Source organism: Thalassospira lucentensis, from assembly GCF_001613805.1.
In the GTDB taxonomy this organism is placed as follows: domain Bacteria; phylum Pseudomonadota; class Alphaproteobacteria; order Rhodospirillales; family Thalassospiraceae; genus Thalassospira; species Thalassospira lucentensis_A.
The window spans coordinates 1-57,671 of record NZ_LPVY01000005.1; the positions used below are offsets into that span (position 1 = coordinate 1).

52 protein-coding genes (1 of these 52 running past the window's edge) are annotated in these 57,671 nt (G+C 54.8%); 21 read left to right on the top strand and 31 right to left on the bottom strand.

Annotated features, from left to right (window positions below; genetic code table 11):
- Positions 1 to 868: 868 nt before the first annotated feature.
- The 7 genes from AUP42_RS05210 to AUP42_RS05240 all read right to left on the bottom strand — a co-directional run bounded on the left by AUP42_RS05210 (position 869) and on the right by AUP42_RS05240 (position 7,744).
- Positions 869 to 1,318, bottom strand: coding sequence for a type II 3-dehydroquinate dehydratase (locus AUP42_RS05210; protein ID WP_007088242.1), 450 nt, complete (start codon positions 1,316 to 1,318; stop codon positions 869 to 871).
- 27 nt (positions 1,319 to 1,345) lie between these two features.
- Complete coding sequence (locus AUP42_RS05215; protein ID WP_062949620.1) at positions 1,346 to 3,229, bottom strand: bifunctional sugar phosphate isomerase/epimerase/4-hydroxyphenylpyruvate dioxygenase family protein; 1,884 nt, start codon at positions 3,227 to 3,229, stop codon at positions 1,346 to 1,348.
- Positions 3,230 to 3,317: 88 nt separating this feature from the next.
- Complete coding sequence (locus AUP42_RS05220; RefSeq protein WP_062949622.1) at positions 3,318 to 3,968, bottom strand: GntR family transcriptional regulator; 651 nt, start codon at positions 3,966 to 3,968, stop codon at positions 3,318 to 3,320.
- Positions 3,969 to 3,979: 11 nt separating this feature from the next.
- Positions 3,980 to 4,828 (bottom strand): shikimate dehydrogenase family protein, encoded by an 849-nt coding sequence (locus AUP42_RS05225; protein WP_062949624.1) that lies wholly within the window; start codon positions 4,826 to 4,828, stop codon positions 3,980 to 3,982.
- An 11-nt stretch (positions 4,829 to 4,839) separates the two neighbouring features.
- Positions 4,840 to 6,108, bottom strand: coding sequence for a TRAP transporter large permease (locus tag AUP42_RS05230; protein WP_062949626.1), 1,269 nt, complete (start codon positions 6,106 to 6,108; stop codon positions 4,840 to 4,842).
- Positions 6,105 to 6,587 carry a TRAP transporter small permease gene (locus AUP42_RS05235; RefSeq protein WP_062949628.1) on the bottom strand — a complete coding sequence of 161 codons (483 nt, stop codon included), beginning with the start codon at positions 6,585 to 6,587 and terminating at the stop codon, positions 6,105 to 6,107. The genes AUP42_RS05230 and AUP42_RS05235 overlap by 4 nt, the downstream gene beginning before the upstream one ends.
- Positions 6,588 to 6,718: 131 nt before the next feature.
- Positions 6,719 to 7,744, bottom strand: coding sequence for a DctP family TRAP transporter solute-binding subunit (locus AUP42_RS05240; RefSeq protein WP_062949630.1), 1,026 nt, complete (start codon positions 7,742 to 7,744; stop codon positions 6,719 to 6,721).
- 402 nt (positions 7,745 to 8,146) lie between these two features.
- On the opposite strand from AUP42_RS05240, the gene AUP42_RS05250 reads away from it, so the two are divergent.
- The 4 genes from AUP42_RS05250 (at position 8,147) to AUP42_RS05265 (ending at position 12,441) form a co-directional block, all read left to right on the top strand.
- Positions 8,147 to 8,881, top strand: coding sequence for a Crp/Fnr family transcriptional regulator (locus AUP42_RS05250; protein ID WP_062950486.1), 735 nt, complete (start codon positions 8,147 to 8,149; stop codon positions 8,879 to 8,881).
- A complete protein-coding gene (locus tag AUP42_RS05255; protein WP_062949634.1) occupies positions 8,865 to 10,241 on the top strand; it encodes an adenylate/guanylate cyclase domain-containing protein in 1,377 nt (458 codons plus the stop codon). Before AUP42_RS05250 ends, AUP42_RS05255 begins: the two co-directional genes overlap by 17 nt.
- Positions 10,242 to 10,339: 98 nt before the next feature.
- Positions 10,340 to 10,828, top strand: coding sequence for a flagellar assembly protein FliW (gene fliW / locus AUP42_RS05260; RefSeq protein WP_062949636.1), 489 nt, complete (start codon positions 10,340 to 10,342; stop codon positions 10,826 to 10,828).
- Between the two features lie 137 nt (positions 10,829 to 10,965).
- A complete protein-coding gene (locus AUP42_RS05265; RefSeq protein ID WP_062949638.1) occupies positions 10,966 to 12,441 on the top strand; it encodes a DUF4139 domain-containing protein in 1,476 nt (491 codons plus the stop codon).
- Between the two features lie 17 nt (positions 12,442 to 12,458).
- On the opposite strand, the gene AUP42_RS05270 is transcribed toward AUP42_RS05265, so the two are convergent.
- The gene (locus AUP42_RS05270; RefSeq protein WP_062949640.1) at positions 12,459 to 13,070 is read right to left on the bottom strand and encodes a hypothetical protein; all 612 of its coding nucleotides are present in this window, start codon (positions 13,068 to 13,070) and stop codon (positions 12,459 to 12,461) included.
- Between the two features lie 182 nt (positions 13,071 to 13,252).
- On the opposite strand from AUP42_RS05270, the gene AUP42_RS05275 reads away from it, so the two are divergent.
- Together AUP42_RS05275 and AUP42_RS05280 are read left to right on the top strand one after the other, a co-directional pair.
- The gene (locus AUP42_RS05275) at positions 13,253 to 13,828 is read left to right on the top strand and encodes a hypothetical protein (RefSeq protein WP_062949642.1); all 576 of its coding nucleotides are present in this window, start codon (positions 13,253 to 13,255) and stop codon (positions 13,826 to 13,828) included.
- 44 nt (positions 13,829 to 13,872) lie between these two features.
- Positions 13,873 to 14,829, top strand: coding sequence for a 2-hydroxyacid dehydrogenase (locus AUP42_RS05280; RefSeq protein WP_062949643.1), 957 nt, complete (start codon positions 13,873 to 13,875; stop codon positions 14,827 to 14,829).
- A 51-nt stretch (positions 14,830 to 14,880) separates the two neighbouring features.
- On the opposite strand, the gene AUP42_RS05285 is transcribed toward AUP42_RS05280, so the two are convergent.
- Positions 14,881 to 17,391 carry a PAS domain-containing sensor histidine kinase gene (locus AUP42_RS05285; protein ID WP_062950487.1) on the bottom strand — a complete coding sequence of 837 codons (2,511 nt, stop codon included), beginning with the start codon at positions 17,389 to 17,391 and terminating at the stop codon, positions 14,881 to 14,883.
- Between the two features lie 275 nt (positions 17,392 to 17,666).
- Between AUP42_RS05285 and AUP42_RS05290 the strand changes: the two genes are divergently transcribed.
- The 3 genes from AUP42_RS05290 (at position 17,667) to AUP42_RS05300 (ending at position 21,006) form a co-directional block, all read left to right on the top strand.
- Positions 17,667 to 18,914: an HD domain-containing protein gene (locus AUP42_RS05290; protein WP_062949644.1), complete on the top strand. Its 1,248-nt coding sequence runs from the start codon at positions 17,667 to 17,669 to the stop codon at positions 18,912 to 18,914.
- Positions 18,915 to 18,993: 79 nt separating this feature from the next.
- Complete coding sequence (locus AUP42_RS05295) at positions 18,994 to 19,659, top strand: potassium channel family protein (RefSeq protein WP_062949646.1); 666 nt, start codon at positions 18,994 to 18,996, stop codon at positions 19,657 to 19,659.
- Positions 19,660 to 19,662: 3 nt separating this feature from the next.
- Entirely contained in the window at positions 19,663 to 21,006 is a 1,344-nt protein-coding gene (locus AUP42_RS05300) for a TrkH family potassium uptake protein (RefSeq protein ID WP_197468243.1), read from the top strand.
- Between the two features lie 12 nt (positions 21,007 to 21,018).
- Here the strand turns inward: AUP42_RS05300 and AUP42_RS05305 are convergent, their stop codons facing one another.
- Complete coding sequence (locus tag AUP42_RS05305; RefSeq protein ID WP_062949648.1) at positions 21,019 to 21,597, bottom strand: TetR/AcrR family transcriptional regulator; 579 nt, start codon at positions 21,595 to 21,597, stop codon at positions 21,019 to 21,021.
- 90 nt (positions 21,598 to 21,687) lie between these two features.
- Between AUP42_RS05305 and AUP42_RS05310 the strand changes: the two genes are divergently transcribed.
- On the top strand, positions 21,688 to 22,890 hold the full coding sequence (locus AUP42_RS05310; RefSeq protein ID WP_062949650.1) for an MFS transporter: 1,203 nt from the start codon (positions 21,688 to 21,690) through the stop codon (positions 22,888 to 22,890).
- 51 nt (positions 22,891 to 22,941) lie between these two features.
- Here the strand turns inward: AUP42_RS05310 and AUP42_RS05315 are convergent, their stop codons facing one another.
- The gene (locus AUP42_RS05315) at positions 22,942 to 23,271 is read right to left on the bottom strand and encodes a DHCW motif cupin fold protein (protein ID WP_062949652.1); all 330 of its coding nucleotides are present in this window, start codon (positions 23,269 to 23,271) and stop codon (positions 22,942 to 22,944) included.
- A 157-nt stretch (positions 23,272 to 23,428) separates the two neighbouring features.
- On the bottom strand, positions 23,429 to 24,079 hold the full coding sequence (locus tag AUP42_RS05320) for a hypothetical protein (protein WP_062949654.1): 651 nt from the start codon (positions 24,077 to 24,079) through the stop codon (positions 23,429 to 23,431).
- 159 nt (positions 24,080 to 24,238) lie between these two features.
- Here AUP42_RS05320 and AUP42_RS05325 point away from each other — a divergent pair, with 159 nt between their 5' ends.
- Positions 24,239 to 25,174 (top strand): DUF294 nucleotidyltransferase-like domain-containing protein, encoded by a 936-nt coding sequence (locus AUP42_RS05325; protein WP_062949656.1) that lies wholly within the window; start codon positions 24,239 to 24,241, stop codon positions 25,172 to 25,174.
- Positions 25,175 to 25,190: 16 nt separating this feature from the next.
- On the opposite strand, the gene AUP42_RS05330 is transcribed toward AUP42_RS05325, so the two are convergent.
- The 9 genes from AUP42_RS05330 to AUP42_RS05375 all read right to left on the bottom strand — a co-directional run bounded on the left by AUP42_RS05330 (position 25,191) and on the right by AUP42_RS05375 (position 33,784).
- Entirely contained in the window at positions 25,191 to 25,559 is a 369-nt protein-coding gene (locus AUP42_RS05330; RefSeq protein WP_062949658.1) for a 5-carboxymethyl-2-hydroxymuconate Delta-isomerase, read from the bottom strand.
- A gap of 110 nt (positions 25,560 to 25,669) precedes the next feature.
- Positions 25,670 to 26,965: an adenosylhomocysteinase gene (gene ahcY / locus AUP42_RS05335; protein ID WP_062949660.1), complete on the bottom strand. Its 1,296-nt coding sequence runs from the start codon at positions 26,963 to 26,965 to the stop codon at positions 25,670 to 25,672.
- 246 nt (positions 26,966 to 27,211) lie between these two features.
- Positions 27,212 to 29,008 carry a phosphoenolpyruvate--protein phosphotransferase gene (gene ptsP, locus AUP42_RS05345; RefSeq protein WP_062949664.1) on the bottom strand — a complete coding sequence of 599 codons (1,797 nt, stop codon included), beginning with the start codon at positions 29,006 to 29,008 and terminating at the stop codon, positions 27,212 to 27,214.
- Positions 29,009 to 29,090: 82 nt separating this feature from the next.
- Positions 29,091 to 29,366, bottom strand: a complete 276-nt coding sequence (locus AUP42_RS05350) for an HPr family phosphocarrier protein (protein ID WP_062949666.1) — start codon at positions 29,364 to 29,366, stop codon at positions 29,091 to 29,093.
- 95 nt (positions 29,367 to 29,461) lie between these two features.
- Complete coding sequence (locus tag AUP42_RS05355; protein WP_007088266.1) at positions 29,462 to 29,866, bottom strand: PTS sugar transporter subunit IIA; 405 nt, start codon at positions 29,864 to 29,866, stop codon at positions 29,462 to 29,464.
- Positions 29,867 to 29,884: 18 nt separating this feature from the next.
- A complete protein-coding gene (gene rapZ / locus AUP42_RS05360; protein ID WP_062949668.1) occupies positions 29,885 to 30,817 on the bottom strand; it encodes an RNase adapter RapZ in 933 nt (310 codons plus the stop codon).
- Positions 30,814 to 31,308 carry an HPr kinase/phosphorylase gene (locus AUP42_RS05365; protein ID WP_062949670.1) on the bottom strand — a complete coding sequence of 165 codons (495 nt, stop codon included), beginning with the start codon at positions 31,306 to 31,308 and terminating at the stop codon, positions 30,814 to 30,816. Before AUP42_RS05365 ends, rapZ begins: the two co-directional genes overlap by 4 nt.
- Positions 31,309 to 31,348: 40 nt before the next feature.
- Positions 31,349 to 33,007, bottom strand: a complete 1,659-nt coding sequence (locus AUP42_RS05370) for a stimulus-sensing domain-containing protein (protein ID WP_062949672.1) — start codon at positions 33,005 to 33,007, stop codon at positions 31,349 to 31,351.
- Between the two features lie 60 nt (positions 33,008 to 33,067).
- The gene (locus tag AUP42_RS05375; protein ID WP_082824671.1) at positions 33,068 to 33,784 is read right to left on the bottom strand and encodes a response regulator transcription factor; all 717 of its coding nucleotides are present in this window, start codon (positions 33,782 to 33,784) and stop codon (positions 33,068 to 33,070) included.
- A gap of 322 nt (positions 33,785 to 34,106) precedes the next feature.
- Here AUP42_RS05375 and AUP42_RS05380 point away from each other — a divergent pair, with 322 nt between their 5' ends.
- The 6 genes from AUP42_RS05380 (at position 34,107) to AUP42_RS05405 (ending at position 42,784) form a co-directional block, all read left to right on the top strand.
- A complete protein-coding gene (locus AUP42_RS05380) occupies positions 34,107 to 35,894 on the top strand; it encodes a sensor histidine kinase (RefSeq protein WP_062949674.1) in 1,788 nt (595 codons plus the stop codon).
- A complete protein-coding gene (locus AUP42_RS05385; protein ID WP_062949676.1) occupies positions 35,894 to 37,303 on the top strand; it encodes a sigma-54-dependent transcriptional regulator in 1,410 nt (469 codons plus the stop codon). The genes AUP42_RS05380 and AUP42_RS05385 overlap by 1 nt, the downstream gene beginning before the upstream one ends.
- Positions 37,304 to 37,839: 536 nt before the next feature.
- Positions 37,840 to 38,805 carry a TAXI family TRAP transporter solute-binding subunit gene (locus tag AUP42_RS05390; RefSeq protein WP_062949678.1) on the top strand — a complete coding sequence of 322 codons (966 nt, stop codon included), beginning with the start codon at positions 37,840 to 37,842 and terminating at the stop codon, positions 38,803 to 38,805.
- Positions 38,802 to 39,308 (top strand): DUF1850 domain-containing protein, encoded by a 507-nt coding sequence (locus AUP42_RS05395; protein ID WP_062949680.1) that lies wholly within the window; start codon positions 38,802 to 38,804, stop codon positions 39,306 to 39,308. Before AUP42_RS05390 ends, AUP42_RS05395 begins: the two co-directional genes overlap by 4 nt.
- 12 nt (positions 39,309 to 39,320) lie before the next feature.
- On the top strand, positions 39,321 to 41,336 hold the full coding sequence (locus AUP42_RS05400; protein ID WP_062949682.1) for a TRAP transporter permease: 2,016 nt from the start codon (positions 39,321 to 39,323) through the stop codon (positions 41,334 to 41,336).
- 173 nt (positions 41,337 to 41,509) lie between these two features.
- A complete protein-coding gene (locus tag AUP42_RS05405) occupies positions 41,510 to 42,784 on the top strand; it encodes an MFS transporter (RefSeq protein ID WP_062949684.1) in 1,275 nt (424 codons plus the stop codon).
- Positions 42,785 to 42,972: 188 nt separating this feature from the next.
- On the opposite strand, the gene AUP42_RS05410 is transcribed toward AUP42_RS05405, so the two are convergent.
- Positions 42,973 to 43,155: a hypothetical protein gene (locus tag AUP42_RS05410; RefSeq protein WP_007088277.1), complete on the bottom strand. Its 183-nt coding sequence runs from the start codon at positions 43,153 to 43,155 to the stop codon at positions 42,973 to 42,975.
- 142 nt (positions 43,156 to 43,297) lie between these two features.
- Between AUP42_RS05410 and AUP42_RS05415 the strand changes: the two genes are divergently transcribed.
- Entirely contained in the window at positions 43,298 to 44,287 is a 990-nt protein-coding gene (locus AUP42_RS05415; RefSeq protein WP_062949686.1) for a LysR family transcriptional regulator, read from the top strand.
- 12 nt (positions 44,288 to 44,299) lie between these two features.
- Here AUP42_RS05415 and AUP42_RS05420 read toward each other — a convergent pair whose 3' ends face one another.
- The 4 genes from AUP42_RS05420 to rmuC form a co-directional block, all read right to left on the bottom strand.
- A complete protein-coding gene (locus tag AUP42_RS05420) occupies positions 44,300 to 44,815 on the bottom strand; it encodes a GNAT family N-acetyltransferase (RefSeq protein ID WP_062949688.1) in 516 nt (171 codons plus the stop codon).
- A 4-nt stretch (positions 44,816 to 44,819) separates the two neighbouring features.
- Entirely contained in the window at positions 44,820 to 45,749 is a 930-nt protein-coding gene (fmt, locus tag AUP42_RS05425; RefSeq protein ID WP_062949690.1) for a methionyl-tRNA formyltransferase, read from the bottom strand.
- 161 nt (positions 45,750 to 45,910) lie between these two features.
- On the bottom strand, positions 45,911 to 46,429 hold the full coding sequence (gene def / locus AUP42_RS05430; RefSeq protein WP_037989353.1) for a peptide deformylase: 519 nt from the start codon (positions 46,427 to 46,429) through the stop codon (positions 45,911 to 45,913).
- A gap of 118 nt (positions 46,430 to 46,547) precedes the next feature.
- Positions 46,548 to 48,008 (bottom strand): DNA recombination protein RmuC, encoded by a 1,461-nt coding sequence (gene rmuC / locus AUP42_RS05435; protein ID WP_062949692.1) that lies wholly within the window; start codon positions 48,006 to 48,008, stop codon positions 46,548 to 46,550.
- Between the two features lie 546 nt (positions 48,009 to 48,554).
- Here rmuC and acs point away from each other — a divergent pair.
- From acs to AUP42_RS05450, 3 genes are all read left to right on the top strand, one after another.
- Positions 48,555 to 50,501 carry an acetate--CoA ligase gene (gene acs, locus AUP42_RS05440; protein ID WP_062949694.1) on the top strand — a complete coding sequence of 649 codons (1,947 nt, stop codon included), beginning with the start codon at positions 48,555 to 48,557 and terminating at the stop codon, positions 50,499 to 50,501.
- A 256-nt stretch (positions 50,502 to 50,757) separates the two neighbouring features.
- Positions 50,758 to 52,248 carry a SulP family inorganic anion transporter gene (locus AUP42_RS05445; RefSeq protein WP_062949696.1) on the top strand — a complete coding sequence of 497 codons (1,491 nt, stop codon included), beginning with the start codon at positions 50,758 to 50,760 and terminating at the stop codon, positions 52,246 to 52,248.
- Between the two features lie 12 nt (positions 52,249 to 52,260).
- Positions 52,261 to 53,115 (top strand): universal stress protein, encoded by an 855-nt coding sequence (locus AUP42_RS05450; protein WP_062949698.1) that lies wholly within the window; start codon positions 52,261 to 52,263, stop codon positions 53,113 to 53,115.
- 61 nt (positions 53,116 to 53,176) lie between these two features.
- On the opposite strand, the gene AUP42_RS05455 is transcribed toward AUP42_RS05450, so the two are convergent.
- The 5 genes from AUP42_RS05455 to AUP42_RS05475 form a co-directional block, all read right to left on the bottom strand.
- Entirely contained in the window at positions 53,177 to 53,773 is a 597-nt protein-coding gene (locus tag AUP42_RS05455; RefSeq protein ID WP_062949700.1) for a hypothetical protein, read from the bottom strand.
- Positions 53,774 to 53,889: 116 nt separating this feature from the next.
- On the bottom strand, positions 53,890 to 54,843 hold the full coding sequence (locus tag AUP42_RS05460) for an Hsp33 family molecular chaperone HslO (RefSeq protein WP_062949702.1): 954 nt from the start codon (positions 54,841 to 54,843) through the stop codon (positions 53,890 to 53,892).
- A 137-nt stretch (positions 54,844 to 54,980) separates the two neighbouring features.
- On the bottom strand, positions 54,981 to 55,898 hold the full coding sequence (gene argF, locus AUP42_RS05465) for an ornithine carbamoyltransferase (RefSeq protein WP_062949704.1): 918 nt from the start codon (positions 55,896 to 55,898) through the stop codon (positions 54,981 to 54,983).
- Positions 55,899 to 55,909: 11 nt separating this feature from the next.
- Positions 55,910 to 57,067: an aspartate aminotransferase family protein gene (locus tag AUP42_RS05470; protein ID WP_082824672.1), complete on the bottom strand. Its 1,158-nt coding sequence runs from the start codon at positions 57,065 to 57,067 to the stop codon at positions 55,910 to 55,912.
- Positions 57,068 to 57,299: 232 nt separating this feature from the next.
- Positions 57,300 to 57,671 carry the 3' end of an ABC transporter permease gene (locus AUP42_RS05475; RefSeq protein WP_037989340.1) on the bottom strand. 423 nt of this gene lie beyond the right edge of the window, so only the last 372 of its 795 coding nucleotides appear in the window; its start codon lies beyond the right edge, outside the window; it ends in the stop codon at positions 57,300 to 57,302.

Below are 57,671 nucleotides of genomic sequence, written 5' to 3' on the forward strand. Positions count from 1 at the left end.
GATAAAGTCAACAGGACAAATGGGTCCGGAGACAAAACCCGCAAAGCGTGATTCGCTTTTGCGGGTTTTTGCGTTTCGGGCGGCAAAACAGGAATGGGATGATGACAGGGCAGCGATCTGACGGGATGAAATGGCGGGGGCGGCGTCGCCAGTGGAGCATCACTGGCGCATGGAAAAGCCATTACGGCGGTGGTGCGTCCGGGCCGTGAGGCCGTCGGATATTTGCGAAAAACGGGTGTTTATCATGACGGGAGAAATATGTCCTTGGGGCAAGGGCGTTTGTTTGGCGCAGCGAGAGCCGGGGCGAAGTTGACCCGGTCCGTTCAGTCCGGTCGGTGAAGCGCGACAATGCCGAGAATCAGCGGGCCCGAATTGCGCCCGGATTGGGTCGGCACGGGGTCGGCTGGCCGGGTTGCCTGGGTGGCTGGCGGGGAGCGGCTGGCAGGATCGGTTGTCAGCGGGCCGATGGTGCGTCGGACATGCCGAAAGGCCAGTCATCGATGGCGGGATTTGTGTGCCTGCCATTCGGCAACGCTGTGGCCCTTGGGGTGAGGTGCGTTTTGGGGCAACCGAGAGCGAGCGTCGTTCGGGGCAGCGGGGGCCGTCCGGTCGGTGGCGTTTGGCGATGCCGGAGGCAGAGGGGTTGGTTGGCTGGCGGGATTGGTTTGGCGATTGACCAAAACCGTCATTCCGGGCGAAGCGCAGCGCAGACCCGGAATCCATGCCCTGTTGCAGGAGACGGAATTGCTGCCCCGCTTTCACGGGGGCAGGCTTTGCGGGAATGACGATCAGATCGGCTATGCTTTGTCAGCAGTCCGAGGCAGCATTCAATGCTGCCTTTGTTGTTTCGGACCCGGGCACCATCAGCCTATTTGGTCTGCGCAATCTTTTCCGCGGCAAGACGTGTTGCCAGCTCATAGCCATAGGCACCGGCACCTGCCATCACGGCATTGGCAACCGGGCTGATCCAGCTGTGATGGCGGAATTCTTCACGAGCGTGCGGATTGGAGATATGCAGCTCGATGATATAGCCATCGAATGTTTTAAGCGCGTCATGAATGGCGGCCGATGTATGGGTATAGGCCCCGGCATTGATGATGATCGCAGCCGATTTTTGCCGTGCATCATGGATGAAATCGACAATGCTGCCTTCGTGGTTAGACTGTTCAAACCGGACAGAAACCCCCAGCGTTTCTGCAAGCGATGCGCATTTATCCGCGATACTTGCCAAAGTGTCATAGCCGTAGATTTCCGGCTGACGCTGCCCCAGAAGGTTAAGGTTCGGGCCGTTAATGACAAGAATTTCCGAAACGCTCATGATTTCCTTATCCCCTGAAATGTTTGCTTATTTCGACGTCTGACTGCGCCGGTTCATACGGGTTTGCGATGCCAGCCTGATCGGCGCATTGGCCGCGCCAAACCCGCGATAATCGCGACGTTCGACCAGCTCAAAGAAGAACCGGTTGGCGAAGGTCTTGGTATAGACCTGAAAATACTCGCCGTCATCATCACGATCGTAAAGGATGTTAGCGGCCTTCAGTCGATCCAGAAGATCAGGATCAAGCCCGAAGCGCGCTTCGATGTCGTCATAGTAATTTTCCGGTATTGGTAAAACTTCAACACCATTTTTCCGGCAAAAATCAACACTGGCAAAAATATCGCCACTTGAAAGTGCGATATGCTGGACGCCGCTTCCAAAGAACTCGCTTAGGAATTGTGAATGCTGGGTATGGGGGCTTTGCGATCCGTTCAGGATCAGCCGCACCCCGCCATCATCACCCTGAACCACCTGACTTTGTACCAGACCACCGGGATCGGGCACATCGACCGTTGGCATTTTGCCAAGGTCAAAGATCGAGGTGAAATACAGCACCCAGGTCAGCATTTCCTCGTACTGCATCGAATAGGAAACGTGATCGACCGATTTCAGGTTGGCGTCATTTGCCGGTTTGCCTGCCGGTTCCGATGCTTCGAACTCGACATCCCAGATGCGCGCCAGTTCGCTTTGATCATCAAGGAAATAAACCAGACTGCCACCAACGCCGCGAATGGCGGGCATTTCGATCTCGCCCGCACCCACCGGCTGGGTAAAGGGCGACGCCAGCAACGATTGCGCACGCTTAAGCGATGCACCGGCATCATCGACCTTGAGCCCCACCGCACAAACCGACGGGCCATGCACAATGTTATAGGAATGCGCAAAACCGTCCTTGTCGCAATTGATGACAAGATTGATATTGCCCTGCTTCCACCATGTCACAGCCTTGGATTTGTGGCTGCCGCGTTTTTCAAAACCAAGCCCGGCAAACAGGGCGGCAAGCTTTTCGGCGTTTTCTTCTTCGACCGCGAATTCAACAAACTCGACATTGCGGGCATGTGCCTTTGGCGGCAGGGCAACCGCCTTTTCCCCGACTTTTACACCATCAATGCCATCCCCCAGATAAATCAGGGAACGCAAGCCATCCTTGGCAACGTTTTTGGTCGAGCTTGACCGGAATTGATCATTGAAGATTTCAAGTGATAGCGGCCCGTCATACCCGGTTTGCGCCAGATTGCGCATGAATTCATCGAGCGGAAAATCGCCCTGTCCGGGGAAGCACCTGAAATGGCGGCTCCAGGATAACGGGTCCATTTCGAGGATCGGTGCATCTGCGACCTGCACAAGAAAAATCCTGTCGCCGGGAATTGATGCAATCGCATCAAGCGGTACCTTGCGTGCCATGATATGGAAGGTATCAAGCACCAGACCGACATTGGGGTGATTGGCGCGCCGCACCACTTCCCAGCTGTCACGATAGTCGCTGATATGCTTGCCCCATGACAGGGCTTCGAATGCGATGCGAAGCCCGCGCTTGGCCGCGCGGTCGCCAAGTTCGGCCAGATCCTTTGCCGCACGGTCAAGCCCGCCAAGTGAATGCGGTGAAACATTCGAACAGACCATCAAAAGATCGGTACCCAGTTCTTCCATCAGGTCGAACTTGCGCTCGGCACGTTCAAAAGCGCGGGTACGCTGGGGTTCGGGCATGCCTTCAAAATCACGGAACGGCTGAAAGGTTACCAGCTTCAGGCCAAGGTCACGAATGGTCTTGCCAACGTCCTCGGGGGAACCATCAAAGGTCAGAAGATCATTTTCAAAAATCTCGACCCCGTCGAAGCCAGCGGCGGCAATGGCATCGAGTTTTTCCTGAAGATCGCCCGATAGCGATACGGTCGCGATGGAAGTCAGCATTTTATCCCTCCGGGATGGTCGTGGGCATCACGGCGCACAGGTTCGGAAGGACGCCGGGCGGAACAATCCCCCCGGCAAGATCATGCGATCAGTCCTGCGAACGGCGCCGATAGGTTTCAATGTGGTCGGTCAGTTTTGCCAGTGCGGCATTCTTGTCGCGCGCCAGCGCCAGATCACAGATGCTGCGATGTTCATCAATGATGTCTTCGGCACGGAACCCATGCGTTTTCAGTTCGATCACCACATAGCGGCGGAACTGGTCAAAGATTTCACGATGCATGCGCATATGCAGATCTGATCCGCAGGCCGAAATCAGTGCCTGATGAAATTCGCGGTCATACTGGCTCCAGCGGACGGTCAGTTCGCGGCTATCCTCGGTCAGCATTCGTTTTTCGATCGCCGAAAGTTTGTGATGGGCGGCAGCAACGCGGCCCTCCCACTCGACATCCCCGGCATCGATAGATTTCCCAAGCCCATCTGTTTCAAGCAGCAACCGCATCGCGGTCAGTTCCTTGAAATTCGAGGGCGATGTTTCGACAACCCGAAAACCTTTCTGGCCTTCGACAAAAACAAATCCCGACGCGACAAGACGGTTCAGCACTTCGCGGAGCGTATTGACACCGGCATTATAACGATCCCGCAGCGCATCAAGCTTCAGCTTCACACCCGGCTGGAGTTCGCCATACAGAATGTCATCGCGAATTTCGTTATAAACTGTCTCGGCAACTGTGCTGCTCATGGACTTTCCCCTTACCCCGTCAATGCCTCGGGATAGGCATTGAAATATTCGATCCGCGCGGCATCACCGTCGATCTGCGCACCGCTGAAAACCTCGAATGCTTCAATACCCTGAAAAAAGAACAGTTCAAAGCCGGTCATGACAGAAAGCCCCGCCTTTTGCGCGGAATGAAGGAACGCGGTTTCAACCGGTGTATAAACCGCGTCAAACGCCCATTTCTGTCCGCCCAGTAAAGCAGCATCAATCGGACTGCCCGGATACTGGTTCATGCCGACCGGGGTGCAATTGATCAAGCCGTCCGCATTGCGGATCGCATCGGAAAGATCGGCCTCCGCGATAAAGGCAACGTTGGCCCCGCCTGCCTTCAGGGTCGCAACCAGCTCATGACCGCGGTCGGCATCCTTGTCATGAATAAGGATGCGGTCCGCGCCAAGCCCGTGCAATCCGAAGGCAGCCGCAAGGCCAACGCCACCAGCCCCCATCTGTAATACCGTCCCCGGTGCCTGATCGCCAAACTGCCCGCGATATCCGCGCATGAAACCGACATAGTCGGTATTGTCCCCGCGCCAGCCATCTTCGCGAAACACCACCGTATTCACCGCACCAAGGGCTTCGGGCAGACGTTTACGGCGCTGGATCAGCTTGCGGGCTTCGGTTTTGTAGGGATGGGTGACATTCACCCCGGCATAACCGTCTTTGGCACAGACTGTTAGCTGCCCGATCAGATCAAAATCGGCGATCTTTTCACTGTCGAGATAATCATAGGTCACTTCAATTCCGCACATCCGGCCAAGCAAGACATGCAGTCTCGCTGACTGGCTACGCGATATGCCTTTACCGATAAGACCGAGTTTCAACATGGGGCGAAATCCTAAAATCCGAACAGGTTGGGCATAAAGGTGACGAGCTGCGGCACGAAGGTGATCAGGATCAAAACCGCCAGTTCCACGAGGAACAGCGGCATGATCGATTTGATCATCCGGGCCATTCCAACATTGGCGACCCCGTCGGCAACGAACAGGCACAAACCCATCGGTGGTGTGATCAGGCCGATCATCAGGTTAAAGATCACAACGATGCCGAAATGAGTGGGATCAATACCAAGGCTGATCGCTATCGGATGGAGGATCGGCACCAGAACCAGCATCGCGGCAATGCCTTCAAGCACGAGCCCGACACCCAACAACATGACATTGATCAGGATCAGGAACATCGCCGGACTATCGACATAGCCCAGAACGAATGAACTGACGGCCTGCGGAATACCGGCAAAGGTCATGAACCAGTTTGCCGCCGCAACCGAACCCATAATGATCAGGATGCTTGATGAATCACGCATCGAATTTGCAAAAATGCCCGGCAGTTCCGATGGTTTGAGTTCACGGAAAACGAACAGCCCGACAACCAGCGCATAAAACACGGCAAAGCTTGCGGCTTCGGTCGGAGTAACAATGCCTGCCAGAATCGAGCCAATCACAAAGACCGGCATGAAAATCGGAATGAGACCATTCCAAAGTGCGCGAAGCTTTTCACGAAAATTCATTCGGTCGCGTGGTATGGCATAACCACTGGCAAAGATACGCACATAAATCGAAAGTGCCACCGCCAGCAAAACGCCGGGAATAATCCCCGCAAGAAACAGGGCCGGAACCGAAACATTGGTCGTGATCAACGCATAAATAATCACGGGAATACTGGGCGGAATGATTGGACCGATTACCGAGGATGCCGCTGTCAGCGATGCCGCAAAATCACGCGGATAACCTTCCTTTTCCATTGAGGGAATAAAAATACGCCCCAACGCGGATGTATCGGCCACCGCCGACCCCGAGAGGCCTGCAAAAATCACGGACGACCATATATTGACCTGTGCCAGACCGGCTTTCGCATGCCCCACCAACGCGTTGGCAAGATTGATAACCCGGTTGGTGATCCCGCTGGCGTTCATCAGTTCACCGGCAAGAACAAACAGCGGAATTGCCAAAATAGTAAAGCTGTCAAGCCCGGCAAAAATACGCTGGGGCAGCAAATCGATGCCAAATGTTGCACCACTGATGTAAATCGCAATCGCCAGCGCGATGGCAAAGGCCACCGGTGCACCAATCGCAAGCAGTGCCAAAAGGCCAAAACCTGTGATCATGCTTCATACTCCGGGCGATTCTTATTCATAAGACGGGCCAGTCGAAAGAGGGCTGCCAGAACCAGGCAAGCGCCCCCAACTGTCATGGCGATCTGCGCCCAATACATCGGGATGCCAAGACCGGACGCCATAATGCCACCGCGCTTTCCCGCAAAAATCAGCCCGGCATAGGCAAGTATTCCCCCAAGAACAAGAGTGGACACGTCAACGATAACGGTCAGCCGCGCGCGCATTTGCTTGGATAAAAGATCGGTCACAAGCGTAAAGTTGATTTGCCTGTCCTGCAGATAGGCATAGGCGATGCCAAACATGCAGCCATAAATCATGGCATATTTGGCAACTTCCTCGCTCCATTGCAGCGGAGCAGAAAAGGCATACCGGCTGACACTACCGGCAAAAACAACGCCGAAAACGACGAGGATACTGATCCCCGAAAGTCCGGCAAGCAGATGGCGAAATGCTGTCTCTGCTCGATGCATGGTTACCCCCAGGGTGATCACGGGAAAATCGGCTGCCCGGTGGGCAAGACGTTATTCAGAGAAAAAGGACAGGCCGGGGGCAAAGGAGGGAAAACCACGAGACGGTGTCCCACCCGGCCTGCCAAAGCCAGTTACATCGAGGTTTCAGCGTCGCTGACGGCTGTTTTCAGCTTGTCGATCCACTGCGCATCGATTTCGCCCGAAAGCCATTCAATTACAGCGGGTTGAGCAGCATCACGGAAAGCTGCAAGCTGTTCGGCGGTCGGTGTGGTCACTTCCATTCCCGCCTCAGCCAGTTTGGCAACACCTTCGGCAGAATTGAACTGCTGAATGGCACGACCAACGTTGGCGGCAATTCCAGCAGCTCGACGCAGCAACGCCTGATCACCATCAGACAGACCGCTATAGATATCTTCGTTGATCAGAATGAAATCCGTGCCATAGACGTGACGGTCCAGTGTCAGATATTTCTGCATCTCGTAGAATTTGTTGGCATAGATCACGCTGATCGGATTTTCCTGCCCGTCAACTGTGCCAGTGGTCAGGGCGGTCGGGACTTCCGGCCAAGGAATCGGGGTCGGATCACCGCCCAGTGCCTTGACCATTTCCACATAAAGCGGAACGGTCATCACACGGATTTTAAGCCCATCCATATCTTTCGGCTCGGCAACGGCACGTTTGGAGTTGGTAAAGTTGCGGAAGCCTGTCTCGCCATAAGCCAGCGTACGGAGCCCGGTTTTTTCAAGGCAGTGTGCGGCCAGTTCCTTGCCAAAGTCCCCATCCAGAACTTTCCACGCCACATTGGCATTCGGGAACATGTAGGGCACATCAAGGACGGCAGCCTCAGGGCAAACCTGGGAAAAGGGACCAGATACCATCGACATTGCCAATGTACCGTCCTGGGTATTCTGGATCAGATCGGTTTCACCGCCGAGCGAACCGGCAGGAAACAGTTCGACCGCGATGCGGCCTGCGGATTCAGCTTCAACAATATTTTTGAAGACCTGCGTGGCTGCCCCTTTTTTCGAGGTCGTCCATTCCGCCGGATCAACATGGGCAAAATTCAAAGTGATGTCCGCAGCCTGTGCCGGTGCGGCGAAAGAAGCAGCTGCGAGCGATACAGCACCCAGCAGTGCACTTTTGGAGACGAATTTCATTTTTTCCTCCCGAATGAAAACAATCCCGACAGCCCGATATTATTCATGATCTTCTGCATCGGACCTTTACGGAATAGGGAGACTTTAAAAAATATAGGAGATTTTGTCAAACATTCTAGAATCAGTATAAAGTAGAGTATGTTGACGCCAGAACTCCCGAAACCGGAACCGCACCAAGACCTGGACGCCTGAACGCTTTTGTACATTTCGATATCGGGACCAACAATCCGATCTTCCATGGCAAAAGCATGATCAATTCACCCTAATTCACAGCCATCCCCCTGCCTTCGCAATGGAATTTGCTGTAAAACACTTGCGATGCAGCCGGTATTTCATGCTACTTTGGCCTAGCAACGCATCGATTCGATGATCGAAACGACGCCCTTTTCAAAAGTGAATTCAGTGAACAGCGTTACCGGTACCGCAACACCCCAACTGGCCAAAATTGCCTCACGCATTCTTGCAGGCAGTTTCCTGTTCGAGGACCTTGATCCCGAACTGCTCGCCCAACTTTCAAACCAGGCAAGCGTTCGGCGGATGGATGATGGGGAGTTGCTGTTTGAAAAGGGTTCTCCGGCAGACGGACTGTATGCTGTCGAAGCCGGCAAGATCCGCATTTCAACCGTTTCAGATACCGGCAAGGAAATTGTTCTGAACGTACTGGCACCCGGCGCTGTATTTGGCGAAATCGCCCTTCTGGATGGCGAACCCCGCACCGCAACCGCGCGTGCCGTTGGTCCGACACGGCTTCTGTTCATTTCACGCGACGATTTTTTTGAAATCTTTGATCGCGAAGCACCGTTGCGCCGCCATATTACGGCACTTCTGTGTCGGCGGTTGCGCTGGGTCAGCGACCTTCTGGAAGATGCCAATTTCCTTGATCTGACCGGGCGACTGGTCAAACGTCTTTTATGGCTGGCCGAACGTCACGGCGGTCCCGACCCGGAAGGAATCCGCATCGCGCTTCCGCTTTCGCAACAGGAACTTGGCCTTATGCTGGGCGTAACACGCGAAGCGGTAAACAAAAAGCTGCGTGACCTTGAAAAACGCGATCTGATCACGCGCCGGGATGGCCGTCTGGTTATCCGTGACAGGGACGGCCTGAAAAACCTTCTCGCCGATGCAATCAAAAGCTGATCCTTCCCCCAGTTCCCTGTTTGACCGGCTGGTCGCCCGCGAAGAGCAGCGTGGCCTGATACTTGTTGCGTTTCTGCGCATCTGCATGCTCGCCTTTATCCTGCTGCTGTTTTCCAAACCGGATTCCCCGACTGGCGAGCTCTATTCTCTTCTGGAAGTTCTGGGCTGGTTCATCCCCGGGGTTCTGATCCAGCTTTTTGTGGCTTTTAGGGGCAGAAGCTGGCGCTGGCTTCTTTATGTTCTGGCCATCGTTGATGCAGTCCTGATCGTTTATGTATCGGTGGTTCCCGATCCTCTGAGCCCGCTAACCGATCATCCGGCATGGATGTACAGCTTTGTCGTTCGTGATCGCGGCGTGGTGTTTTCCATGATCATGATGGCCTTGGTGATCATGACCTTTTCGCCGCGCCTGATCATCTGGTTCGGCTTCTGGCTGTTCATTGCCTGGAGCACGAGCATCGTCTGGTTGATGACACGCCCGGGCGTCATCATCTCGCAGCATTTCGGGGATGACTGGGCGCCAACCCAGGATGAAATCATTACCACCTATAATCTGCCTGAATTCATCGATATTTCTGCTTTGGCAGAGCAGGTTGTGATTGTTGTTGTCTTTACACTGGCATGTGCGGTGATGGTTTCGCGGTTACGCGTCCTGATCAATCAGTTTGCGGCCGCCGAACGTGCACATGGCAATCTGGCCCGCTATTTCCCTGCTGCCCTTGCTGATCAACTGGCAGATCGTGACGAGCCGATCCGGATCGGCGCAAGGCGCGAATGCGTTATCCTGTTTGCCGACATTATCGGTTTTTCCGGTTATGCGGAAAAACGCGATCCGCAGGATGTCATGCGATTGCTAAACCAGTTTCACCAGATCATGACGACGCAAATCGGGGCTTATGGCGGTATTGTTGAAAAATATATCGGCGATGCGGTCATGGCGAGTTTTGGCGCGTTTGACGATATGGATTGCCCGGCTGCAAATGCATTATCCGCGGCCCAATCAATGGTTTGCCATGTCCGCGACTGGCAAAACAGTGATCTGACGGACAGCACCACACCACTTCAGATCGGTATCGGCCTTAACTTCGGCCCGGCCGTTGTGGGCGATATAGGCGAAGGCGAAGCCGTCACACCGGCAGTCATCGGTGCCAGTGTCAATCTGGCCGCCCGTCTCGAACGTGCGACCAGAACGCTTGATACCGACATCATCATCAGCGACAGTTTTGCGCGAAAACTCCGGTCAGAAACATCTTCTGCAGGATCCGCCCTGCTGCGAAGCTTCGGAAAACAGGATGCCATCCGGGTAAAAGGTTTCAGTCAACCGGTCACGGTTCATTTTCAGTCCCGATCAGCCACTTGAAGAATTCGACCGTCGGGATATGCCAACCCCTTGAATTCTGGTGAAACCGGTCCAAAATGCCATTTACTCGTAAAAGCATCAGAATAAGGGAGGACGGTATGGCGGATTCCGCAACACCGCAGTCACCAGAAGCGGGCAGCGTACCGACTTCTGTTACAATCCGCACATTGTTCGGAGACAAGGAATTCTTGTGGGATAAGGCCATTTATTTCCCGACAGGAATCAAGGGTTTTCCTGATCACAACGTCTTTGCCCTCGCCAATTTTCCGGGCGAAAGCAACAATACCTTTATCCTGATGCAAAGCCTGACAGAGCCGGAACTGGCCTTTATCGTTGCCCCCTACAATATGGAAAGCAACAGCATCAAGCCCGAACACCTAGCTCAGGCCTTTACCATCCATGGCATCAAAAAAGACGAAGGTGCGGTTTTGCTGATTGTGACCCTTCACAAACCCGATGACGGTGGCGAGACCAGCATGTCGGTCAATCTGCGTGCACCAATCATCATCGATACATCCCGTCAGGCCGCCTACCAGCATCTGCTACCCGATACGAGTTATTCCTACCATCAGACACTGGGCGGATAACTTTTCGCCAGCCGACCAGGGAAGGACCTTTTGCGGTAATGGTCCTTCCGAAACCTTCATACGTCCTTGATCCTGCCACTTTTTCGCGTAAAGCTCGCTCAAGAACAATACGCAACAAGCGACACAAGGGATTCGAGATGTCATCAGAAATGCGCAACCGTTTTGCCATGGCCACGCTTCTTAGCGCGGCCCTTTTTGTTGGCCCGGTCATAGAACCGGCATCTGCACAGTCCGGTGACGAAAAAACCGAAGAAACCATCACGCTTTCTGGTGAAAACCGCAGCAAGATGCAGCTGACCGTTTACCCCGGCAACCTTGGCATGATTGCCGAGCAACGAAACGGGACGATCCCCAAGGGGGTCAAAACACTTCGGATCGAAGACCTGCCGCAAACCATCATGGACGACACGTTCCTGATGGGCGCGCAGAAAGACGCAAACCTTGTCTGGCATTCGCTGCGCAATACCGCGAACGGTCCGGCAACCATGTATCGTCTGCTGCAGGATCAGGTCGGCAAAACCATTATCATCCGGCGCAAGGATGACGAACTGGTCGAAGGTACGTTGCTATCGATTGACGGTGGCGCACTGGTTCGCACCCTTGATGGTATCGAACAGATTCCTGTTGAACAGATCATTATTTCCGACCTGCCCGGTAACTTCGCCACCAGTCCGGCAATAGAGGCCACCATCGGCTCGGATGCCGCACTTGATCACATCTCGCTTGCCTACCTTCTGGGTGGCGTTTCCTGGCAAACAGCCTATGTCGGACAATATGACAGTGCCCAGAATGTCCTTAACCTGTCGGCAATGGCACGTGTCACCAACCAGACCGGCACCGCGATCAACGATGCCCAACTGCGTCTGGTTGCCGGGGATCCCAACCGGGTAACGCACACACCAATGGCGAAGGCGGCCCGCGGTGAAATGATGATGTCTGCCATGGCCGATAGCGCGCCGGGCGGGAATGCACCGGATCGTGAAACCATGGAAAACCTGCATGTTTACGGCCCGTTTGATGGGCTTTCAATGCGCAATGGCGATGTCGTCATGATGCCGCTGATCGCATCCCAGGCCCTGCCCGCGACCCGCAAGGTGATTTTTAACGGCAGCGCCAATCTTTACTATGCTGGTCAAAGCGACGTGTCTGAATTTAGCCGCCCGGACCTTGAAATCGAGATCGAGAATGATGGCGGGCCGGACGAAGAAAGCCCGTGGCCCGCTGGCACGGTACGTGTATTTGGCCAATCTGAAAGTGGCGTGACCGGCTTCCTTGGCGAAGACAATCTGTCTTTGACCCCGGTCGGTCGCAAGGCGACCATTCGCCTTGGTCAGGCCAGCAACATTTCAGGGACCCGTAAAGTCACGGCATTTGACCGCAAGGCACGACCGAACATGCCCGATGAAATTACGGCAAATATGGAATGGTCGATCACCAATGGTGGCGAACGTACCGAAACCGTCACGATCCGTGAAAATGTCCCGGCCGACTGGGTTGTGACCGGCGAAGATCACAAACATACCAAACCGCAGCCAGACCTGATCGTCTGGACGATAGAGGTTCCTGCCGGTAAGGAAGTCAATCTGAGCTGGTCAGTGAAAAGCACCCGCTAAGTGTCAGGTCGGAAGCATTATCCGGTCTGATTGCTGTCGTAAAAGGCTTTCGCCAGCGGCAGCAACAGAACCGGATCGGGATTTTCGTCGGTTCTGCTGCAAAGCTCGGTATAAAGACAGATCAGTTTCGCCAGCAGGATAAATGCCTGCTGGTTTTTCTTTCCGGCGAATATCGCAAGATTGCCAAGCGCCTCGGCGCAGGTTTCCCGTGCGATCCCGAACCGCCCGGCACCCCGCAATGCCAGAACAAGTGCGCCCTGCGAATAACCAAGATCAAGGCGGGCGGCTTCGCTTTGGCCCGATGGCATATTCGCCAACCGGTCACGACGCAGTTCCACAGCCTGTCGCGCGGCATCAACCGCGTCCGCCCATTGCTGTCCATCAATTTCAAGCGCCGCCCGATTGTTCAGGCTATGGGCCAGCCCGGCACGCGCGGCATCCGGTGCCGTTTGCAGATGAGCGGCAAACAGATGATCTGCCTCGTCAAATAGGGAAAGGGCCATCATCCGTTCGGATTTGTCGAGTGCGGTTGCCATTTCAAGATAAAGACGCGCCAACGTTAACGAGCCGGGTTCCGTCGTCTGCAGGAATGACAGACGCGGCAAATATCCGGCAAGTTTGTCCGACATGTCTGTTTCCTGCTTTTGCCTGAATTCCGGGATCAAAGTGCGCCGGTTAACAGACGGACACGTACCCGTCTTGTGAAGCAGGGTCAAACGGGGATAAGCTGCAAACCGGCCAAGTGGCCATGCCCCGGCTCCGAGCTTTCGCCCCCTTATCTGGTCCATTTTGTTTGAAACGACTGCCACCCATGACCATGTCGACTGAAACCCTACGCGCTCTTTACGGAACCTGGCGCATTGCACGTGGCGATGCCAAAGGCCTTGCCTTCTTTGACTATTCCATCGAGGCGTTCTGGCGCTCTTTCCTTGCCGCCTTTATCGTTTTTCCGGCCTTTGCACTTTTGCGCTGGCATGATCTCGACACGGTTCCTGATGAATTCCCGGTCGGGCGTTACATGCTGGTGGAAACCATTGCCTATGTCATGAAATGGTTCGCCTTTCCGCTGCTGATGCTGCATGTCGCACCGATGATCGACCGGTCGAACCGTTACATCGCATTCATCACCGTTTATAACTGGTCAAGCGTGTTGCAAATGGGGGTCTATTTGCTGGCGCTGTTTCTGGGCGCAATCTTTCCTATGCTCGGTGCGGGCGGCTTTGTGCTTGTCGCGGTTATCGCAATGCTGATTTACGGGGTTTATATCGCAAAGCTGACCCTTGTGGTTCCAACGATGACGGCAAGCGCGATTGTGGCGGCAGACTTCCTGCTGTCATTGACCATCACGACAATCGGCATTCGGCTCGCCCTTGGCCAGCTATTCTGACACAATCGGCAAATAAGCCAGAAAATTCAGGGAGAAAGATCAGAATGAAACCGGTACTTGCCATCACCAGACGTCTGCCGGATGCCGTCGAAAAACGTGCACGCGAAAGTTATGATCTGCGCATGCAGGACGGCGATGATCCGCTGTCACGCGATCAGATACTTGATCTGTGCAAGGACGCGAACGCCGCCCTGGTTTCGGTCGGTGACCCGATTGATGCCGCCTTCTTTGCGGCCCTGCCCCAGAAGGTCGGCATTGTCGCCACCTTTTCGGTGGGCACCGACCATATTGATCTGGCTGCGGCCAAGGCCAACGGCTTCGTGATCGGCAATACACCCGGGGTTCTGACCGATGCAACGGCAGATATTGCATGGCTTCTGATTCTGGGTGCCGCGCGCCGTGCAAGCGAGGGCGAGGCCGAGGTCCGCAATGCCACGTGGTCAAGCTGGCGCCCGACGCATATGATGGGCACACAGGTTACCGGCAAGAAACTGGGCATTATCGGCATGGGCCGGATCGGACAGGCTGTCGCCAAACGTGCGCGTGGTTTTGATATGGAAGTCCATTATTTCAACCGTCGCCGCCTGCCCGAAGATCAGGAGTTTGGCGCGACCTATCACCCATCCATTGATGACCTGCTCCCCCATTGCGATTTCCTGTCGCTGCATTGCCCGTCAACACCGGAAACACGCGGCATGGTCAATCGCGATTTCATCGCCAAGCTGCCAGATGGGGCGATCATTGTGAATACGGCACGCGGCGATGTCGTCAATGACAAGGATCTGATCGCGGCACTCAAATCGGGCAAACTGACCGCCGCCGGGCTTGATGTTTTTGCCGGGGAACCGAATATCGAACCGGCCTATCGCGATCTGCCCAATACGTTCCTGTTGCCCCATCTGGGGTCGGCAACTGTGGAAACACGCAACGCCATGGGGTTCAGAGCCCTTGATAACATCGATGCTTTCATTGCCGGCAAGGAAGTGCCGTTCAGGGTTTGATGACTGTTGGTATATCCAGAATGCGAAAGGCGCCCGGTGGGGCGCCTTTTTTCATTCCAGATCGCTTTCCTCACCCGCGGGCAGGATGCAGGAAATCTCATGACCATCCCGGCTGACCTTGACCCGGCCACCATGGATTTCAACCACCGCACGAACCATCGCCATGCCGAGCGCCCGGCGTGCAGATGGCGATTCGCCCTCGCGCAATCCTTCAAACAGCATCGGTTGCGGTGCCTCGTCCGACAGTGAAATGCTGATATCGATATCCTCGCCCCGACGACGGGCAACCACGGAAACCTCACTGCCCTCGGGAGCGGTACGCAGGACATTGGTCACCAGAATGAACAATGCCTGTTTAAGGCGGCGTTCATCGGCAATCATCCAGCCGATATTGCGCGAACAGTAAAGCCGTAGCGAAACGTTAAGTTCCGCCAGACGCGCCCGCGTCAACGCCTCGAGCGAGCGCAACAACCGCCTGGGGTCGACCGTATCAAGTTCAAGTGCGACCTGCCCGGATCCCAGCGTTGCAAGGTCCCGCATGTCGTCCACCAGTGCCAGCATGCTTTGGGCTTCGGCGCGGATGGTCTCAACCGACTGCGCAACATTACCCTGCAGATGGGGAATAAGGCGATCTGCCTCGCCATTGATATGGTCAAGCGGCCGGGTCAGTTCGCGCGATACAGTCGAAATGAAGTCCGACTTCATCTGATCGGCGGTCCGCAGGGCTTCGTTGCGTTCACGCAGCGCCCGTTCGACCCGGATCGTGTCGGTCACATCGATATAGGACATCATCACCGCCCCGTCAGGCAGCGGCACGATGGCAAAATCGATGATGCTGTTATCGGCACGTTCGATACGACCGCTCATGGGTTCATGATTGGTGATACGCGCAACCATCCGGCTTTTGAATTTGTCCCAGTCTTCGCGATCATGCCAGTATTCGCGCGCTTCCTCGACCACTTCGCTGATATGAGGCGCACCCGAAAGGAAGCTGTCTTCAAGCCCCCAGACATCAGCAAAGCCATGGTTATAAAGCCGCAGCCTTCCATCGCCGCTGATCACGCCAACCGCTTCATGCAGGTTTTCAAGCGTTTCGCGCTGTACTGCGATCAGGGTGTTGTAACTGCTTTCGAGGACCAGCTTGTCGGTCACATCTTCGTAGGCGAACATCAGCCCGCCAAACGGGTGGGGCGAAATAAAGCGCCGCAACGTCATGCCGTTTGGCAGATGCATCAGGTCTTCTTCGGGTTTGAGAAGATCGGTAAAGCGCTGGTTTTCGATATTGCGGAACTGCGTAAAGTCGGTGACTTCCGGCAATTTTCGTTCATCGCGCATCCGACGTAGAACATCGTCAAGCGACGGTTCTGCCCATAGCCAGTCCTCGTCCATATCCCAAAGCTTGGTGAAAGCGGTGTTAAAGAAAATAAGCCGCTTGTCGCCGCCGTAAATCGCAATAGCGGTTCCAAGGTTTTCCAGAACTTCGGCATGGGCACGAATATGACGCGACAGGTCTGATTGCAATTCCTCGATCGCAGTGCAATCAATCGCAAAGCCAATCAGACCGTCAAGGTCTTCGGGCGTTTGTGACGGACATTCGGTGATTCGCAGAAGCTTGCGGTCGCCCTTGATCACGATGTGATAATCGCGTGTCATGGTTTCGCTGTTGCGCAATGCCGATGCTGCAAGCGATTTGCCGTGATCGGGGATCACGCCCGTGCCAAGCTCCGCCTGTTTGGCAAGTGCATCACTGACTGTCGGAAGCTCCACCGCCGCCGCATAGGCCGCATTGCAATCGATCAGGCGCAAATCGCCATCGCGCCGCCACACCGGGAAAGGCAGACTGTCGATCAAAAGCCTTAGTCCGCTAACCTCGTGCTTAAGGGCTGTAAAATCACCAAACTGGCTTTCACGTTCGCGGGTATGGCGGGTTTCATCGCGGAACCACAACGCATGTGCCAGAACCGGTGAATTGCGGTCCTTGCGGGCCATTGCCCCGGTAACGTGGAACTTGCGTTCATCAACTGCGGTCACCCAAAGTTCAAACCGTTCGTGGGTGGATTTCAGGTTTCGGACACGCTCCTTGAGTGCTCTTGCGTCATCATCGCGCAACTGGTCAAGCACATCGGGAAAACGCCCATCCTTGCCAAGCTGAAACGCACGTTTAAGCGACGGGCTGGCACCCTCGGCAAAGCCGGCCTGGCTCCAGTAATAAACCGGGTCAGGCCCGGCAAAGAACAGATGGGTAAATTGTTCGGTTGAATCCGCAAGTTCGGATTCGTGGTCTTCCGCCTCTTCAAGATGGCGGCGCATGCGCAACGATAAACGCCATCCGATTCCCCCCGCGATCGCCGCCCCGCCAATCGCCGCCAGGCCAACGACAAGCCAGTCCCGGTCACTCAGATCCGCGAGACCGCCAAATATCGATGTGCCAGCAGGTTGCGTCGCCGCATCGGGTACGGCATCAGCAGCATTGCCAACACGAAACTTTTCCTGCGCATGCAGGTCGGCTGCGATGAAAAGCGACGTCAGGCCATAGCATCCCCACTGCCACAGTCTGGACAAACCAAACCTGTTTGATTCCCCTTTGCGGGAACCAATTGGTTCTTTCCCCCGTCGATGATCGGATGCAGGCCGTGTCACGTGTTGTTAACCGTTTGTGTTTATGAGCTATTATTATGGTGAAAACGTCTGGCTTTTACCACTGTTTCACGACGTTTTCCCAATACCCGGTCGAACGCCCGTGATCGCAGGAAAAACCGCGATGACATATACCCCAAATCGGGCTATGTCTGCGCTATTGTCGAAACAACAGCTATAACGATCTCGTCATTTCAAAAATGAGTCCCAAACCGCAGCTAGACCTTTTTGCGCCGCGCGTGGCAGCCAGACCGGCCGCGCCCCAAAAGGAGTCTGTCGCAGCCAAACCGACGGGACCGGAAATCCGCGATCTGTTCGACACCAACTTCAGTGCCGATGACATCGCCGAATGGGAACTGCTGTTTCGCGACGCCCCGCAATATAACTATCATTTCAAACGTTCGCAGATCGCATCGGCCTTTGACCGCCCATTGCATAAAAAGCTGATCGCGTCACACGCGTTTGAACGGCTGCGCGAAATTTCGTTCCTTGGTGCCATTGATTACCTGTTTCATCCCAACGGACGCCCGGCCAATATCCGCCATTCCCGATACGACCACACCATTGGTGTTGCCCTGCTGTCGCAGCAATATTGCCGCCTGATGGGCCTTTCGGAAGCTGACCGCGACCTTCTGGGGGCAGCGGCCCTTTTGCATGATATCGGCCATGGCCCGTTTTCCCATACGCTGGAACCGGAATTTGCCCGCCGGTTCAACCTGAACCATCACCAGTTGACCGAAAAGATCATCACCGGCGAAGTTCAGCTTGATCTTTCGGTCAATCATTTACTGGTGAAACATGGTGTTGATCCGGACGAGGTCATTGCCCTTCTGTCGAAAAAATCGACCCACCCCCATGCCAGCCTGCTGTCGGGCCCGGTCAATATCGACACACTTGAAGGCATCAGCCGCACCAAGACCTATGTGCATCCGAACTATGTCCATTGCCATCCGCGTCTGTTGCTTGAGGCGGCGGTAAAGCTTGATGAAGACGCCCTGAAACGACTTGATAAGTTCTGGCAGCTTAAAGAAGACATCTATCGCAATTTCATTTTCGGCCCGATGTGCTTTGCCACCGATCATCTGTGCCGCGAATTTGTTGTGAAAAATGCGCCGGATTTTGCCGCAAACGATTTTCTTCTGACCGAAAAAGCCTTCCTGCAACGCCACCCGGCTTTCAAGAAGTTCCTGTTCAGCCTGAAAAACCGGATCGAACTTGACGGTGTTGCCGAGGTCGTCGACCCTGAAATCAGCGCTGCTGCTGCAATTCTGGACCACAATGCGACCCAGGTCCCCAAACGCGAGTTTCACATCAACACAGATGCCGAAGTCAAAAGCTTTGCCGATCTCGGCAAACGCTATTACGAGGAAAAGAACTCGTTCCTGCGACGTGTCGGCAATCTGACAGACCCGGCACAACAGGCTGCTGCAGCAAGCCTGTTTGACTGATTTGCATGCCATCCGGTCCGGAAATTGACCGGGCGAAAATTGCTGCATCGGGCAATCCATTTACAAGGGAGCCAGCGATATGGCCCGTAAGCATCACAGGACGTTCGTCATCATCGGGCTTGGAACCGTCGGCAGCACGGTCGCCACCGATCTTGCGCGCAATGGCAATCACGTCATGGGTATCGATATCGACGAAAAATCCGTATCCGCCCTATCCGGTATTCTTTCTGAAGCCGTCATTGCCGATGGCCGTGATGAAGAAGCACTCCGCGAAGCCGGGGTCGACAAGTATGACGTTGCCCTGATCGCAATTGGCGAAGACCTTGAGGCCAATATCCTTTGCACCATGAATGTCAAAATGCTTGGCGTGAAAACGGTTTGGGTCAAAGCCATCAACAAAACCCATCATCGGATCCTGACCAAACTGGAACCTGACCGGGTCATTCTGCCGGAACAGGAAATCGGCCAGCATATCGCCCAAAAACTGCATAACCCCGCCGTGCGTGATTATCTAAGCCTTGGCAACGGCATGCATGTCATCAATCTGCAGGTACCCGAATCCCTTATCGGTCAAACCGTTGAATCCCTTGATCTGGAGGCATCGCATGAATTGCGCTGCCTTGGCATCTTGCGCGGGTCGGAATTTATCGGTTGCGAAACCGGATCGGTCACGATTGAAGAAAACGACAAGGTCCTGATCCTTGGCCGTCGCCAGAACCTGCGCGATTTCAGCGACGGCATCTGAGGCATGCAGTTCTATTTTCCGAACCGCCCCGGAAAACCGATCAGGATCGCGCCACCGCTTTTGCTGGCGATCCTGTATCTTGTGCTGATCCTGATCGGGGCCGTGGTTCTTTGCCTGCCCGTGTCGCTAACCAAAGCCATCACTTTTTCCGATGCGCTATTTACCGCAACATCAGCGGTAACCGTCACGGGGCTTGCCGTGGTCGACACCGGATCAAACTTCACGCTGTTTGGGCAGGCGGTCATCCTGATCCTGATCCAGCTTGGCGGGCTTGGCCTGATGACCTTTGCCGCCCTTGTTCTGTCCGTTCTTGGTCTGCCGATCGGGTTGCGCCATCACAGTTTCCTGCGCGAAGATTTGAACCAGACCTCGCTGCATCATTTGGGTGGGCTGATCAAAACCATCCTGATGGTCGTTCTGATCTGTGAACTGATCGGCGCGATCCTGTTGCTTTTAGTCTTCGTCCCCGATTTTGGCTGGGCGAAGGGACTCTGGTTTTCAATATTCCATTCGGTTTCGGCATTCAACAATGCGGGCTTTGCCCTGATGCCGGACAGTCTCAGTCAATGGGCAACCAATCCGGTCCTGAACCTGACAATCCCCGCCCTTCTTGTTATCGGCGGGATCGGATTTAGCGTGATATCTGATATTTTCATCCATCGCGGCTGGCGCCATCTGTCACTCCACAGCAAGCTGATGCTGAGCGGTACCCTTGTTCTGGTGATCTGGTCGGTATTGATGTTTGCCGTACTGGAATGGAATAACCCGGCAACCCTTGGCGCATTCTCAAACCCGCTGGACAAACTGCAAATCAGCTGGTTTCAGGGACTGACCACCCGGACCGCAGGGTTCAATACTGTCGATATCGGATCCATGCACGATACCACCGCGCTCATGTTCATTCTTCTGATGGTGATCGGGGCTGGTAGCACATCGACCGCAGGCGGCATCAAGGTTACCACCTTTATCGTGCTGGTTCTGGCAACCATCGCCTTCTTCAAACGCCACAGCCAGCTGCATGCCTTCGGACGCAGCATCGGGCTTGAAGAAGTCATGAAGGTGCTTGCCCTGACCATGATTTCGATCTTCGTCGTCATGACAGGCATCTTTCTGATCACCCTTTCACATGACGGCGATTTTCTTAATCTGGTGTTTGAAGTCACGTCCGCCTTTGGCACCGTCGGACTGTCGCGCGGCACAACCGGGGAACTTGATACAATGGGTCGGATCGTGATCGAACTTACGATGTTTATCGGTCGTGTCGGGCCACTCACATTGGGCTTCTTCCTTGCCCGTCGTGTTCCGCCGCGCATTTCGTATCCGTCAAGTCAGGTGTATCTGGGGTAATTTCCGAAACCTTCAGTCTTTCGGTTTTTCGGCTTTTTCACGGATCAGGCATCGATCAACCATGACGAAAAGTTCTTTCGTGGTTGGCGGTTGCCGATCAAACAGAATGCGATAGGTCATGGGTGCGATAATACCGTCAACCAGCTGATCGACGCTGGGGGTCCATTGTCCGCGTTTTTGCGCGCGTTCGACAATCACCGCCAGTCGGCACCGCGCGATTTCCGCGCAACGCATCGTCGTGCCGTTATCCCCGGATGCAACAACATCACGAAGCATCGTCTTGCCAAGCTCGGAACCGGTTTCATCAAGATAGGCTTCTGCGAACTGTTTAAGATCGGTCGCAAGCGCCCCGGTATCCACCGGATCGTCATCCGGGCGCAATCGATCCAGTGCCGCATCCGCCAATAAGGATGGCAAATCACCCCAGCGACGGTAAATCGTTGACGGTGTTACACCCGACATCTGTGCAATCATCGGCACCGTAAGAGCCTCGCGATCATGACTCGATAACAGTTCATGAACTGCTTCATGAACTGCCTTCTGGACGCGAGCACTGCGGCCACCAGTGCGTATGCCTTTATGGACTTTCATGAAACCGACCTTAACACAAATAATTTGCGTTAAGGGAGAATTTCACGCAAACTGCATTAAACGCAAATATTTCGCTTTAAGGACGTTCCCATGCACGCCCCGTCGTCACCACCGACAAATGCACCGGCCAGATGGTTTCTGGCTTTTGTCATTATCATCTTTACCGCTGCGTCATCGGTCCCCACGCCGATGTATCAGCTTTATCAACAGAACTGGCATTTCTCGCCAACCATGCTGACACTGGTCTTTGCGATCTATGTTCTGACGTTACTGATTTCACTTCTGGTCTTCGGATCATCTTCCGACTTTGTCGGACGCAAGCCGGTTATTTTCGCCGCCCTGATAATTGAAATCGCGGCGATGACCCTTTTTATCACGGCGGAAAATCTTACGATGCTGCTAATCGCACGCGCGGTACAGGGCTTTGCCACCGGTCTTGCCACTGCCGCCCTTGGCGCGGCACTTTTTGACAATGACCACCACAAAGGGCCAATCACCAACAGCATCGCCCCCCTGCTTGGCCTTGCCAGCGGTGCTGTCATTGCCGGCGTTCTGGTTGAATATGCCCCTATGCCCCTGCATCTAAGCTATATCGGTTTGATGCTGCTGATGATTGTGCTGGCCCTGTTTCTTTGGGGCTTACCCGAAACCGCTGCACGCCGACCTGGCGTTCTAAGGTCCCTGACACCGCGGGTTTTTGTCCCCCCTGCGGCACGATCAACCATGCTGGAAATTGCCCCGGCAAATGGCAGTGCATGGGCACTGGGTGGATTTTATCTGTCGCTCGCGCCATCCGTCATCGCCAGCGCAACCAATGCTCCACCATCTCTAAGCGGCGGAATTGCGGTCGCCTGCTTGATGTTGTCAGGTGCTGTGTCCGTTCTGTTTGCGCAAAAAAGACAACCAGCTGATGCCCTTCTTGCCGGAACATTCATTCAGACACTGGGCATTGCAGTATCGGTTTCGGGTATCGGATTGGGAATGCTTTGGCTTTTTCTAGCCGGGTCACTTCTGGCCGGTTTTGGCTTTGGTGCCAGCTTCCTTGGATCGGTCAGAACCCTATTGCCCCGCGCGCAGCCGCACGAACGCGGTGGCCTGATGGCAGCGTTTTACGTGATGTCCTATCTGTCATTCTGTATTCCGGCACTGCTGGCCGGCAGGATGGTATCCGTCTTCGGCCTTGTCAGAACAGCCGAAGGATATGGCATCGTACTTGTATTCGTGACGTTGCTGGCACTGATACTGCAAATACGCAGGCGCCAGCGCCACCTGGCAACTGCGGGCAATATTTGACCTGAAAATATCTGGCGGCCCTGACAAACCTGGGCCGCCGGATTATCAATATCAGTCAACGACAAACAATGTTGCACCCGGCTCTGTTGATGAGCGATGGGCCTCGGCGTTATCAGCCACCTGATAACTCATGCCCGGTGTAAGGGTGAAAACCCGCCCGTCTTCCAGTTCGGTGACCAATTCACCTTCAAGACACAGCAGGATATGCCCCTTCTTGCACCAGTGATCGGCAAGATAGCCCGGCGTATATGTCACCATGCGCACCCGGATCGGACCGAATTGCTGTGTCCTCCAGTATGCCATACCGGTATCGCCGGAATGTTCGGTTGGCGTGATCGACGACCAGTCGGTCGTCCCGAATGGCAGGTTGGCAATGTCCATTGGGGCGTCTTTCAGCGGAATTCATAAGGCAAATATCACCCGGGACCGGATAATATGGCACCGAGGCTATCGCGTTACCTGCCTGAACGTCAACAAATGCCACCAATGAAAAGCCCGGCATTCGAGCCGGGCTTTCTTCAGGTACGGACAGGCGAATTTACCGGTTTTCCAACCCGTTTTCTTCACGCTGTTTGCGGATTTCATCTGCCTTTTCGGTAATCATCTCGCGCAACTCACCAAGCCCGGCACGCTCGGCGGTGAGAATCTGCTCGCACTCGGCCTTGCTGACATAACCATTGGGATGTTCCGCATCCCATTCCAGCACGTCCTCAATCGTAGTGCCAAGTTCATCGACGTCCCCAAACGCATAACCGTTAAGCGGCCTGCCGACTGTTTCGTTCAGCGACGCAAACAGGGCCGGGTCCTGATCGGGTGCCAGATCGGGTTTGCAGCCCAGAAGCGTGCGATAGCGCAACTGCCCGGTATAGAACCAGAATACCGCGTCATCGCGTTCGCCCTCGTTAAACAGTTTGGCCGCCAGGATGTAGTAAGCCGATGGATGGCGGTTTTCTATCCCCTCGCGTAACGCATCCGGGGCCATATCCTTCATCACCTCGGGTGATGTTGTATCGGGCGATTGGGCATAGGCAGGCATTGCCATCAGGCCAAGAAGCGGAACGGCAAGCAGAGTGCGATAAAGATTTTTGATCGGACTTCTCCGTAATCTGAGGTGATTTCCAATCGGGGAGATATGCGAACAGTATTTTGGCCAACGGCCCCGACGAATGATGTATGGCATCATGGTCATTCACGTTTGAGGCCGTTTTATCGGCAAGTGATGGCAATTATGTGCCTGTCCTCACATTTGGCGGGGGTTCCTTACCTTTCGCCATAAACCCGGTTTTAATCTTTCGGCTTTAGGTCGATACTGGATTTATCAGTGACTTCAATCGGAACCGCTTCAATCTTGTTACCAGATACGATCGCAAGCAATCAGGCCTACACTGCCGCCCGGCTGGACGAGATGCGCAGCGCGCTGGCCAATCAGCTGCATGGCAGCGCCTTTTGCGTGGTCGTGACCGGCTCGTTCGGGCGGCACGAGGCATCGGAACAATCCGACCTTGATTACTTTATCATCGGCCGCGAAGTTGATCGTGATCTGGCTCCGCACCGCGATGTTTCCGAAATCCTCGGTTCCATGGTCACCAAAAAGGCAGCCGTTAACGGCCCGTTTTCATCCTATGTCCCGGCCGAGGAACTGGTGAACCGTATCGGACTTGATGGCGACACCAATTCGATCACCACACGCCGCCTTTTGTTCCTGCTGGAATGTGAATGGCTTTATAACGAAGTCGGCAAACGGGCCTTCTTTGATGAATTGATTGCCAACTACGTTACCGAAACGGTTACACGGGAATCCATCGCACGCTTTCTGGTCAATGACGTCATCCGCTATTACCGCACCATCAGCGTCGATTTCGAAATCAAAACCCGCGAAGGCGATGCCAGCAAGGCATGGGCACCCAGACGACTTAAACTCGTCTTTTCGCGTAAGATGCTTTATTTTGGTGGTATTATCGCGGCGGCAGAAACCGCAGGTCGTGATTATATCGGCAAACGGGCGAAGCTATCGGAACTTTTACAGCTTCCGCCGATCACGCGCGTACAGACTGTCTTTGGTAACAAGAGCCTTCCCGCACTTGAACTTTATGATCGGTTTCTGCGCGAACTGAGCGATCCCGACGTTCGCAAGCGACTGGAAAAAGTCGGCCCGAATGATCGCAGTGATGCGGAACTACGATCATTGCTGGATGCGGGAAAACAGTTTTCGCGCGAGCTGATCAAACTGATGAATGATCGTTATGGCCCCGATCATCCGATCCACGAAGCGCTTCTGATGTAATCAGCCAACCTGATAATCAGGCCGATGTCACATGCTTGTGGTAGTTGGCCCGATCCAGATCGTGCACTTCCACGGTGAATTGCACATCGAAATCACCAACCAGATTTTCCAGATGCGCGCGCAGGGTTTCAAGGGCAATAGCCCCGACATCGTATTTGACGTTGTCCGAACGCCCCGACAGAAGACGCACATCAAGGTGCACCATGCCATGCTTTGGTCCGCCATCGGCAATGACAACATTTTCAAGCGGTGACAACCTGGTCTTGAAACTGGCCGGATCGGCATCGGCGGTCTTGGCAATTTCGCGATGCAGGCTGATTGCCAAACTGCGAAGCTGCTCGGTAATCGGCAAGTTGGCGGAATATTCGATTTCAAGCTGGGGCATGGCTCGTTTCCCTGTTGTGGTCTTTTTTTCTTACCCGAACTGAACGCCACAAAACACAAAAAAGCCGGCCCGAGTGAACGGACCGGCTTTGATGACAAACGCGTTTGCGCTTAGTAGCGGTAATGATCCGGCTTGAACGGACCAGCCTGCGGAACGCCGATATATTCGGCCTGTTCGCTGGAAAGCTTGGTCAGTTTCACGCCAAGACGGTCGAGATGCAGGGCTGCAACTTTCTCGTCCAGGTGTTTCGGCAGGACATAAACCTTGTTTTCGTAGTTCGCGTGGTTTTTCCACAGTTCGATCTGGGCCAGCACCTGGTTGGTGAAGGATGCCGACATCACGAAGCTCGGATGACCGGTTGCACAACCAAGGTTCACAAGGCGGCCTTCGGCCAGAACGATCAGACGTTTGCCATCCGGGAATTCGACTTCGTCGACCTGCGGCTTGACGTTGTCCCACTTGTAGTTGCGCAGCGAACCGATCTGGATTTCGGAATCGAAGTGACCAATGTTGCAAACAATTGCACGGTCTTTCATCGCACGCATATGATCGAGCGTGATGATGTCGATATTGCCCGTGGTGGTGACAAAGATGTCGCCAACCGGTGCGGCATCTTCCATGGTGGTGACTTCGTAACCTTCCATCGCGGCCTGAAGCGCACAGATCGGATCGATTTCGGTCACAAGAACACGTGCACCCTGGCTGCGCAGCGATGCAGCCGAACCTTTGCCAACATCACCAAAACCGGCAACCACACCGATCTTACCGGCAACCATGACGTCGGTTGCGCGTTTGATGCCATCAACAAGTGACTCACGGCAGCCATACAGGTTGTCGAATTTCGACTTGGTGACCGAGTCATTGACGTTGATCGCCGGAACCTTGAGCGTACCTTTTTTCGCCATTTCATAAAGGCGATGCACACCGGTGGTGGTTTCTTCGGAAAGACCTTTGATGTCTTCAAGAAGTTCCGGATACTTGTCGTGGATCAGCTGGGTGACGTCGCCGCCATCATCAAGGATCAGGTTTGGTTTCCAGCCGTTCGGGCCAGTGATGGTCTGCTCGATGCACCACCAGAATTCTTCCTCGGTCTCGCCCTTCCAGGCAAAGACAGGAACGCCGGTTGCCGCAATTGCCGCAGCAGCCTGATCCTGAGTCGAGAAGATGTTGCACGACGACCAGCGAACTTCAGCACCAAGTGCAGTCAGGGTTTCGATCAGAACCGCGGTCTGAATGGTCATGTGCAGGCAACCGACGATGCGTGCGCCAGCAAGCGGCTTGGCCGCACCGTATTCTTCGCGCAACGCCATCAGGCCCGGCATCTCGGTTTCGGCAATCGCGATTTCCTTGCGGCCCCAGGCGGCCAGCGAGATGTCTGCGACCTTGCAATCGGTAAAGTTCGACATGTCGTCTCCAATCAAACAAAAACAGCGCAACCGCCGACCACATGGATCTTGCAGATACGCCCGAAAATTCCTGTGCGACGGTTTGCCCGTTCGCGATGGAAGACATATAAAGATTTCTTTATATCGATTTCAAGTCTTTTCTTCGATGAATTTTCAATGCCGGAAAAATAAACGCAAATACACAGCGCCCATGCTGCATGGGCCCATTTCATAACCGATTGATTTATTAAGTATTATGATCGCCGGTCAGGCAAGATCGTTGAAATCATCCAGCATCATGGCGATGCGTGCAGAATCCCATTGTTCCATCACACGCGCGGCCTGATGTTCGGTATTACGCGTATCAAGACGGCGCAGGCGCTGCTTGACCGGCAAAAGGCTGACCGGGGACATCGAAAGATTGCGCAGTCCGAAGCCAAGGAAAAGCGGTGTATATCGCGGGTCACCGGCCATTTCGCCACAAACACTGATCGGGATGTCGCGATCCCGCGATGATTTGATCACATCACGGATCAAGCGCAAAACCGATGGATGTAACGGATCATAAAGCCCCGCCACCTGATCGTCGGTACGATCAATCGCCAGTGTATATTGCGTCAGATCGTTGGTGCCGATAGCAAAGAAATCGCTTTCGCGCGCCAAGGCATCAATCGCCAGTGCGGCTGCTGGTATTTCGATCATCGCGCCCAGTGGCGGTAAAACATCCGGTATGGCATGGCCTTCCTTGCGCAGGCGCCTTGCAACGGCTTCGTAAATCTGACGCGCCCGGCTCATTTCATGAACGCTGACCACCATCGGGATCAGAACCCGGATTGGCCCGTGCAGGGATGCCCGCAGGATGGCGGCCATCTGGGCTTCCAGCAATTCGGGCTTACGCAATGACAAACGAATGCCACGCAATCCCAGGGCCGGGTTTGGCCCGGACCCGATTTCTGCCTGCAATGACACCGCAAGCTTTTCACCCCCGATATCAAGGGTACGGATCGTCACCGGCTTGCCATTCATCCGGGTCACGATATCGGCCAGTTCGGCATATTGTTCGTCTTCGTCCGGCAGATAGTCCTTGTTCATGAACATGAACTCGCTGCGCAGAAGTCCGATGCCGGTCGCCCCGTTTTCCAGCGCCGCCGACAGTTCGATGGGCAATTCGATATTGGCATGCAGGTCAATTTCGACCCCGTCGCGGGTCGCCGATGGCACATCACGCAGGCTGGCCAGTTTGGCACGCGCCGCCCGCCAGTCTTCCCGGCGCTGGGTATAATGGGAAAGGTCATCCTCGGTCGGACGCAGGATCACTTCACCCCGGCCACCATCGACAATGATCAGATCACCGCCCGAAACCCCGCGAATGATGTCGGCCGCCCCCAGAATGGCGGGGATACCAAGTGACCGGGCCATAATTGCCGTATGACCCTCCGCCCCGCCAAGAGCGGTGACAAAGGCTGCAAGCTGTCCGGGCTGAAGGCGGGCCATATCGGCCGGACTGACTTCTTCGGCAATCAGGATCGCACCCTTTGGCGCGGTTTCAAATGCCCTGTCGGTTTCACCGATCAGGCAGCGCATCAGCCGCAGGCCGACCTCGCGGATGTCGGATGCGCGCGCGGCGATATACCGGTCATCAATGCCCGAAAACTGGCTGGCGATGGCGTCAATAACGTCGCTGACCGCGTGCACCGCATTCATGTTGCGGGTCCGGATCAGTTCCTCGGCCCCGCGGACAAGGCGCGACTGGGTCAGCATATGAACATAGGCATCCAGCAGAAAACCAAGTTCCTCGGACGCGGCCCCGCCAACATTGGCTGATTGCGATTTCAGACGTTTAAGCTGTTCAATGCTTTCCGAAACGCCTTTATGCAAACGTTCGGTTTCCGTCGGGATGGCCGCCGCATCGATACGCGCGCGACTGACATCGACATATTGCCGGTCCATGACAAAAGCCCGGCCGATCACAATCCCGCCCGATGCCCCAAGCCCGCTAATTACCCGGCGGCCGGTCGTCGATTGGTCATCAATTGTGGTCTGGTCTTTTGGTGGAACTTGCAAGCCTGGTTTGCTGCCAACTCGTTCTTGTTGTTTCCAGAAATCCCGCTTTCCGTCCGTGCGGAAATCCTACTTATTCTTTGTATTATTCTTCGTGGAACTTGGCATCGACAAGTTCGTTAAGGGCATCTATCGCCTTTTTTGCATCGGGGCCGGCTGCCTCTATCTCGATTTCCGTGCCGGTCGATGCCGCAAGCATCATCAGCCCCATGATCGATACGCCCGAAACCTCGGTGCCACGATTGCGCACCATGATCCGGGATTCGAATTCACCGGCAAGTTTAACAAATTTTGCGGCCGCCCGCGCGTGCAATCCACGTTGATTGCTTATTGTTACGATCCGCTTTTCCGTCTGCGCCATATTTGTCCCGCCTTAGTCCCGACCTTAAATCCCCGTCGGCAAACTTTCAAAAGATCCGGGCCATCCCCGATCGCCCGACCTTCTGTTCTTGTTGTTTATTCCTCGCCGCTTAGCAGGCGCGACGCCACATTGATATATTTCCGGCCCGCTTCCTGCGCGGCATTGACCGTCTGGGCCAGCGTGCCATCGATGCGCACCGAAGCCAGTTTGATCAACAAAGGTAAATTAACCCCTGCGATTACTTCGACATTGGCCTGTTCCATAATGGAAATCGCCAGGTTCGACGGGGTCCCGCCAAACATGTCGGTCAACAGCACAACGCCCTTGCCATCATCGACAGCCTCGACACTTGCAAGGATGTCGGCACGGCGTTGTTCCATATCGTCGTCCGGCCCGATGCACACGGCGGCGATATTTTCCTGTTCACCGACAACATGCTGCAAGGCCGACACGAATTCCTTCGCGAGATCGCCATGGGTGACGAGCACCATCCCGATCATGCAGTTTTCTCCATCAATTCACTCCCCCGGTTTTGGTTCATCTGGCTTGTCGCGATGGCTGAGATGAACATCATATCCCAGACCGGCAATCCAGTCGTCTAGCATGCGTGCGATATAAACGGAACGATGCTGGCCGCCCGTACAGCCGATCGCGATAGTCAGATAGCTTTTCCCTTCCTGCGCATAACGCGGCAGAACCGGGCCGATCAGGCCTTTTAACCGATCCATGAAACCGGTGAAATCCTGATCCTTCTCGATATAGGCGCCAACCCGGTCATCAAGCCCGGTCAGCAAACGAAGTTCGGGATCATAATGCGGGTTGCGCAGAAAACGAACGTCAAAAACAAGGTCGGCTTCACCGGGCACGCCCTGACGGAACGAAAAGCTTTTGACAAAGACCGCCATCGCATCCTTTTCGCCAATGGCAAACTGGTCCTGAAGGATCTTGCGAAGCTCGGCCGATTTAAGCCGTGAGGTATCGATAATCATGTCCGCCGTCGCCGCAATCGGCGCCATCAGGCGTTTTTCATGTTCAATCGCATCGACAAGTGGCCGGTCATGGGTCAAGGGATGAGGACGCCTGCTTTCAGTAAAGCGGCGCTGCAAAATGCCGGTTTCCGCGTCAACGAAAACCACCATCGGATTGACACCTGGCTGCTTGCGCAAATCGCTGACAATGTTGACAAACTGATCGACACCAAAATCGCGTGTCCGGATATCAAGGCCAATCGCCAACGGCTGATCAAGGTCCGTCCCCCCGCTCAATAATGCGGGCAACAACCGCAGCGGCAGGTTATCCACCGCGTCAAAGCCGAAATCCTCAAAGATTTTCAACGACGTCGTCCGACCGGCACCGGAAACTCCGGTCACCAGCACAAGTCGCGTATCCCCGGCAGTGTCGCCGGTGCCATTACCCTCTTGTTTCGGGCCTATTGCATCTGCATCGGTCATGTTTCGAGCTGCATCTCACCTGTTGCCAAAGCCAAGGCTACTTCAATCTTGGCCTCGACGGCCATATCGAATGGCCAGATTTTCCAGGACGGAATCGAAATACCACAAAACGTTTCTGATCGGGGTTCAGGCATCCGTTCGACCCCGGCCGGGTCGGCCACCAGATCAAACAAAACCCGCACATCGCCTGCCGCCTGATGGGCAAGCCCGCGGACGATACCAATCCCGCGCACTTCGCACAATCGTGCAATCTGTATCGGCGCGCTGGCAATCAGTTTGCCCTCATGCGCCACAAGATCGGTTCTGTCATCGGAAACAAGCCGCCCGCCAGCCCGGACAAGCCGCAGAGCAAGGTTGGATTTGCCGCTGCCAGATGGCCCGCGCAAAAGGATCGCATGAGGGCCAAGCGCGACACAATTTGCATGGATTTGTGTCATATCGGGCAAAACGATGCGCGGGTCATCCAGCCTTGTCAAATCGGAAACATGCATATCTATCCTCACGGATAGAAATTACTGCCAATCGGGGAACTCATGCACCTTCTTCAAGCGGCAGGCGCAGGGTAAAGATCGCCCCTTTGACCTCGCCGTTGAGGATTCGGTTTGTCGCCGTCAGGTCGCCGTTATGCGCTGCGGCAATCCGTTTGGAAATCGAAAGTCCCAGACCGGAATGCTGGCCGAATTTCTCGCCCGAGGGACGCTCGGTATAAAAACGATTGAAAATCGCTTCTTCCTTGCCTGGTGGAATACCCGGTCCGTCATCCTCGACCGTCACCACAGCCTGATCTTTGTCACGCCATGCGCGCACCCGCACCGACCCACCTTCGGGGGTAAAGGTGATCGCATTTGAAATCAGATTTCGGAACACCTGCACCAATCGACTTTCAAGGGCCGGCACAATCAGGTTTTCGGGAACGGATGCCTTAACCGGCGGACCGTCTGCGTCAGCGTTATAAAGCTCACACAGGGTTTGCAACAGCACGCGCAGATCAACCTCCTCGGTCTCGGCGCGCGACAATTCGGCATCCATACGCGAATAATCGGAAATATCACTGATCAGTCGATCAAGGCGCTGCACGTCTTCGGCAATGATTTCCATCAGACGGCGCTGGCGTTCCGGGTCTTTCAGGCGGGTCGCGGTTTCAACCGCACTGCGAAGCGACGTCAGCGGGTTCTTGATTTCATGGGCAACATCGGCGGCAAAACGTTCAATTGCATCCATGCGATCCCAAAGCGTTTCGGTCATATCGCGAAGCGTCGTCGAAAGATCGCCGATTTCATCGCGACGATCCGAAAGATCGGGAATGGTAAACTGACGGTTCTTGCTGCGCCGGACGCGTTCGGCCGCACGTGCCAGCCGATTCAACGGCCGGGTAATCACCCCGGCCAGATAGATCGACAACAGAACCGTGATACCAAATGCAAAGACAAAGATTTTTAGGATATCAAGCCGCACCGCATGCAGGGCATTTTCAATCGCATCGCCATTCTTCGTCAGCATGATCGATGCCAGAACCTGCTTGAAGCGCTGCACGGGTACGGAAACCGAAAGTACACGACGGCCCTGGCTATCGACCCGGACCACCCCGCGCGAATAACCGGCAAGGGCAGCGCGCACTTCGGGATAATCACTGGCACTGGCAACCGGTGGATCAACGTAAAGCGGAAGCGGCTGTTCGCCTTCGAAAATCGAAAGCACGCCTTCGGTCAGCTTGCGCATGATTTCCGCAAGCTTGTCATCTTCACCCGGCGCTGGAAGTTCTTCTGCCTGAACCGCGCCGGTACCAAATGTCCGGACATTCCGGCTATCCGCAATCAGCTGGCCATTCGCCCCGAACAGTCGCGCCCTGGCACCGGTAATCCCGACCAGCCGGCGCACCATTTCACGCGCGACTTCAAGCTTCACCCGGTTGGTGGCGTCATCCCCCTGTCCGACAGCCGATGTCGACAATGCAGCCGCATACATTTCCGCCTGTACGGCCATGGCTTCAAGTTCGGAATGGATCAGTTCCTGCTTGTAACGCCCTAGATAAAGAATACCCGCAACAAGCACAAAAAGAGCCAGCGCATTCACGGCCAGAATGCGCCAAGTTAACGGGGAAAAAAGACCGTGACGTTCCTCTATCCGTGCGACACGGATTTCGTGTTGCGGCACGGATTGCTGTTCAGCCGAGGCAGGTAAATCGCTCATTCAGACCCGCAATTCTGGCCGGGCCAACCGGCCCGGCACTGCGACAAGAGTGTTATGCTATCAACCCGCAACCGTTGCCGTATCGCGGTAACGGTAACCGACACCATAGAGGGTTTCGATTTCCTTGAATTCCTTGTCTGTCTCGCGGAATTTCTTGCGCAGACGCTTGATGTGGCTGTCGATGGTGCGATCATCAACATAAATATGTTCGCCATATGCCGCATCAATCAGCTGATCACGGTTTTTCACGTGGCCCGGATGTTTTGCCAGCGCCTGAATCAGAAGGAATTCCGTGACCGTAAGGTTCACATGCTGGCCTTTCCAGCTGCACATATGGCGCGACGGATCAAGAACCAGTTCACCACGCTGAATGACATCTTCCGAACCGCTCGGACGAACACCGCCTGCGCGCATGATTTCGGCACGGCGCAGCAAGGTACGGATACGTTCGATCAGCAAACGCTGCGAGAACGGCTTTTTAATATAGTCATCCGCCCCAAGACGCAGACCGGTCAGCTCGTCGACCTCGTCATCCTTGGATGTCAGGAAGATGACCGGCATCTGGGTCTTTTTGCGAAGATGGGTCAGAAGTTCCAAGCCATCCATGCGCGGCATCTTGATATCGAGCACGGCAAGATCGGGTTCTTCCTTGGTCAACGCATGCAGCGCCTCGGACCCGTCGGAATATGTCTGGACCTCATAGCCTTCTTCTTCAAGCGCCATCGAAACCGATGTCAGGATATTACGGTCGTCATCAACAAGTGCGATCTTACTCACCTGAACCTCGTCAGTTGGACAGATTAAAATTTGAAACAAGCGTAACAAAATACATCCCATTGTGGCGAAAAAATAACCACTTGAGGCATATTTGAGGCTTTGTTCATGTACAATACAAAGACCCTACCTGATTTCTGCCGTTCCACCCTATGGGAAAGCGACATTCAATACCGGTATTGCCATGCGTCTTTATTGACTCCCCGTCCCGATGCCACATAACTATCGTGCACCCGAACAGGAAGCCGGAGTCCCGTCACCCGACAGGGCAATCAAAACGTCTGGCCGGGTCAACGAACCACACTCTAACGCGCGGGAGGCAGGATTGTTCTACTGGTTAAGCACCTATAGCCGCGCGTCGCTGAGTTTTGCGGGGATTGTCATTGCCGGCCTGGTCGTCTGGCTTGCCGTCAATTCGACCGGAAACCTTGCCATCAGCCAGTTGCAGCAAACAGCCCAGGCCCGCCTTGCACTTTATGAAAGCACACTTCGCGCCGCTGTCGACCGGTATCGCTATCTGCCTTATGTCGTGGCCCGCAATCACGAAATCGTCGATGTCGTTACTGGCAATGGCACTGTGGATATAGCCAACCAGTATCTGCAAAAGGTCAATCAGCGCTCGGGCGCTGCTGCGCTTTATGTCATCGACAGGTCCGGCAACACGGTTGCGGCAAGCAACTGGAACACCCCGGACAGTTTCGTCGGTCAGAATTACAGTTTCCGCCCCTATTTCACCGAAGCCTTCGCAGGGCAGGAAGGCTTTTTCTATGGGATCGGCGTTACCACCGGGCGATCCGGCCTGTTTATTTCCCACCCGATTGCAAAATCCGGTGAAATTGTCGGCGTGGTCGCAGTCAAACTTGAACTCGATGAACTAGAGCGGAACTGGCAGGACGGGGGTGAAACCGTTTTCGTCTCGGACGCTGACGGCGTCATCATGCTGACCAGTCGCGGGGACTGGAAATATCGGACCATTCGCCCGCTAACCGATCAGGAGCGCGAGCGGATTCTGCGCAATCGCCAATATTCCGGACAGGAACTTTTACCCCTGAATATGGATGAAAATCCATCTGGCGAGGATGGTTTGCTTGAAATCGGCAATGAACGCTTTCTGTTCGACGTCAAACCGATCAGTGGCAGCGAATGGAACCTGTTTTACCTGACCCCGATGGATTATGTGTCCGAACGGCGCACCAGTGTCATGCTGATCACCCTGATCGGGTCGGGCCTGATCATCCTGATTGTCCTATTCTTGCGCGAACGTGAATTGAAACTGGCGTCACAGCGCAAATCCATGGAATTTGCCCGCATTCAGGCACTTAACACCCGCCTGGAACAGGAAATAACCGAACGCCGCAAGACAGAGGCCGAGTTGCGCGGCACACAGGACGAGCTGGTTCAGGCCGGAAAACTGGCGGCATTGGGTCAGATGTCGGCCGCAATTGCCCATGAAATCAATCAGCCAATTGCCGCGATCAGAACCTTCTGCGCCAGCGCCAAACTGATGCTTGAACGCGGAAAATCCGAAAATCTCGGCCCCAATATCGAACAGATTTCCGCCCTGACCGAGCGCATGGGATCAATCACTGGACAACTTAAAACCTTCTCGCGCAAATCGACCGGCGTGCTTGAACCCGTCAATATCCGGGCCGCCCTTGATAATGTGATACAGCTGCTGTCATCGCAGTTGCATAACGAGGGCTGCGTGCTTGAACAGTCCGATTTTGCTGGCGATCTGATCGTCCATGCCGACCTGGTGCGGATCGAACAGGTTTTTGTCAATATCATCCGCAACGCGCTTGATGCGATGGCCAGCATCGATGACAAGGATCCAAAGGCAAAAAAACGGATCATCATCGACCTGTCAGGAACACGCGATCAGGCCACCATTCGCATTTCCGATACCGGTCCGGGCATTGGCGAGGAAACCCTTGGTTTGCTGTTCGACCCGTTCTTCACCACCAAGGATCCGGGGCAAGGGGTAGGGCTCGGGCTTTCGGTGACTTACGGGATTGTTCGTGACTTTGGCGGCAGCATCCGTGCCTATAACCGTGCGGGCGGCGGAGCCTGCTTTGAAATACAATTGCCACTGATGCGGGGGACGCAGAAGTAATGCCGCAATCGACAATCGATACCGCCACTGCAAATCCGCAAACGGCACAGGTAATCATCGTTGATGACGAAGAAGCCCTGCGCCTTTCCCTGTCCCAATGGCTTGATCTGTCCGGATACACCATCAGTGTCCATGCCGATGCGATTTCGGCACTTGAACATATCACACCCGATTTCGCCGGCGTGATCCTGACCGATGTTAAAATGCCAAAGCTTGATGGCATTGCCTTTACCAAATCGGTTCTTGAGATCGACCGCGACATTCCGGTGATCCTGATGACCGGTCATGGCGATGTCCCGATGGCCGTCGAGGCGATGAAAAGCGGGGCATATGATTTCGTCGAAAAGCCGTTTGAACCAACCGACATTCTCGAAAGCCTCGATCGCGCGATTGAAAAACGCAAACTTGTCATCGAAAATCGCACGCTCCGTTCACAAATCGCCCAGCAGGGCACGCTTGACAGCCGCCTGATCGGCAACAGTCCGTCGATGCGTGCCCTGAAGGCCGAAATCGCCAATATCGCCCCGACCGAAGTCCCGGTTCTGGTCTCCGGAGAAACCGGCACCGGCAAGGAACTGGTCGCGCGTGCCATTCATGACCTCAGCACCCGGAATGATCGGCGATTTGTTGCCGTTAACTGCGCGGCAATTCCCGAAAGTACCGCAGAAAGCGAGCTTTTCGGTCATGAAAAGGGAGCCTTCACCGGTGCTGCCAGCCGCCGGACCGGCTGGATCGAACATGCCGATAACGGCACCCTGTTTCTTGATGAAATTTCAAGCATGCCGCTGGCGTTACAGGCCAAGCTTCTGCGTGTCATCGAACAGCGCGAAGTCGTGCGCCTTGGGTCAAACACCCCGGTAAAGGTCAATTTCCGGCTGATCTGTGCCACCAACGAAGATTTACCCACCGCCGTTATCGACAAGCGTTTTCGCGAAGACCTTCTGTTTCGGATCAACACATTCGAACTGGAAATCGTACCGCTCCGCCAGCGTAAGGATGACCTGCCGTTACTTTTCGATATTTTTGCCGAACGCGCGGCGGAAAATTTTGATCGCCCTTATGAAAAACCGCATGCAAGTCTGTGGGGCAGTCTTTTGGGGCATGAATGGTCCGGCAATGTGCGCGAACTTAAAAATCTGGCGGAACGCTATGTGCTTTTGACCGGCATGCCCGAAGAACGCTGGGCACGGTTGTTTGGCAATAATGCTGCGATGGATGCATCTGCTGCATCCGATAAAACCGGATCGCTGGCCGATCAGCTTCGCCATTTCGAGCAGCACATAATTCGTGATGCCCTGATCCGCCATAACGGCAATGTCAAAACGGTCATGGATGAACTCGACATCCCGCGCCGGACTTTGAATGAAAAAATGAAGAAGCTGAATATCCGTCGCGACGATATCGAATAGCAGTAATTTATCATGCGGCCATAAAATGTTACGATGGCTGCAAATCGGATCAATCGGCAAGATTTCGCCGACATGAAAACCATCCATCGGCAACAATCCGCCGAAACTATCGGGCATATATTTGTATCTGCCTGATATATAAAGATAAAAAATCATCTTTGGGTTGGCACAACAATTGCCAGTCAGAAGGGCAAAACAATAAAAATATTTCGCTAGGGAGAATAACCAATGTCCGGGAAGGCATGCTTTCATTGCATGACATTTGATCGGCCCATATCCGGGTCAATCGCATCATACCAGCATCGTGCGCTGTCAGGGTTCTGACATCTGCCTTGTGAAGCTGTTTCACGAGGTGTTTGCGCGTGCCGTATTTTGCAACCTGATCGGACAGGATTTTCATCCCCGACACGATATTCGTTAGAGAAGTAAGACGACCAACAACTGAGGAGATACCAAAAGATAACTGCCAATATTCGATTATTGACCGTTTCTGTTGTTATCAATGCAGTGAACATTGATCCTAGGGAGGACTAAGTATGAAATTGCGGAATCTGCTTTCTGCAGCGGCAGCACTGATGATGTTCGGTGCCCCGGCATTCGCCCAGACCCAGCTTTCCATCGCGACCGGCGGTACCGGTGGCGTTTACTACCCGTATGGTGGTGGTCTTGCCGAACTGATCGGTAAATATATTGATGGCTATGACGCCGTTGCCGAAGTTACTGGCGCGTCGGTCGAAAACATGGGCCTGATCGCACGTGGCGACAGCGACCTTGCCATCGGTCTGGCTGACACCGTTTATGCCGCTTATCACGGCACCGGCAAATTCGAAGACCGCAAACTCGACAATATCCGCGCAATTGCGTCGATCTATCCGAACGCAGTCCAGCTCGTGACTCTTGCTGACAGTGGTATCACCAGCCTTGCCGATCTGAAAGGCAAACGCGTTTCTGTTGGTGCACCGGGTTCGGGAACCGAAGTTTCGGCAAAAGTTCTGCTCGAAGCCAACGGCATCACCTATGACGACATCGAAGAACAGCGTCTGAACTTCAACGAAACCGCCGATGCAATCCGCGACGGCGATATCGATGCAGGCTTCTGGAGTGTCGGCCCGCCCACCAGCTCGATCCTCAACCTTGCAACCACGCGTGACATCAAACTGGTCGCTCTGACCGAAGAAGAGGTTGCTGCTGCCATCGACGCGGAGCCGACCTTTGCACCTTACTCGCTGCGTAAAGGCATCTACGAAGGTGTCGAGGCACCGGTTCTGACGATCTCCACCCCGAACGTTCTGGTCGTCAATGCCGACATGGACGAGGAACTGGCTTATCAGATCACCAAGACCCTGTTTGACAAGGTTGACGAACTGATCGCCATTCACCCGGCTGCAAATGACACCACGGTTGATTTCTCGGTCGGCTCGACCCCGATCGTGATGCATCCGGGAGCAATTCGTTATTACGAAGAAGCTGGTGCACCGTTCCTGGATCACCTGCGTCCATGACCTCTGCCATGTGGGGGCGGCCGTTTCTGGCCGCCCTTTTCCTCCTTGCTTTGGCACCCTCCGGTCATGCCGGTGACGCCGCCAAAGAAGAAACCGACAAAACCGATCGCCTTGAAATTATCGGGGCGGATGGTCGCATTCTGGCTGAAACCGGCATCCCGCGTCAGGGGGAGTGGTGTCTTTACTGGAACCATTCAGTCACCGGCGATGGTGTGATCGATTGCTATGTCGACGATCACGGCAAGATGGTCCTGCACCGCGCCTATCAGCCCGATTTTGCTGCAGGACTGGGCCATTATCCGGGACGCGGCAAACTGACCAGCGCGGAAAATGGTGGTTATTGGATTGAAGACATTGATGAAGCCGTGCCGGGAAATGCCTATGTCCTTCGGGTCGGCAGCCTCGCGGTAAATCATCGCATCGTCACCGAAAATGACGAGATCAATCTATCGAAAATGGCCGAACATACCCGTGTCACCATACGGCTTGATACCGGGGATTAAGGATTTTAATTGATGACTGAACCGGCACCTCTTCCGTCCATGCAGGACACAGTTGCCCAGCCCAAAATTGTTCTGGGGCTGATCACCGTGGTCGCAGTTGCGCTTTCACTGTTCCAGATGTATGGCGCGGGTATCGAACCGCTTGGCCTGTTTTATCAGCGCTCGATCCATCTGGCCTTTGTGATGTTTCTGGCTTTTCTGATGTTTCCGGCATTCGGATCGAACCGTAAACGGGGCGTCCTTGGTTGGGTCATCGATCTGGCATTTCTGGCCGGTGCGTTCGTTACCGGTTTCTATCTGTCCTTCTATCTGGACGAGATTTTCAACCGTGCCGGTTTCTGGACCAGTACCGATCTGATCGTCGGCATCATCGCAACCGTTACCGTCCTCGAAGCCAGCCGCCGTGCTGTTGGCCTTGGCATGACCGTAATTGGCATCGTCGCCATCATTTATGCGCTCTCGGGTCCACGCGGTTCGCTGCCATGGCTTGGCGAATGGCTGCCCGGTATTCTTAGCCACCGGGGCGCTGATATAGACCGCCTTGTCGGTCAGCTTTACCTTGGACAGGAGGGTATTTACGGCCTGCCGATGGGGGTTGCAGCAACCTATATCTTCATGTTCGTGCTGTTTGGTGCGTTCCTTGAAGTGACCGGTGCTGGTAAATTCTTTATCGACATGGCCTATGCCGCGACCGGCAGAAAGGCTGGTGGTCCGGCAAAGGCCGCTGTTCTGGCCTCGGCCGGAATGGGTTCGATCAGCGGTTCGGCCATTGCCAACGTTGTTACGACAGGCGCCTTTACCATTCCGCTGATGAAGCGCCTTGGCTATCGCCCCGCCCAGGCCGGTGGGATCGAAGCAGCCGCATCGACCGGCGGGCAAATCACCCCGCCACTCATGGGGGCGGGCGCCTTCCTGATTTCCGAATATACCCAGGTGCCGTATCTCGAAATCGTCATGATTTCGATCTTCCCGGCGATCCTGTATCTCGGCACGGTTTATCTGTTTGTGCATATTGTCGCGCTGAAGAACGGTATGCGTGGCATGCCGGTCTCAGAATTGCCGGACTGGAAGCAGGTACTTAAAGAAGGCTGGCAATTCATCCTGCCGCTTGGCGTTCTGATTTACCTTCTGGTGCTGAACATTTCTCCGATGCGCGTCGGTTTCTGGGCGATTATTTCGGTCCTTGCGGTTGCCGCCCTACGCTACGCGATCTGGTTCTTCTATGTCGCGCCGCAGAACGGTGAAAAGGCCAGCCATGACCGCCTCAAGGCTGCACTTGCCAATGGCGTCAGGATTACAATCGCTGCCCTTGAACTCGGCGCAAAGAACGCGGTTGCCGTCAGTATGGCCTGTGCCGTTGCCGGGATTATCGTTGGCGTTGTTGGCTTGACCGGTCTTGGCCTGAAATTCTCGTCGATGATGATCGCGTTTTCGGGTGGCAATATCGTCCTCGCACTGGTTCTGGTGCTGCTCGCCAGTCTGATCCTTGGTATGGGCCTGCCGGTGACGGCATCCTATATCGTTCTGATCGTTCTGGTCGGCCCGGCCCTGTCCAACGAGTTCGGCATTCCGTTGCTGATCGCGCATCTGGTGGTGTTCTGGTATTCCCAGGACAGTAACGTGACCCCACCCATTGCCCTTGCCGGCTTTGCCGGGGCCGCGATAGCCGGGGCCAGTCCATTGGAAACCAGTATGCAGGCCTGGAAATTTGCCAAGGGCCTGTATCTGATCCCGGCCTTCATGGTGTTCAATCCGGAAATCATCACTGGTGGCCCGCTGCCGCTCGTGCTGTGGACCGGCTTTACCGCGATCCTGTCGCTAGCTGCCTTTGCCGCAGCACTCGAAGGGTTCATGTTTGCCAAGATCGATCTGGTATCACGCATTCTGATTGTTCCGGCGACCATTGGCATCTTCTATCCGGACCTTCGGGCAGAGATCGCAGGGACAGTCGTCATTCTGGCGATACTGGGCCTGAACTGGTGGAAAAGCCGTCATTCGGATGGTCCGGCGGCCAAAATAGCTGCCTAATTTCCCCGCTGAAACGACTTAGTTTTGATCCGAAAGCCCCCGCAAGGCATGTTCTTGCGGGGGTTTTTTCGTATTATTTGCTTAGATAATACCTATGCATTCGGGCAGTAGACGCTTTTCACCGCCCTAGATAATATCGCCGGAAGAATTCCTCATACTATTGATTGAACCTCATGCAATTCCTCAGTCTTTTGCGTCAGGCACCCCGCCCGTTGGCATTCGGGGCGCTTCATAGTTTTGGCTCGTCATTCGGCCAGACCTTTCTGGTCGCCCTTTTCGTTCCGTTCATTGGCGCCAGCCTTTCGATCAATGAAACCGAGTTTGCCAATATTTATGCCGGGATCACCATCGCAAGTGCGTTGTGCCTGCCTTTCATCGGGCGATTGATCGACCGCATTGATATGCTGCGCTATAGCCTGGCGACCATGGTGTTGCTGACCATGGGCTGCCTTGTGATTGCCTTGGCTCAATCGGTCTGGATGCTGATCGTGGCCTTGTTCATTCTGCGTCTGGCCGGGCAGGGATTAATGAGCCATGTCAGCATGACTGGCATTGCGCGCTATTTTGATCGCAGCCGCGGACGTGCCCTCGCCATTGCAAGCTTCGGCTTTCCGTTGGCAGAGGCAATCATGCCCGTAACGCTGCTGGCACTTATCGCCGGATTTGGCTGGCGGGCGACCTATGCAGGGGCCGGTATTTTTATCGTGGTGATCCTGATGCCGATTGCGATCCTGCTGATCCGTGATAATGCAAAATTCCGCGAGGCACCGGGCAAAACAGAAAAAGATGGCAAAGCCGCCAGTACTGATCACAGCGCCGATCAGGACGCATCCCCCGCAAGCAGTCATCCACGCCTGTTCCGGTCACGCTATATCTGGTTCTGCATGCCGATGCTGGCCGCCCCGCCGCTGGTGATGACCGCCCTGTTTTTCCATCAGGGATCGATTTCAGCCAGCAAAGATATCGACCTTGCCTGGTTTGCCGCCGGTTTTACGGTTTTTGCCATTACATCCGTGATCGGGGCGTTTGGTAGCGGTCCGCTGATTGACAGCCATACTGCACGAAAGCTGTTCCCCTATCACCTGATCCCGGCCATCGGGGCGGTGTCGCTACTGGCGATCACTGAAACACCGGTCATGATCCCGGTTTATATGGGGATGCTGGGCGTCACCACCGGCTTTGCCACAACATTGCGCACCGCGATTATCCCGGAACTGGTGCCACTTAGTGAAATCGGCGCAGTCCGCAGCACATTGACCGCGGTCATGGTTCTGGCATCTGCGATTGGACCTGCGATCTATGGCTGGATGTTTGCCGCCAATATCGATATCGCGACGACGCTTTGGATCACCATCGTCGCAATGGCGGTTGTGTCAATGCTGTCCTGGATGTCGGAACGGCCCGGATTTTATATCCCGCCAGGCGTCGCACGCCAAACCGGCGAATGAGACAGCGGGATTGCAAAGCCGAATATCCGCGATAGGACAAAAAAATGGCCCGGAGCTCAAAAGAGCCCGGGCCAGTCGGGAAAACAGCGTCGTCTAGGGAGGAAGACGCTAGAAAAAACGCGGTAGTCCATCGCGGGAGCGTCGTTTGGGGAGGAAGATCAAACGTCGCTCGACCACGAGGTCATCAATTAGGCAGCACCGCCAACGGTGCCAGCCGGATGCTTGATGTCGGCGGACTTGTCAGAGCCTTTGAACAGGCTGCGGAACAGGCTGCCGATATATTCAGCGCGAAGCTGTTGGCCTTTGCGCACGCCAGCTTCAATCTCGCTGGTTTTGATGTTCAGCTTGGTGATGTCAGCATAAGTGGTCATGGCAGACCTCCTTTGAGAATTTGGTTCATTGCGACAACGTGTCGCGTTTGATGAACCCAATCTAATTTCCTTTACGGCAGAAGAGAATTACCTCAATATGCACATTACTTGTGAATATGCGTCATAAATAGGAAACATGCCGATGGATCGCGCCGCAGAAATGGAAATCTTTGTCCATGCCGTTGAAGAAGGCAGCTTTTCAGCTGCTGCACGGACCATGCGTCTGTCACCTTCGGCGGTTTCAAAATACATTTCGCGCCTTGAAGACAGGCTTGGCGCGCGTCTTTTGATGCGCACCACCCGCCAGCTTAGCCTGACCGAGGAAGGCCGTGCCTTTTACGAGCGCGCACGCACGATCCTAAACGAGATCGAAGAAGCCGAAGAAGTCGTAACCCAGCTTTACGCGGCCCCGCGCGGAACGTTGCGTATCAACGCATCGGTGGCCTTCACCAAGTATCAGGTCGTGCCGCTGATTCCGGAATTTCTGGCGCGTTATCCCGATGTAAGGATTGAATTGACGCTGGATGATAAATTCACCGATCTGGTCAACGATGGTTACGATCTGGCGATTCGCCTGTCCGCGCTTGAAGATTCATCCCTGATCGCACGCAAATATGCGGTCAACCGCCGCATGATCGTCGCATCGCCGGAATATCTGGAAAAGAACGGTATCCCCCGCAAGCCGCAGGAACTTGAAAACCACGACTGTCTGCATCTGTCATCGCGCGAAAGCTTTAACGACTGGCATTTCGACACACCCGAAGGCCATGTTTCATTCCGCGCACAGGGCAGCTTTTCCGCCAATGACGGCGACGCATTGCACGAAGCGGTGGTCGCGGGCCTTGGCATGGCGAGACTGGCAGAGTACCTCGTGCATGAAGATATCCGGGCAGGTCGCCTGACGCCGGTTCTGACGGAATATGTACACGATCTGGCATGGATTTCGGCGGTGTATCCACACAAACGCCACCTGTCACCAAAGGTCCGTGCCTTTGTGGACTTCCTGGCCGAAAAATTCACCCCCATCCCGCCATGGGAGCTCGGCCTGCGCGATGCGCGTTCGGTCCGCAAACCCGAAGCCGTTGCCGAAACCAAGGCCATTGCAGCCCCGGTAACCGAGCAGCAAGGCTAGACGCAGGATAGGTTAGCCAATTCGAAACCGGATATCGCCCGGACGGGCTTTGAAGCAATATTCAGACGAAGCGCTAAGATCATCAAGAGTGCGGGTTTCGCCGGTTCGGGCGAACCCGCATTTTTCATAAAAGCGATGCCCGGCTTCGAACCGTGTGTCGGTCCAAAGGACAAGATCGGTGCAATCGGGATGGGTTTGCTCCAGCCAATCAAGGGCGGTTTTCAACATGCGCTGGGCAATGCCCTTCCCACGGGTGGCACGATCCAGATAGACCTTGTGCAATTCGGCCTGTTTTTGTGCCGGATCGAATTTGATGCCAAGACATCCCAGGACACGTCCATGCCCTTCGACCACCCAGATGCAGCCGTGATCAGCGCTAAAATCATCAGCGATGGCATCAAGTTCGGGAAACTCGCCCGCACGATCAAAGATGCAACCGGGATAATCAGCAAAGACCTCGGCAATCAGGGTTGCGATTTGATCACCATCCCGATTGGTGGCTTTGCGAATGTCGAATACCATTTCCATAGACCTAACCCTGTAAGACAACGCCCTTGGCAAGCTTGTCATAACCCCGCAGAACGGCATCGGTATCCATAACCGCCTTACCCGGCCGTTGAATGCGGGTCGGGCGCAGGGCGCCGGTACCGCATGCAATCGTAAGATGATCGTCAAGGATGGTGCCTGCCGGACCGGATTGATCGGTAACGACGGCAGCCTGCACCTTGATACGTTCTTTGCCGAATTCGAAATAGGCACCCGGCCATGGTGTGAAAGCACGAATTTTGCGTTCAAGTGCGGCGGCATCATCGGTGAAATCAAGCTTGGCCTCGGCCTTTTCAAGCTTGGCAGCATAGGTCACGCCGTCTTCGGGCTGCTTGGTTGCCCGTAATCCGCCGAGCGGAAGCTTTTCAAGCGCCTCGACAATCAGTTTGCCGCCGAGATCGGCAAGATCGTCATGCAGGGCATTGGCATAGGTTTCGGACGAGATCGGGATATCACCAACCAACAACATATCGCCTGTATCAAGTCCGACATCCATCTGCATGATGGTCACACCGGTTTTGTCATCACCGGCCAGAATGGCCCGCTGGATCGGGGCCGCACCGCGCCAGCGCGGCAAAAGAGATGCGTGAATGTTCAGACAACCATATTTCGGCGCATCGAGAATAGCCTTTGGCAGGATCAGGCCATAGGCCGCAACCACCGCAACATCAAGATCAAGGTCGGCAAAGGCCTTTTTCTCGTCATCGGATTTCAGGGAAACAGGTGTGCGGACCTCGATACCCTGTTCTTGCGCCCATGCATGAACCGGGGTCGGCGTTTCCTTTTGCCCGCGACCGGCAGGACGGGGCGGCTGGGAATAGACGCAGACAACATCATGACCGGCTGCGACCAGTTGCTTTAACGCCACAAGGGCGAAATCCGGGGTTCCCATAAAGGCAATGCGCAGCTTGGTCATTGGTCACGTCCTATCGTCATCAATCAGGTGATTGGCGGCAATTTGGCGTTATCTTGGCGAAATGACAAGCCAAGCCTTAAATGGCAGGCGCCCGCTTTGTCAGATTTCCAAAACAAAAGGGCCGGAAAATCCGGCCCCTGAATTCTGTGATGCGTTTTTGATCAGGCAGATTTTTTCGTCTTTTGCAGCTTCTGCACTTTTTTCAGGATCATGTTGCGCTTAAGCGCACTCAGATAATCGGTGAACAGGATGCCATCAAGGTGATCAAGTTCATGCTGGATGCAGGTTGCGAGAAGGCCGTCGGCCTCGATTTCGTGTTCCTTACCGTTTTCATCCAGATAGCGCAGGCCGACTTCGGCCGGGCGTTCGACATCGGCATATTGTTCCGGGATCGACAGGCAGCCTTCCTGATAAACCGATGTATCTTCGGACTCCCAGATGATTTCCGGATTCACGAGTTTCAGCGGCTGGGGCTTTTCCTTGTCATCGGAAACGTCCATGACAACCACGCGTTTCATCACGCCGATCTGGGGCGCGGCAAGTCCGATACCCGGTGCCGCATACATGGTTTCAAGCATGTCATCGAGCAATTCACGGATTTCGTCATTCACCTCGGCCACCTCTTCGCATTCCTGCTTGAGGCGGGGATCGGGAACAATGAGAATGTCGCGCAGGGCCATGTGTCTTTTGTCCGGATTTGGAAATCTATGCGTTCATCGCATTATAGCGAAATCAGCGCTTCGAGATAAGGTTTCGTCGCACGTTAGTCAAGCAAACAGCCCTGTATTAACGCGCAACTCACCCATGATCGGTACCGGTATGGGCCGTTTCGTCGTCATCATCACGGGTTTGGCCCGTCAATAAATCGGAAGGCGCCCCAAGCAATTCGGTCTTGGTAATTTCACGGACATGGGTTTCGGCATGAAGCGGTTCTTCGATGGCGCGATCATCGGCAACGATATGCTTTTCCTTAAGCTTCCGAGCCGAAACCAGTACCGTGCCTTCAAGCGTGCCAAGAGTCTTGTTGTAGTTTTTGACCGTGCTTTCAAGCGACTTGCCCATAGAGGCAAAGTTCTTGGCAAGGGTCCCCAGACGATCAAAAAGCTGCTGACCGATTTCGCTGATATCGCGGGCATTTTCGGCAAGAGCTTCCTGACGCCAGCCATAAGCCACGGCCTTCAGAAGCCCAAGCAGGGTCGTCGGCGTTGCCAGAATGACGCCATCGCGGAAGCTGTCTTCGATCAGACGGGGATCGCGTTCGAGTGCTGCCGAGAAGAAGCTTTCACCGGGCAGGAACAGAACAACAAATTCCGGAGAATCGACTGATTTCCAATAGGATTTCTTCGAAAGGTCCGAAATCACCTTGCGCACATTGGTGACATAAGTGCCCATCAGGGCCTCGCGGCGGATATCGTCGTGCTTTTCCTCGATCGCCTCAAGATAGGCCGATGTCGGGGCCTTGGCATCGACGACGATGTTTTTGCCGCCCGGCAGATGAATGACCATGTCGGGCTTCTGCGCGCCTTCGTCGGTATTGAAATGCACCTGCTCTTCGAAATCGCAATGTTTGAGCATCCCGGCCAGTTCAACGATCCGGCGCAACTGCAATTCACCCCATTTACCTGATACCGACGAACTAGACCGCAGGGCGGAGCTAAGCGTCTGGGTTTCCTTGGACAGGCGGGTTTGCGATTCAACCAGCTGGCCGACCTGATTGCGCAATTCGCCGTAAGCTTCCTTGCGCGAGTTTTCCAGTTCGTTGACCTTGGTATCGAAAGCCTGCAATCGTTCCTGGATCGGTTTGACAAGCCCGTCAATTGCCTGCTGGCGTTTTTCCAGATCGCCTTTGGCCCCTTCCTGCATCCGCGAGAAATTCTCACGCGCCAGCTTCATGAACTCGTCATTGTTGACTTTAAGCGCGTCAGACGACAGCGCCTTGAAGCTATCAAGCAGTTTGGTGCGCGCATCATCAAGCATCGCGAGCTTTTCAGTGGTGGCTTCGCGTTCTTTTTCCAGTCTGGTTTCGGCGATGGCGCGTTTTTCGGCTTCTTCAGAAAGCCGGTTACGCGTCATTGCCAGTTCAGATACCAGTTCGCGACGGGCTTCATCAGCCTGATCAAGTTGCGCCGCCAGCAGGGCGGTTCGCGACTCTGCCTCGGCCATCGCGGCTTCTTTGGTGCGTTTGACCATCAGCACACTGAAAACCAGTGCAACGACAAATGCCGCAATTGCGCCCGCTGCAAGAGAGATCGGATCCATATTCCCACCGTTTGGTTATAACCTGATTTCTTTGTATCTGTTTTGTTCCATTAAATCCAGAACGCAACCGCATTGATGTATCGGTGTGAAACGTGGCAAATCGCCAGATCGTGACTGGCGGAATCACAATAATATCACTATGTTTCAATCACCTATTTCAGGGTGTGCACTTTTGTCGGCATCCAGACAGGACGACCGGAACGGTTTGGCTGTGATCCCATAATCAAACCGCTCGCAAGACAGGGAAATCAGGATTGTATCGCGGTAATTGCGGTGCATTTTGCCCCCCGTCTTAAGTTGTATTCCCTGAAATCCATCAGCGCACTAGCATAGGGCGCAAGCGACAGGAACCGATTTACGCCATGCCGTCCGGCTGATCTTGCATCGCCCGTTCGGTTATCCTGCACCGGTTGTAATAACTGTTATTGCAACTGCAAAAATCGGCATCTGGCACGCACAAGAATATCGTACCGGCCCAAAGACCTTTCAGCGGGCAGGTGACCGGTACGAGCGTACAGACAACAGGAAACGAACAAGAGGCCACATATGTCTGCGAACGTTTATCCCGTCTCCGACGACATCGCGAAGGGCGCGCTGATCGACAAGGCAAAATACGACGCCATGTACAAGCAGTCGGTCGAAGATCCCGAAGGCTTCTGGGGCGAACACGGCAAGCGCATCGACTGGATCAAGCCGTTTACCAAGGTCAAGAATGTCAGCTTTGATGCCAAGGACCTTTATATCAAGTGGTATGAAGACGGCACGCTGAACGTTGCAGCCAACTGCCTTGATCGTCATCTGGCGAAGCGCGGTGACCAGACCGCGATTATTTTCGAAGGCGACGATCCGTCCGTTTCCGAACATATCACCTACAAAGATTTGCATGAACGTGTCTGCCGGTTTGCCAATGCCCTGAAATCGATGGGTGTCGGCAAGGGTGACCGCGTTGTCATTTACCTGCCGATGATACCGGCCGCAGCGGTTTCGATGCTGGCCTGCGCGCGCATCGGTGCGATCCATTCCATCGTGTTTGGTGGCTTTTCGCCCGAAGCCCTCGCGGGCCGCGTGGAAGATTGCGGTGCGAAGGTTGTTATTACATCGGATGAAGGCCTTCGTGGTGGGCGCGGTGTGCCGCTGAAACGCAATGCGGACGAAGCCCTTTCCCACCCGGGTGTCAAATCCGTCGAAAAGCTTGTTGTCGTCAAACATACCGGCAAGGACATCGCATGGAATGATGCCCGTGACGTCTGGTATCACGAAGTTTGCGAGGCAGCATCACCTGATTGCCCGCCGACCGAGGTCAATGCCGAAGACCCCCTTTTCGTTCTCTATACCTCGGGTTCGACCGGCAAGCCGAAGGGCGTTCTGCACACGTCGGGCGGTTACCTTGTTTATGCGTCGATGACCCATCAGTATGTCTTTGATTATCACGAGGGTGATATTTACTGGTGCACGGCCGATGTCGGCTGGGTTACCGGGCACAGCTATATCGTTTACGGGCCGCTTGCCAACGGGGCGACGACCCTGATGTTTGAAGGTGTGCCAAGCTATCCGGATGCATCGCGTTTCTGGCAGGTGTGCGAGAAGCACAAGGTCAATATCTTCTATACCGCGCCGACCGCGATCCGTGCGCTGATGCGCGAAGGCGAAAGCTTTGTGAACAAGGCCGATCTTTCGAGCTTGCGCATCCTCGGCTCGGTGGGTGAACCGATCAACCCCGAAGCCTGGGAATGGTATCACGAGCATGTCGGCAAGCGGAATTGCCCGATTGTCGATACCTGGTGGCAGACCGAAACCGGCGGCATCCTGATTACGCCGCTTCCGGGGGCGACCGACCTTAAACCGGGTTCGGCAACCTTGCCGTTCTTTGGTGTTGAACCGGCCCTTCTGGATAATGAAGGCAAGGAACTGACCGGCGCAACCGATGGCAACCTTGTGATCAAGGATAGCTGGCCGGGTCAGATGCGCACGGTTTATGGCGATCATGAACGGTTCATCCAGACCTATTTCAGCACATTCGCCAATGTCTATACCACCGGCGACGGTGCACGACGGGACGAAGATGGTTATTACTGGATCACCGGCCGCGTTGATGACGTGATCAACGTTTCGGGTCATCGCATGGGCACTGCCGAGGTTGAAAGTGCACTGGTCGCACATGCCAAGGTGGCGGAGGCCGCCGTGGTCGGCGTACCGCACGATATCAAGGGACAGGGCATCTATGCTTATGTCACGCTGAATGCCGGTGAAGAACCGACCGACGAACTGCGCAAGGAACTGGTTCAGTGGGTGCGCAAGGAAATCGGCCCGATTGCCAGCCCCGATTATATCCAGTGGTCACCGGGTCTTCCGAAAACCCGTTCGGGCAAAATCATGCGCCGTATCCTGCGCAAGATTGCCGCCAACGAATATGACCAGCTTGGCGATACATCGACCCTTGCCGATCCGGGCGTGGTTGATGATCTGATCGAAAACCGCCAGAACCGGAAATAGTCTGATCTGCCTAAATCGCAGAGATCAGAACTTCAGGACAAAACCCGCCGCTATTCCGGCGGGTTTTTCCATTCCAGACTGGGTTTTGCACAAAATGCCCGGCAAAGATCACGCCCCCTGCGGTTGTGCCATATTTTAAATTGGTATAGGTACAGCCTTCTGCATTGCAATACTGACCGTTAGGGACGGCTTTCATGCCGCCAGATGACACTCCAGCCCCGGGGACAGACTGGGCTGTTTGATACGGAGAAGTTCTGTGAATACCGATTTCCTTCCGCGTTTGCGGGCCGAATGGCTTGGCAATATCCGTGGTGATGTGCTTTCGGGCCTTGTGGTGGCACTTGCACTGATCCCCGAAGCCATTGCGTTTTCCATCATCGCCGGGGTCGATCCCAAGGTCGGGCTTTATGCATCCTTCTCGATTGCAGTGATTACCGCGATCTTTGGTGGACGGCCGGGCATGATTTCGGCTGCCACCGCGGCAACCGCCGTGCTGATGGGATCGCTTGTGCGCGATCACGGACTTGATTACCTGCTGGCGGCAACCGTGCTTGCCGGGGTGATCCAGATGCTGGCCGGGGCGCTTCGGCTTGGAAACCTGATGCGGTTTGTCTCGAAATCGGTGATGACGGGCTTTGTCAACGCGCTCGCCATTCTGATTTTCATGGCGCAATTGCCGGAACTGACCGGTGTCAGTTACATGACATATGTGATGGTCGCGGGCGGCCTTGCGATTATTTACCTGTTCCCGCGGATCACGAAAATTGTCCCCTCGCCATTGATCTGCATTATCGTTCTGACGATCCTGTCCCTGTTTATCGATGGTGATCTGCGCACGGTCGGCGATATGGGCGCGCTGCCCGATGCCTTCCCGGCGATTTACCTGCCTGATGTGCCGCTGAACCTTGATACCTTCCTGATCATCCTGCCCTATTCGGCGGCGGTGGCGGCAGTCGGGCTTCTGGAAAGCCTGATGACGGCACAGATCGTCGACGAGCTGACTGATACCCCGTCCAACCGCATTCGCGAATGCTATGGTCAGGGGATTGCCAACTTCTTTACCGGTTTCATCGGTGGCATGGCCGGTTGTGCGATGATCGGCCAGTCGGTAATCAATGTGAAATCGGGCGGGCGGTGCCGCCTTTCGACCTTCCTTGCCGGTATTTTCCTTCTGATCCTGATTGTGGTTCTGGGCGATCTGGTGGCGATCATTCCGATGGCCGCCCTTGTCGCGATCATGATCATGGTATCAATCGGGACATTCAGCTGGTCCTCGATCAAGAACCTGCGCGAACATCCGCGCAGTTCATCCATCGTGATGCTGGCAACCGTCGTAACCGTGGTCGGCACGCACAACCTTGCAATTGGCGTTCTGATCGGTGTTTTGCTTTCCGGGATATTCTTTGCATGGAAAATCGCGCAGATCTTCCGGGTTACCAGCACGCTCTCAGCCGATGGCACGCAGCGGACCTATGAAGTGCGCGGGCAGATTTTCTTTGCCTCGGTCGAGGATTTCACCAAGGCATTCGATTTCCGCGAGGCACTTGATAAAGTCACGATTGATGTCAGCCATGCCCATATCTGGGACATCTCAAGCGTTTCAGCTCTTGACATGGTCGTGCTGAAATTCCGCCGTGAAGGGGCCGAGGTCGAGTTGATCGGTCTCAATGAAGCCAGCGAGACAATTGTTGATAAGCTGGCGATCCATGACAAGCCCGGCGCACTTGAACGCCTGATGGGCCACTAAGGGGAACGTTCAATGACACATCTGATCGCACTGATCGATGGATCGGGCTATTCGCAAAGTGTACGCGACCTGACCTGCTGGGTGGCGGAACGGACGGCAGCATCGGTTGAACTGATGCATGTCCTGGGCCGTCGGGGGGTAGGTTCTGAACCCGCCGACCTTAGTGGTAACCTCAAACTTGGCGCACGTAGCGCCCTTTTGCAGGAACTGGCCGACCTTGATGAACAGAAGGCCAAGCTGGAGCTAAAACGCGGTCGTTTGCTACTTGAAGAAGCCAAATCGGGCCTTGAAGAAGCCGGACTTTCATCGGTTTCGACCAAGCTTCGCCATGGCGATCTGATTGATGCGATTGGCGAATTTGAAGGCGATGCCGACCTGATCATCATTGGCAAGCGCGGCGAGGCCGCCGATTTTGCCAAACTGCATCTGGGATCAAATCTTGAACGGGTTGTCCGGTCTGCGACCAAACCGGTTCTGGTCGCATCGCGCACGTTCAAACCGATCAACAAGTTCCTGATTGCGTTTGACGGCGGCGAAAGTGCGATGAAGGCCGTACGCCACATTGCGAACGGCAAGCTTTTTACAGGGCTTCCATGCGTTTTGCTATGCGTTGGCAAACCAACTGACAGCCTTCAGGAAAAGCTTGATAATGCGGCGGCCCTTCTGCGCAAGGCGGGTTACGAGGTCGAGGCCGGTTTCGAAGCCGGTGACCCCGAAGACGTGATTAAAAACCGCATTGAAAGCGACAATATCGATCTTCTGGTCATGGGCGCCTATGGCCATTCGCGCATCCGCAACCTGATCATTGGCAGCACGACGACCGAAATGGTCCGATCCTGTCAGGTGCCAGTAATGATGTTCCGCTAAAGACCAAAAGCCCGGCAGTTTCCCTGCCGGGCTTTTGGTATAGCAATATGGATACCGGAACTTAGCGCAACAGGAAACGCCCGAAATTGGCATTGATCTGACGTTCGAGTTCACGATCAAGGTCCATCAGGAGCGTTGCGGTTTCATCATAAACCGCCTTTTCACGTTCGGCGACGGACATCGATTCCGCAAGGGTCCGGGTGCGAACCGCGGTTGCAGCAACTTCGCCCTTCTGGGTGCCATTCGGATCAAGAACCTCAAGCTTGGCCGAAACTTTCATTTCGACCTTTTCGGACTGATCATCGGTAAAGACGCCCGAAAAACCCTTGGTGGTTTTAAGCGCGTTTGAGGTGATGGATGCCTCGGTCACGCTATAACGCAGAATATCACTGGTGCCTGCCGTCTGGATACGGTCATCGGGCCAGTTCATCGCCATCTTGCCAAGGCTGAACGGCAGATAGGCTTCAAGGTTGTTGTCACCCCCGGCCGGATAGGCCGCCACTTTTTCAATCGGCCCGGCTGCAAATACAATCGGGTCGAGATGGCGCCAGGTCACATCGGGATAGGTCTGCACCGGTGCGCTAGTACAGGCCGCCAGAAGGGCAACAACTGCACCCGCCAGGGCCACGCGCATTCCATTGATGGACAATGCCTTCATCAAGTCTTTCTCCTGCCTCAAATAAAAACGCCACCATACCTTTGTGTGGGCATGGTGACGTTGCTTGATGATTAAGGCAAGGCTGTGACAATCAAAAACCGCGCCGATGCAGCAAGTTATGCGTCATCGCCGGATTTAAGCGCACGCAGGTCGGCCTCGTTGAAGCCATATCGCGTGTTGCAGAACTGGCAGGAAACCGCGACTTCGCCGCTATCGGGTTCGCGCATGTCCAGAAGTTCTTCAAGCGGATAGGACACAAGCGCACCTTCGATTTTCTGACGCGAACAACGGCATTTGAACTGTAACGCCGTCTGATCAAACACGCGCGGTTCTTCGTCGTGGAACAGACGCCAGATCAGGTCATGCGCCGAAAGCGAAATATCGACCAGTTCGTTTTCGGTCGCACTTGCCATCAGGATCTTGGAGCGGTTCCAGTCCTCTGTAATTTTTTCGGCTTCTTCCGGAGTTGCCGCATCGCCCGAAGCACTGGCCGGAAGACGCTGCAGGAACAGACCACCAACCCACCAGTCATTGGCCTGTTCGCCCTGATGGACTTCAAGCTTGAAGGAAGCTTCGATCTGCTCGGACTGACGGAAATAGGACTCGGCGCATTCCGCAAGCGTATTGCCTTCGAGCGACACAATACCCTGATAGCGTTCGTGATCGCCGCCCTGATCGACGGTGAAGGCGATGTGGCCATGCCCCATCAGCTTGTGCACCTGTCCGCGCAGGGCGTCTTCACCACCGTCTTCGGCCGCAATCATGGTGCTGAGGCGGTCTTCGTCAACACGCGCACAGGCGCGAATGTTGCCGTCGCTATCGACGTCGACAACCATCATGCCAATCGGACCGTCAGACGAGGTCTGAAGGGTAAACAGGCCTTCATATTTCAGCGCCGAGGACAGCAGAACAGCAAGCCCGATAATCTCGCCCAGCAGATGATTTGCAAGCGCAGGATAGCTGTGCTGACCAATGATGGTCTGCACGGTCGGGCCAAGCCGTGCGAAACGGCCACGAATATTGGAATGATCCAGCGTGAAGGGCTGACAAAAATCGACAGCGATCTGCATTTTCGGGTTCCGCGTTTTTACGTGTTCCGGGGCGTATAACAACAGCAGAACCGCATTGTCCAGCCATGTCACGCCAAAACAAAGGGGCGAACATCACTGTCCGCCCCGAAATTCTGATGCTTATTTAGTCTGCACCATCAGGAAGGCAAGCCATTAAAGCAGTATAGCAGAACCCCTTTCTGCGCATGCAGACGGTTTTCAGCCTCGTCAAACACCACCGATTGCGGCCCGTCGATCACATCGTCGGTGACCTCTTCGTTACGATGGGCAGGCAGGCAATGCATGAAGATCGCATCCTTGTTTGCCTTTGCCATCGCGGCGGAATTGACCTGATAGGGGGCCAATGCTTCCATGCGGGCGTCGGCGTCCTCGTCCCCCATCGAAACCCAGCAATCGGTAACGATAACGTCGGCCCCGTCCAGTGCGCTGTCCATATCGGTCATGCGGACCTTGCCACCCTCGGCATTGGCCGTTTCGATCAGACCCTGATTGGGGCGATAACCCGCCGGGCAGGCCATATCAAGCGAGAACCCGAATTTCGGCGATGCATGTATAAAGGATGCCGAAACGTTGTTCCCATCGCCGACCCAGGCGAATTTCAACCCATCAAGGCGTCCCTTGTGTTCCTTAACGGTCATAAGGTCGGCCATGATCTGGCAGGGATGGCTTTGATCGGTCAGGCCATTGATGACCGGAACGGTGGCATATTTCGCCAATTCCAGTAGTTTCGATTCGTCCGTCGTACGGATCATGATCGCATCGACAAAGCGCGACAGAACGCGTGCGGTATCGGCAATGGTTTCCCCACGGCCCAGCTGCGAACTTGCGGCATCAAGGATGACAACATCACCGCCTAGCTGGCGCATACCAACTTCGAATGACACGCGTGTACGGGTCGATGGTTTTTCAAAAATCAGGGCAAGTGTCTTGCCCGCAAGCGGCTTGTCACCAAACGGTGCCTTGCCTGCCTTTTCCACAGATCCAAGTTCAAGAATATCGTTCAGCGTTCCCGCCGACATTTTGTCGAGATCGAGAAAGTGCCTGATATCAGTCATTTCAGTCTTCCTTATTGCGCCAAGGCTGCCGCGGCGGCATCGATTGCTGCCAGCGCCTCGTCAACATGGGTTTTGGTGATGTTAAGCGGCGGCAAAAGACGCACCACGTTATCGCCCGCCGGAACGGTCAAAAGACCCAGTTCACGCAGTTTTGCGACAACATCAACATTGGTCGGCACAGTTTTCATACCCAGAAGCAGGCCCATGCCACGGACTTCCGCAATAAAGCCCGGATGTTTTCGGGCAATGGCCGCAAGGCCGTCACGGATCAACTGGCTCATGGCAAGAACATTGTCCATGAAACCGGGTTTAAGGATGACGTCAAGAACCGCATTGGCCGCTGCCATGGCAAGCGGATTGCCACCAAAGGTCGTGCCATGCATCCCCGCAGGCAATGCCTGTGCCGCGCGTTCGGTCGCCAGCAACGCGCCAACCGGGAAACCACCGCCAAGCCCCTTGGCCGATGAAATCAGATCGGGCTTCATGTCCGACCATTCATAGGCATAAAGCTTGCCCGTACGGCCAACGCCGGTCTGGACTTCGTCAAACATCACAAGCAGGCCGAATTCGTCAGCCGCTTTTCGCAGACCCTCAAGGTAACCTTCGGGGGCCTTGCAGATACCGCCTTCGCCCTGGATCGGTTCGACCAGAATACCTGCGGTCTCAGGCGTGATCGCATCGCGCAATTCGTTCAGATTGCCAAATGCCACACGATCAAAACCATCAGGCATCGGGCCAAAGCCCTCGCGGTATTTATCGCTATAACCGGCGGTCAGGGTACCAAGCGTCCGACCGTGGAAAGCATTGGTTGCCACCAGAATCCGGTTCTTTTCGGCGTGACCGCTGACATACTGGAAGCGGCGCAGCATCTTGATGCCGGCCTCGTTGGCCTCCGCCCCGGAGTTACAGAAGAACACCGTGTCGGCGAAGGTATTTTCAACCAGACGTGCCGCCAGTTTTTCCTGCCCCGGAATCCGGTACAGGTTCGACGTATGCCAAACCTTTTTCGCCTGTTCGGTCAGGGCTTCGACCAGATGCGGATGCGCGTGGCCAAGGGTATTCACCGCAATACCCGACCCGAAATCGAGGAATCGTCGGCCATCCTGCGCATAGAGATAAGGTCCTTCACCTTTCTCAAAGGCCAGATCGGCCCGCGCGTAGGTCGGCATGACGGGAGTAATCACTTCTTCATTCCTCAATCAGGGGTAAAAAATCATTCCTGACCAGAAGGTCAGTTCCGGCAGAATACCGGGAAGCCGCGGAGTATCAAGAGATTCCTGACCTCTGTCAACGACGCAAAACCCCGTATACGAACAGGGCTGATATGAAAAAGAGCAGCATCCGATGCGGAATGCTGCCCTTAAACGGAATTTAATGCTGAAAGGCGCACTGTTTTGGCGATCAGGCCTTAAGCTTGTAGCCGCTTTTGATCATGCGATAGCACAGAATCCAAAGCAGGACATTGACCACGGCCAAGACCACAACTCCGGTCATTACCGTGCCGTCCGAAACCCCGGTAAAGCCATAGCGGAACCCGTCAATCATGTAGAAGAACGGGTTGTAATGGACCAGTACCTTACCAGCTTCGGGCAGGTTTTCGGCGCTATAGAATGTGCCCGACAGGAAAGAAAGCGGGGTAATGACAAAGTTGGTGACAACCGCGATATGGTCGAATTTCTCGGACCATACACCACCGGCAATACCCAGAAGCGACAACATCAGCGACGCCGAAATCCCGAAATACAGGATCGCCCAGATATTGTGGATGCCGAC

What these genes read in the sequence shown, in the direction of transcription:
- AUP42_RS05210 (WP_007088242.1), bottom strand. Translation starts at nt 1,318, where the DNA reads ATGAGCGTTTCGGAAATTCTTGTCATTAACGGCCCGAACCTTAACCTT.
- AUP42_RS05215 (WP_062949620.1), bottom strand. Translation starts at nt 3,229, where the DNA reads ATGCTGACTTCCATCGCGACCGTATCGCTATCGGGCGATCTTCAGGAA.
- AUP42_RS05220 (WP_062949622.1), bottom strand. Translation starts at nt 3,968, where the DNA reads ATGAGCAGCACAGTTGCCGAGACAGTTTATAACGAAATTCGCGATGAC.
- AUP42_RS05225 (WP_062949624.1), bottom strand. Translation starts at nt 4,828, where the DNA reads ATGTTGAAACTCGGTCTTATCGGTAAAGGCATATCGCGTAGCCAGTCA.
- AUP42_RS05230 (WP_062949626.1), bottom strand. Translation starts at nt 6,108, where the DNA reads ATGATCACAGGTTTTGGCCTTTTGGCACTGCTTGCGATTGGTGCACCG.
- AUP42_RS05235 (WP_062949628.1), bottom strand. Translation starts at nt 6,587, where the DNA reads ATGCATCGAGCAGAGACAGCATTTCGCCATCTGCTTGCCGGACTTTCG.
- AUP42_RS05240 (WP_062949630.1), bottom strand. Translation starts at nt 7,744, where the DNA reads ATGAAATTCGTCTCCAAAAGTGCACTGCTGGGTGCTGTATCGCTCGCA.
- AUP42_RS05255 (WP_062949634.1), top strand. Translation starts at nt 8,865, where the DNA reads ATGCAATCAAAAGCTGATCCTTCCCCCAGTTCCCTGTTTGACCGGCTG.
- fliW (WP_062949636.1), top strand. Translation starts at nt 10,340, where the DNA reads ATGGCGGATTCCGCAACACCGCAGTCACCAGAAGCGGGCAGCGTACCG.
- AUP42_RS05265 (WP_062949638.1), top strand. Translation starts at nt 10,966, where the DNA reads ATGTCATCAGAAATGCGCAACCGTTTTGCCATGGCCACGCTTCTTAGC.
- AUP42_RS05270 (WP_062949640.1), bottom strand. Translation starts at nt 13,070, where the DNA reads ATGTCGGACAAACTTGCCGGATATTTGCCGCGTCTGTCATTCCTGCAG.
- AUP42_RS05275 (WP_062949642.1), top strand. Translation starts at nt 13,253, where the DNA reads ATGACCATGTCGACTGAAACCCTACGCGCTCTTTACGGAACCTGGCGC.
- AUP42_RS05280 (WP_062949643.1), top strand. Translation starts at nt 13,873, where the DNA reads ATGAAACCGGTACTTGCCATCACCAGACGTCTGCCGGATGCCGTCGAA.
- AUP42_RS05290 (WP_062949644.1), top strand. Translation starts at nt 17,667, where the DNA reads ATGAGTCCCAAACCGCAGCTAGACCTTTTTGCGCCGCGCGTGGCAGCC.
- AUP42_RS05295 (WP_062949646.1), top strand. Translation starts at nt 18,994, where the DNA reads ATGGCCCGTAAGCATCACAGGACGTTCGTCATCATCGGGCTTGGAACC.
- AUP42_RS05300 (WP_197468243.1), top strand. Translation starts at nt 19,663, where the DNA reads ATGCAGTTCTATTTTCCGAACCGCCCCGGAAAACCGATCAGGATCGCG.
- AUP42_RS05305 (WP_062949648.1), bottom strand. Translation starts at nt 21,597, where the DNA reads ATGAAAGTCCATAAAGGCATACGCACTGGTGGCCGCAGTGCTCGCGTC.
- AUP42_RS05310 (WP_062949650.1), top strand. Translation starts at nt 21,688, where the DNA reads ATGCACGCCCCGTCGTCACCACCGACAAATGCACCGGCCAGATGGTTT.
- AUP42_RS05315 (WP_062949652.1), bottom strand. Translation starts at nt 23,271, where the DNA reads ATGGACATTGCCAACCTGCCATTCGGGACGACCGACTGGTCGTCGATC.
- AUP42_RS05320 (WP_062949654.1), bottom strand. Translation starts at nt 24,079, where the DNA reads ATGACCATGATGCCATACATCATTCGTCGGGGCCGTTGGCCAAAATAC.
- AUP42_RS05330 (WP_062949658.1), bottom strand. Translation starts at nt 25,559, where the DNA reads ATGCCCCAGCTTGAAATCGAATATTCCGCCAACTTGCCGATTACCGAG.
- ahcY (WP_062949660.1), bottom strand. Translation starts at nt 26,965, where the DNA reads ATGTCGAACTTTACCGATTGCAAGGTCGCAGACATCTCGCTGGCCGCC.
- AUP42_RS05350 (WP_062949666.1), bottom strand. Translation starts at nt 29,366, where the DNA reads ATGGCGCAGACGGAAAAGCGGATCGTAACAATAAGCAATCAACGTGGA.
- AUP42_RS05355 (WP_007088266.1), bottom strand. Translation starts at nt 29,866, where the DNA reads ATGATCGGGATGGTGCTCGTCACCCATGGCGATCTCGCGAAGGAATTC.
- rapZ (WP_062949668.1), bottom strand. Translation starts at nt 30,817, where the DNA reads ATGACCGATGCAGATGCAATAGGCCCGAAACAAGAGGGTAATGGCACC.
- AUP42_RS05365 (WP_062949670.1), bottom strand. Translation starts at nt 31,308, where the DNA reads ATGCATGTTTCCGATTTGACAAGGCTGGATGACCCGCGCATCGTTTTG.
- AUP42_RS05370 (WP_062949672.1), bottom strand. Translation starts at nt 33,007, where the DNA reads ATGAGCGATTTACCTGCCTCGGCTGAACAGCAATCCGTGCCGCAACAC.
- AUP42_RS05385 (WP_062949676.1), top strand. Translation starts at nt 35,894, where the DNA reads ATGCCGCAATCGACAATCGATACCGCCACTGCAAATCCGCAAACGGCA.
- AUP42_RS05390 (WP_062949678.1), top strand. Translation starts at nt 37,840, where the DNA reads ATGAAATTGCGGAATCTGCTTTCTGCAGCGGCAGCACTGATGATGTTC.
- AUP42_RS05395 (WP_062949680.1), top strand. Translation starts at nt 38,802, where the DNA reads ATGACCTCTGCCATGTGGGGGCGGCCGTTTCTGGCCGCCCTTTTCCTC.
- AUP42_RS05400 (WP_062949682.1), top strand. Translation starts at nt 39,321, where the DNA reads ATGACTGAACCGGCACCTCTTCCGTCCATGCAGGACACAGTTGCCCAG.
- AUP42_RS05405 (WP_062949684.1), top strand. Translation starts at nt 41,510, where the DNA reads ATGCAATTCCTCAGTCTTTTGCGTCAGGCACCCCGCCCGTTGGCATTC.
- AUP42_RS05410 (WP_007088277.1), bottom strand. Translation starts at nt 43,155, where the DNA reads ATGACCACTTATGCTGACATCACCAAGCTGAACATCAAAACCAGCGAG.
- AUP42_RS05415 (WP_062949686.1), top strand. Translation starts at nt 43,298, where the DNA reads ATGGATCGCGCCGCAGAAATGGAAATCTTTGTCCATGCCGTTGAAGAA.
- AUP42_RS05420 (WP_062949688.1), bottom strand. Translation starts at nt 44,815, where the DNA reads ATGGAAATGGTATTCGACATTCGCAAAGCCACCAATCGGGATGGTGAT.
- fmt (WP_062949690.1), bottom strand. Translation starts at nt 45,749, where the DNA reads ATGACCAAGCTGCGCATTGCCTTTATGGGAACCCCGGATTTCGCCCTT.
- def (WP_037989353.1), bottom strand. Translation starts at nt 46,429, where the DNA reads ATGGCCCTGCGCGACATTCTCATTGTTCCCGATCCCCGCCTCAAGCAG.
- rmuC (WP_062949692.1), bottom strand. Translation starts at nt 48,008, where the DNA reads ATGGATCCGATCTCTCTTGCAGCGGGCGCAATTGCGGCATTTGTCGTT.
- acs (WP_062949694.1), top strand. Translation starts at nt 48,555, where the DNA reads ATGTCTGCGAACGTTTATCCCGTCTCCGACGACATCGCGAAGGGCGCG.
- AUP42_RS05450 (WP_062949698.1), top strand. Translation starts at nt 52,261, where the DNA reads ATGACACATCTGATCGCACTGATCGATGGATCGGGCTATTCGCAAAGT.
- AUP42_RS05455 (WP_062949700.1), bottom strand. Translation starts at nt 53,773, where the DNA reads ATGAAGGCATTGTCCATCAATGGAATGCGCGTGGCCCTGGCGGGTGCA.
- AUP42_RS05460 (WP_062949702.1), bottom strand. Translation starts at nt 54,843, where the DNA reads ATGCAGATCGCTGTCGATTTTTGTCAGCCCTTCACGCTGGATCATTCC.
- argF (WP_062949704.1), bottom strand. Translation starts at nt 55,898, where the DNA reads ATGACTGATATCAGGCACTTTCTCGATCTCGACAAAATGTCGGCGGGA.
- AUP42_RS05470 (WP_082824672.1), bottom strand. Translation starts at nt 57,067, where the DNA reads ATGCCGACCTACGCGCGGGCCGATCTGGCCTTTGAGAAAGGTGAAGGA.